The 53,308-nt window shown below is 70.7% G+C and carries 46 protein-coding genes and 1 pseudogene; 28 read left to right on the forward strand and 19 right to left on the reverse strand.

The annotated features are described in order from the left end of the window. Positions 1–1,039 (reverse strand): serine/threonine-protein kinase (locus tag DSY14_RS05730; protein ID WP_211715403.1); only part of this gene is annotated, 1,039 nt, incomplete at its 3' end. A gap of 262 nt (positions 1,040–1,301) precedes the next feature. On the opposite strand from DSY14_RS05730, the gene DSY14_RS05735 reads away from it, so the two are divergent. From DSY14_RS05735 to DSY14_RS05745, 3 genes are all read left to right on the forward strand, one after another. Continuing rightward, the gene (locus DSY14_RS05735; protein WP_211715404.1) at positions 1,302–2,249 is read left to right on the forward strand and encodes a 4-(cytidine 5'-diphospho)-2-C-methyl-D-erythritol kinase; all 948 of its coding nucleotides are present in this window, start codon (positions 1,302–1,304) and stop codon (positions 2,247–2,249) included. Between the two features lie 83 nt (positions 2,250–2,332). Next, entirely contained in the window at positions 2,333–3,052 is a 720-nt protein-coding gene (locus DSY14_RS05740) for a thiamine pyrophosphate-dependent enzyme (RefSeq protein ID WP_211715405.1), read from the forward strand. Between the two features lie 2 nt (positions 3,053–3,054). After that, complete coding sequence (locus tag DSY14_RS05745) at positions 3,055–3,954, forward strand: transketolase family protein (protein ID WP_211715406.1); 900 nt, start codon at positions 3,055–3,057, stop codon at positions 3,952–3,954. Positions 3,955–4,152: 198 nt separating this feature from the next. Here DSY14_RS05745 and DSY14_RS05750 read toward each other — a convergent pair whose 3' ends face one another. Further along, on the reverse strand, positions 4,153–4,662 hold the full coding sequence (locus tag DSY14_RS05750) for a lamin tail domain-containing protein (RefSeq protein WP_211715407.1): 510 nt from the start codon (positions 4,660–4,662) through the stop codon (positions 4,153–4,155). 198 nt (positions 4,663–4,860) lie between these two features. Here DSY14_RS05750 and DSY14_RS05755 point away from each other — a divergent pair, with 198 nt between their 5' ends. The 3 genes from DSY14_RS05755 to DSY14_RS05765 all read left to right on the forward strand — a co-directional run bounded on the left by DSY14_RS05755 (position 4,861) and on the right by DSY14_RS05765 (position 8,486). After that, positions 4,861–6,642 (forward strand): ABC-F family ATP-binding cassette domain-containing protein, encoded by a 1,782-nt coding sequence (locus DSY14_RS05755; protein WP_211715408.1) that lies wholly within the window; start codon positions 4,861–4,863, stop codon positions 6,640–6,642. Between the two features lie 96 nt (positions 6,643–6,738). After that, positions 6,739–7,230, forward strand: coding sequence for a glutathione peroxidase (locus DSY14_RS05760; protein WP_211715409.1), 492 nt, complete (start codon positions 6,739–6,741; stop codon positions 7,228–7,230). A gap of 803 nt (positions 7,231–8,033) precedes the next feature. Then, a complete protein-coding gene (locus tag DSY14_RS05765) occupies positions 8,034–8,486 on the forward strand; it encodes a hypothetical protein (RefSeq protein WP_211715410.1) in 453 nt (150 codons plus the stop codon). A gap of 53 nt (positions 8,487–8,539) precedes the next feature. On the opposite strand, the gene DSY14_RS05770 is transcribed toward DSY14_RS05765, so the two are convergent. From DSY14_RS05770 to DSY14_RS05785, 4 genes are all read right to left on the reverse strand, one after another. Continuing rightward, a complete protein-coding gene (locus DSY14_RS05770; RefSeq protein ID WP_211715441.1) occupies positions 8,540–9,514 on the reverse strand; it encodes a GDSL-type esterase/lipase family protein in 975 nt (324 codons plus the stop codon). An 81-nt stretch (positions 9,515–9,595) separates the two neighbouring features. After that, the gene (locus DSY14_RS05775) at positions 9,596–10,105 is read right to left on the reverse strand and encodes a MarR family winged helix-turn-helix transcriptional regulator (RefSeq protein ID WP_211715411.1); all 510 of its coding nucleotides are present in this window, start codon (positions 10,103–10,105) and stop codon (positions 9,596–9,598) included. A gap of 109 nt (positions 10,106–10,214) precedes the next feature. Then, complete coding sequence (locus DSY14_RS05780) at positions 10,215–10,871, reverse strand: TetR/AcrR family transcriptional regulator (RefSeq protein WP_249187377.1); 657 nt, start codon at positions 10,869–10,871, stop codon at positions 10,215–10,217. 14 nt (positions 10,872–10,885) lie between these two features. Further along, positions 10,886–11,866 (reverse strand): fatty acid desaturase, encoded by a 981-nt coding sequence (locus tag DSY14_RS05785; RefSeq protein ID WP_211715412.1) that lies wholly within the window; start codon positions 11,864–11,866, stop codon positions 10,886–10,888. Positions 11,867–12,454: 588 nt separating this feature from the next. Between DSY14_RS05785 and glmU the strand changes: the two genes are divergently transcribed. From glmU to pth, 4 genes are all read left to right on the forward strand, one after another. Then, positions 12,455–13,921 carry a bifunctional UDP-N-acetylglucosamine diphosphorylase/glucosamine-1-phosphate N-acetyltransferase GlmU gene (gene glmU, locus DSY14_RS05790; protein ID WP_211715413.1) on the forward strand — a complete coding sequence of 489 codons (1,467 nt, stop codon included), beginning with the start codon at positions 12,455–12,457 and terminating at the stop codon, positions 13,919–13,921. Between the two features lie 17 nt (positions 13,922–13,938). Continuing rightward, on the forward strand, positions 13,939–14,907 hold the full coding sequence (locus DSY14_RS05795; RefSeq protein ID WP_211715414.1) for a ribose-phosphate diphosphokinase: 969 nt from the start codon (positions 13,939–13,941) through the stop codon (positions 14,905–14,907). 548 nt (positions 14,908–15,455) lie between these two features. After that, positions 15,456–16,055: a 50S ribosomal protein L25/general stress protein Ctc gene (locus DSY14_RS05800; RefSeq protein ID WP_211715415.1), complete on the forward strand. Its 600-nt coding sequence runs from the start codon at positions 15,456–15,458 to the stop codon at positions 16,053–16,055. Between the two features lie 108 nt (positions 16,056–16,163). Then, positions 16,164–16,799, forward strand: a complete 636-nt coding sequence (gene pth / locus DSY14_RS05805; protein ID WP_211715416.1) for an aminoacyl-tRNA hydrolase — start codon at positions 16,164–16,166, stop codon at positions 16,797–16,799. A gap of 214 nt (positions 16,800–17,013) precedes the next feature. Here pth and DSY14_RS05810 read toward each other — a convergent pair whose 3' ends face one another. Further along, positions 17,014–17,565: a TetR family transcriptional regulator gene (locus DSY14_RS05810; RefSeq protein WP_249187379.1), complete on the reverse strand. Its 552-nt coding sequence runs from the start codon at positions 17,563–17,565 to the stop codon at positions 17,014–17,016. 59 nt (positions 17,566–17,624) lie between these two features. Between DSY14_RS05810 and DSY14_RS05815 the strand changes: the two genes are divergently transcribed. The 8 genes from DSY14_RS05815 to DSY14_RS05850 all read left to right on the forward strand — a co-directional run bounded on the left by DSY14_RS05815 (position 17,625) and on the right by DSY14_RS05850 (position 27,649). Further along, complete coding sequence (locus tag DSY14_RS05815) at positions 17,625–18,602, forward strand: DsbA family protein (protein WP_211715417.1); 978 nt, start codon at positions 17,625–17,627, stop codon at positions 18,600–18,602. Between the two features lie 343 nt (positions 18,603–18,945). Then, positions 18,946–20,505 (forward strand): sugar transferase, encoded by a 1,560-nt coding sequence (locus DSY14_RS05820; protein ID WP_374223984.1) that lies wholly within the window; start codon positions 18,946–18,948, stop codon positions 20,503–20,505. A gap of 3 nt (positions 20,506–20,508) precedes the next feature. Next, positions 20,509–21,300, forward strand: a complete 792-nt coding sequence (locus tag DSY14_RS05825; RefSeq protein ID WP_211715418.1) for a 3'(2'),5'-bisphosphate nucleotidase CysQ — start codon at positions 20,509–20,511, stop codon at positions 21,298–21,300. 59 nt (positions 21,301–21,359) lie between these two features. Next, positions 21,360–22,292: a sulfate adenylyltransferase subunit CysD gene (gene cysD / locus DSY14_RS05830; RefSeq protein WP_211715419.1), complete on the forward strand. Its 933-nt coding sequence runs from the start codon at positions 21,360–21,362 to the stop codon at positions 22,290–22,292. An 88-nt stretch (positions 22,293–22,380) separates the two neighbouring features. Further along, entirely contained in the window at positions 22,381–23,649 is a 1,269-nt protein-coding gene (gene cysN / locus DSY14_RS05835) for a sulfate adenylyltransferase subunit CysN (protein ID WP_211715420.1), read from the forward strand. A 479-nt stretch (positions 23,650–24,128) separates the two neighbouring features. After that, positions 24,129–25,289, forward strand: a complete 1,161-nt coding sequence (locus tag DSY14_RS05840; protein ID WP_211715421.1) for a S8 family peptidase — start codon at positions 24,129–24,131, stop codon at positions 25,287–25,289. Positions 25,290–25,483: 194 nt separating this feature from the next. After that, positions 25,484–26,410 carry a sulfotransferase gene (locus DSY14_RS05845; protein WP_307851135.1) on the forward strand — a complete coding sequence of 309 codons (927 nt, stop codon included), beginning with the start codon at positions 25,484–25,486 and terminating at the stop codon, positions 26,408–26,410. A gap of 105 nt (positions 26,411–26,515) precedes the next feature. Continuing rightward, entirely contained in the window at positions 26,516–27,649 is a 1,134-nt protein-coding gene (locus DSY14_RS05850) for a glycosyl hydrolase (RefSeq protein ID WP_307851136.1), read from the forward strand. 99 nt (positions 27,650–27,748) lie between these two features. On the opposite strand, the pseudogene DSY14_RS05855 reads toward DSY14_RS05850, so the two are convergent. The 9 genes and pseudogenes from DSY14_RS05855 to DSY14_RS05895 all read right to left on the reverse strand — a co-directional run. Further along, positions 27,749–28,329 (reverse strand): annotated as a pseudogene (locus tag DSY14_RS05855) (GNAT family N-acetyltransferase); the annotation flags it as partial. Between the two features lie 198 nt (positions 28,330–28,527). Then, complete coding sequence (locus tag DSY14_RS05860) at positions 28,528–30,030, reverse strand: glycosyltransferase (protein WP_211715422.1); 1,503 nt, start codon at positions 30,028–30,030, stop codon at positions 28,528–28,530. Further along, entirely contained in the window at positions 30,027–30,485 is a 459-nt protein-coding gene (locus tag DSY14_RS05865) for a UDP-N-acetylglucosamine--LPS N-acetylglucosamine transferase (protein WP_211715423.1), read from the reverse strand. The genes DSY14_RS05860 and DSY14_RS05865 overlap by 4 nt, the downstream gene beginning before the upstream one ends. A 64-nt stretch (positions 30,486–30,549) precedes the next feature. Then, a complete protein-coding gene (locus DSY14_RS05870; protein ID WP_211715424.1) occupies positions 30,550–32,121 on the reverse strand; it encodes a lipopolysaccharide biosynthesis protein in 1,572 nt (523 codons plus the stop codon). Then, positions 32,091–32,966 (reverse strand): sulfotransferase, encoded by an 876-nt coding sequence (locus DSY14_RS05875; protein ID WP_211715425.1) that lies wholly within the window; start codon positions 32,964–32,966, stop codon positions 32,091–32,093. The genes DSY14_RS05870 and DSY14_RS05875 overlap by 31 nt, the downstream gene beginning before the upstream one ends. 71 nt (positions 32,967–33,037) lie before the next feature. Then, positions 33,038–34,261 carry a phosphotransferase gene (locus tag DSY14_RS05880; protein WP_211715426.1) on the reverse strand — a complete coding sequence of 408 codons (1,224 nt, stop codon included), beginning with the start codon at positions 34,259–34,261 and terminating at the stop codon, positions 33,038–33,040. Beyond that, on the reverse strand, positions 34,258–35,520 hold the full coding sequence (locus DSY14_RS05885) for a ligase (RefSeq protein ID WP_249187389.1): 1,263 nt from the start codon (positions 35,518–35,520) through the stop codon (positions 34,258–34,260). Before DSY14_RS05885 ends, DSY14_RS05880 begins: the two co-directional genes overlap by 4 nt. Positions 35,521–35,660: 140 nt before the next feature. Then, positions 35,661–37,355 carry a Wzz/FepE/Etk N-terminal domain-containing protein gene (locus DSY14_RS05890; protein ID WP_211715428.1) on the reverse strand — a complete coding sequence of 565 codons (1,695 nt, stop codon included), beginning with the start codon at positions 37,353–37,355 and terminating at the stop codon, positions 35,661–35,663. A 294-nt stretch (positions 37,356–37,649) separates the two neighbouring features. Next, positions 37,650–38,042: a DUF4190 domain-containing protein gene (locus DSY14_RS05895; RefSeq protein WP_211715429.1), complete on the reverse strand. Its 393-nt coding sequence runs from the start codon at positions 38,040–38,042 to the stop codon at positions 37,650–37,652. Positions 38,043–38,339: 297 nt separating this feature from the next. Between DSY14_RS05895 and purN the strand changes: the two genes are divergently transcribed. The 3 genes from purN to DSY14_RS05910 are packed head-to-tail and all read left to right on the forward strand — an operon-like array spanning position 38,340 to position 41,383. Then, positions 38,340–38,951: a phosphoribosylglycinamide formyltransferase gene (gene purN / locus DSY14_RS05900; RefSeq protein ID WP_211715447.1), complete on the forward strand. Its 612-nt coding sequence runs from the start codon at positions 38,340–38,342 to the stop codon at positions 38,949–38,951. Beyond that, a complete protein-coding gene (gene purH, locus DSY14_RS05905) occupies positions 38,948–40,513 on the forward strand; it encodes a bifunctional phosphoribosylaminoimidazolecarboxamide formyltransferase/IMP cyclohydrolase (RefSeq protein WP_211715430.1) in 1,566 nt (521 codons plus the stop codon). Before purN ends, purH begins: the two co-directional genes overlap by 4 nt. A 9-nt stretch (positions 40,514–40,522) precedes the next feature. After that, the gene (locus DSY14_RS05910) at positions 40,523–41,383 is read left to right on the forward strand and encodes a bifunctional methylenetetrahydrofolate dehydrogenase/methenyltetrahydrofolate cyclohydrolase (RefSeq protein ID WP_211715431.1); all 861 of its coding nucleotides are present in this window, start codon (positions 40,523–40,525) and stop codon (positions 41,381–41,383) included. A gap of 143 nt (positions 41,384–41,526) precedes the next feature. On the opposite strand, the gene DSY14_RS05915 is transcribed toward DSY14_RS05910, so the two are convergent. After that, a complete protein-coding gene (locus tag DSY14_RS05915; RefSeq protein WP_211715432.1) occupies positions 41,527–42,129 on the reverse strand; it encodes an FHA domain-containing protein in 603 nt (200 codons plus the stop codon). A 524-nt stretch (positions 42,130–42,653) separates the two neighbouring features. Here DSY14_RS05915 and DSY14_RS05920 point away from each other — a divergent pair. Further along, positions 42,654–43,013: a DUF3017 domain-containing protein gene (locus DSY14_RS05920; protein WP_211715433.1), complete on the forward strand. Its 360-nt coding sequence runs from the start codon at positions 42,654–42,656 to the stop codon at positions 43,011–43,013. A gap of 188 nt (positions 43,014–43,201) precedes the next feature. Beyond that, positions 43,202–44,419, forward strand: coding sequence for an NADP-dependent isocitrate dehydrogenase (locus tag DSY14_RS05925; RefSeq protein ID WP_211715434.1), 1,218 nt, complete (start codon positions 43,202–43,204; stop codon positions 44,417–44,419). A gap of 641 nt (positions 44,420–45,060) precedes the next feature. Here DSY14_RS05925 and DSY14_RS05930 read toward each other — a convergent pair. Both DSY14_RS05930 and DSY14_RS05935 read right to left on the reverse strand, forming a co-directional pair. Further along, positions 45,061–46,317 carry an LCP family protein gene (locus tag DSY14_RS05930; protein WP_211715435.1) on the reverse strand — a complete coding sequence of 419 codons (1,257 nt, stop codon included), beginning with the start codon at positions 46,315–46,317 and terminating at the stop codon, positions 45,061–45,063. Between the two features lie 139 nt (positions 46,318–46,456). After that, positions 46,457–47,578 (reverse strand): galactokinase family protein, encoded by a 1,122-nt coding sequence (locus tag DSY14_RS05935; RefSeq protein ID WP_211715436.1) that lies wholly within the window; start codon positions 47,576–47,578, stop codon positions 46,457–46,459. 132 nt (positions 47,579–47,710) lie between these two features. Here DSY14_RS05935 and DSY14_RS05940 point away from each other — a divergent pair, with 132 nt between their 5' ends. From DSY14_RS05940 to DSY14_RS05960, 5 genes are all read left to right on the forward strand, one after another. Further along, the gene (locus DSY14_RS05940; RefSeq protein WP_211715437.1) at positions 47,711–48,844 is read left to right on the forward strand and encodes a YihY/virulence factor BrkB family protein; all 1,134 of its coding nucleotides are present in this window, start codon (positions 47,711–47,713) and stop codon (positions 48,842–48,844) included. Between the two features lie 135 nt (positions 48,845–48,979). Further along, positions 48,980–50,152, forward strand: coding sequence for a glutamate--cysteine ligase (locus DSY14_RS05945; protein ID WP_211715438.1), 1,173 nt, complete (start codon positions 48,980–48,982; stop codon positions 50,150–50,152). A 31-nt stretch (positions 50,153–50,183) separates the two neighbouring features. After that, entirely contained in the window at positions 50,184–51,419 is a 1,236-nt protein-coding gene (locus DSY14_RS05950) for a M20 family metallopeptidase (RefSeq protein ID WP_211715439.1), read from the forward strand. A 117-nt stretch (positions 51,420–51,536) separates the two neighbouring features. After that, positions 51,537–52,634: an adenosine deaminase gene (locus DSY14_RS05955; RefSeq protein ID WP_211715440.1), complete on the forward strand. Its 1,098-nt coding sequence runs from the start codon at positions 51,537–51,539 to the stop codon at positions 52,632–52,634. Next, complete coding sequence (locus tag DSY14_RS05960) at positions 52,634–53,281, forward strand: PH domain-containing protein (protein WP_211715448.1); 648 nt, start codon at positions 52,634–52,636, stop codon at positions 53,279–53,281. Before DSY14_RS05955 ends, DSY14_RS05960 begins: the two co-directional genes overlap by 1 nt. The last annotated feature ends 27 nt before the right edge of the window (positions 53,282–53,308 follow it).

The following is a 53,308-nucleotide window of genomic DNA, read 5'->3' on the forward strand; positions in this document are numbered from 1 at the left end:
GCGAGCGGGTGAAGTTCCCGGTCTGGTGCGCGGGCGGCATCGGCGGCACCGCCTGGTACTGACCCGGTGCCGGGTGGCGCAGCCCCGTCGCGGTCTGGTGCGCGGGATGCGGCATCCCGGGGGGTCCTGGCGGCATCGGCGGCAGGTTGGGTCGCCACGACTGGTGCAGGGCGTGCGACACCATGTCGTTCGGGTTGCCGGCCTCCTCACCGCCGGCGAGCTCCAGCAGGAGGTCCTGGGCGGTGGGCCGACGGCCCGGCTCCTTGGCCAGGGCCCGCGCGACCAGCCGGTCCAACGGCGGGTCCAGGTTGCTGATCTGCGGTTCGGCGAACAGCACCCGCTTGCCCAACGTCATGGCGTCGCCGTTGCCGAAGGGGTGCGTGCCGTTACCGGCGAAGGCCACCAGACAGCCCCAGGCGAAGATGTCCGCCGAGGTGGTGACCTTCTCCTCCAGCAGCTGCTCGGGCGCCATCCACCCCGGGCTGCCCATGACGATGCCGGTCTGGGTGTGGTTGGTGGCGGTGTTCATCGCCCGCGCGATACCGAAGTCGATCACCCGTGGGCCGGAGATCGACAGCAGGACGTTGGCCGGCTTGAGGTCGCGGTGGACCAGACCGGTGCGGTGGATGGCGGCCAACGCCGCGGCCACGCCCAGGGCGAAGCCGTGCAGGGTGGAGGAGTCCAGAGGACCGTTCTCCGCGATGTGCTCGGCCAGAGCCGTGCCCGCGATGTACTCGGTCACCATGTAGGGACGGTTCTCGAACGTCCCGTGGTCGAGCACCTTGGCGGTACAGAAGGAGGCGACCTTGCGGGCGTTCTCCATCTCATCGCGAAAACGCGCCCGGGTCTGCTCGTCGAACGCGAGCTCCGGGCGGATGACCTTGATGGCTACGTGGTTGTTCTTCTCGGGCGTGCTGCCCAGGTAGACGGTTCCCATGCCGCCGCTGCCCAGCTTGCCGGACAGCACGTAAGGACCGATGGTGGCCGGATCTCCGGCGACCAACGGTTCCAGGTTCTTCGGGAGCCCATCCGACGGCAAGCGACCCTCCCCGACGGTGTCCAAACTCCGCCTTGCCCCAAGGTAGCGGTGTTTGTGCCCGGATTCCCACTCATAGGCCGTATTGGGCCGCTTCGGGGGCGGGCGGAAACTGACATGACAGTGGCAGCGAGTCCGTGGTCGTGGCACGCGTTCGTGCTCCGAGGCGCGGATCTCCGCGCTGATCGAAGCCCGTGAACACCGCGGGCCCCGCTCGGGGGTGTGTGTTCACGCAAGGTGGGGGTTCCTTTACGATTGGGGACTCGTGACCGTTAATACCACCGTAACCGTGCGGGTCCCCGCGAAGGTGAACCTCCAGTTGGCGGTGGGGCCCGGCCGCGAGGACGGATTCCACGACCTCGTCAACGTGTTCCACGCCGTCTCGCTGTTCGATGAGGTTACCGTCACGGAGGCGTCCGCGCGTCGGCAGAGCCCCTTCGTCTCGCTGACGGCCCGAGGCGAGATGGGTTCGCACCTGGCCAGGGTGCCCCTCGACGAGAGCAACCTCGCGGCCCGTGCCGCCCTGGCGGTGGCCGAGGAGACCGGGCGGGGCGCACCGGTCGACCTCCACCTGGACAAACAGATCCCCGTGGCCGGCGGGATGGCGGGGGGTAGCGCCGACGCCGCGGCCGCCCTGGTCGCCTGCGACCGACTCTGGGGCACCGGACTGTCCCGGGAACGCCTGGTGGAGTTGGCCGCCCGGTTGGGGAGCGACGTGGCGTTCGGCCTGGTCGGAGCCACCGCGGTGGGCACCGGGCGCGGGGAGATCCTGGAGCCGATGCCGTCCCCGGGGCGCTACCGCTGGGTGTTCGCCCTCTCCAAGCGCGGCCTGTCCACGGCCGACGTGTTCCGTGAGTACGACCGGCTGCGTCCGGACGCCCCTGAGCCCCGGCCCGATCGGGAGTTGGAGAAGGCACTGGCCACGGGCGACGCGGTGGCGCTGGGGCGGGCCCTGAGCAACGACCTGCAACCGGCCGCCCTGTCCCTGCTGCCCGAGTTGGAGCGGACCCTGGAGGCCGGGCGTGCCGCGGGTGCCCTGGGGGCCCTGGTGTCCGGTTCCGGGCCGACCTGTGCCTTCCTGGTGGGCGGTGGCGAGGGCTCCACGGTCGTCGCGGAGCGGGAGGCCGAGGTGGTGGCGGCCCTGACGCGCACCGGCCTGTGCGAGCAGGTCGTGGCGGCGGACGGGGACGTGCCCGGCGCCACCGTTCTGTGATGCGAATCACTCGGGCGTGCGCGAGGGAGAAGGGCGCCGCACCCCTTGACCTCAACAATGGTTGAGGTCGAACACTGGGGTGCATGACGACCGCAGCCACGTTCTCCAGGTACGCCGACCTCCCGGCACTCATCGGACTGATGGAGGGGGACGAGAAGCACACGGGGGCCGCCGCCTCCACCCTCGACGTCCTGTGGGTCCTCTACGACCACGTCCTCGACGTCACCCCCGCCACCGCCGAGGCCCCCGACCGTGACCGCTTCCTGCTGTCCAAGGGGCACGGCCCGGCCGCCTACTACGCGGTGCTCGCGGCCAAGGGCTTCCTCGACGTGCCCACCCTGCGACGCTGGACCACCTTCGACTCTCCGCTCGGGCACCACCCGGACCGCGTGCTGGTCCCCGGGGTCGAGATCGGCAGTGGTTCGCTGGGGCACGGCATGGCCTTGGGGCTGGGCAGCGCCCTCGGTCTGCGGGCCCAACGGATCCGCAGGCCCGACGGCACCGAACCCCGGGTGGTGGTGCTGATCGGCGACGGTGAACTCGACGAGGGCGCCAACCACGAGGCCATCGCTGCCGCCGGGCGGCTGGGCGCCGACAACCTCACCGTCGTGGCGATCGACAACGGATCCGCCACCCACGGCTGGCCCGGGGGCATCGGCCGCCGCTTCGAGGTCGAGGGCTGGCAGACCCGCGAGGTCGACGGGCGCGACCACGACGCCCTCCGCGCCGCCTTCACGCCCTCCCGCACCGGACGTCCCCTGGTGGTCGTCGCTCGTGTCCGCAACGGAAGCCGAGGAGCCTAGCCATGCGTGAGACCTTCGCCGCCACCGTCGACCGTGCCCTGGACCGCGACCCCCGCACCGTGGTGGTCCTGGCCGACATCTCCGCGGGACTGTTCCGCCGCTCGGCGCTCGAACACCCGGGCCGCGTCATCAACCTGGGCATCCGGGAACAGGCCATGATCGACGTCGCCGGGGGGCTGGCGCTCACCGGTATGCGGCCGGTGGTGCACAGCTACGCGCCCTTCCTCGTCGAGCGTCCCTTCGAGCAGATCAAGATCGGTCTGGGCCACCAGGACGTCGGCGCGATCCTGGTGAGCATCGGCGGCTCCTACGACGCCTCCGAGGAGGGGCGTACCCACCAGGCGCCCGAGGACGTCGCCGTCCTCGACACCCTGCCCGGGTGGACCGTGCGCGTGCCCGGCCACCCCGACGAGGTGCGCGACGCCCTCGAACAGGACCTCCCGGGGGACCATCGCGTGTACCTGCGACTGTCGGGTACGGCCAATCGTGCGGCCCTGCCGGTCGGGCCCCGTCTGCACGTGGTGCGCACCGGCTCGCCCCGCTCCGCCGGGGTCGTGCTCGCGGTCGGTCCGATGCTCGACCGGGTGCTGGAGGCCACGGCGGACCTGGACGTGACGGTCGCCTACACCTCGACCGTGCGCCCGTTCGACCGCGCGGGGCTCGCCGCCCTGACCGCCGCGGCGGGCAACGCCGACGTCCTCGCGGTCGAGCCCTACCTCCGCGGGACCTCGGCGCACGAGGTCTCCGAGGCGCTCGTCGACCGGCGGCATCGTCAACTCTCCCTGGGCGTGCCCCGGGACGCCGAACTGCGCGCCTACGGCACCCCCGCCGAGCACGCCCGTGCCCACGGGCTGGACACGGAGGGAATCGCGAAGGCCGCCCGGGACTTCTTCCTGGTGTAGGCCCCGCGCACGGAGACCGTGCGCGGAGTCCTCGGAGGGGCGAACCCTCCCGGAACCCGCCCGGGGCCTTGCGTGGTGCGGCCCCGGGCGTTCCCCTTCATGCGTGGTGTGCGGTGGACGTTCCTCCCGCCCCGCGTCGCCCCGGTGGCGGCGCCACCGGTGTTCCGCTCGCGACGGGCGTCCGTCACCACGGAGGATCTAGCAGGCGTAGGTTCTGCCGTCGGCCGCCTTGCCCCAGTTGCAGCTGCTCAGGGTGCCCGCGGCCTTGTTGTCGTCCTTGCTGCCCGGCTTCTTCAAACGCAGGTCGGGGTTGCGCGCGGTGCCGTCGTTGGGCAGCACGTGTCGTGCGTAGCCCCGGTAGACGTGGTGCTTGCCCTTGGCGTCGCGGTGGTTCTTCCCGCTGCCGGTGTGCACGTAGACGACCGCCCCGGCCGGGAGGTTGTACGAGGGCAGCGCGCGCCCGTAGTTGTTCGAGGTGATGTCCGGGACGTAGCCCTTGAGGTTGACGGTCTTCTTCGTCACGTTCCTGACGATGAAGTACTCGCCGTTGAGGTTGACCTGCTTCTTGTTCTTGATGTCGGCCCCGGCGGCGTTGGGCCGCACGTGGGTGATCATGAGGGCCCCGGTGGTCGAGGCCGCGTGCGCCGGAACGGGCACCAGGAACGCCGCGAGCAGTGCGGCCACGAGAACGGCACGGATGGAGCGCATGGGCTCCCCTTTCGATACGCGACCGTCCTTCGATGCGAGCCTCCAGGGGAGGGGCTCGTAAGCGGGGGTGCCGAGGACAGAGCAGAAGCGTAGCCCGTCCGCGACGCACGCGGTGACGGAAAAGGATGGTTCGCGAAAAGTGTCCGCCCGGGCGGGCGCCGGTCAGTCCACCTCCGTGGGGGCAGCACAATGGAGGTGATGACGAATCTGGTCAATCTTCAGGACGTGTCCCTGGCCTACGGGCCGCTCGTACTCCTCGACAAGGTGTCCCTCGGCGTCGACGAGGGTGAACGGATCGGCGTGGTGGGCCGCAACGGCGGTGGCAAGTCCACGCTGATCTCCGTGCTGTCGGGGATCACCGAGCCCGACTCCGGCCGTGTCGTGCACAACCGCGGTCTCCGGGCCGGGTTCCTGCACCAGCGCGACGACTTCCCCGACACCACGGTCGGCGAGTTCGTGCTGGGCGGGCTGGCCGAACACGAGTGGGCGGGCAACGCCCGTATCCGCGACATCCTGAAGGGCCTGCTGGGCGGCTGGGACCTGGACCTGCCGATGGCGGGGCTCTCCGGCGGTGAGCGTCGCCGCTCCGGCCTGGCGCGACTGCTGGTCGACGACCACGACCTGATCGTGCTGGACGAGCCCACCAACCACCTCGACATCGAGGGCATCGCCTGGCTCGCCGACCACCTGAAGGACCGACCGGAGTCGCTCGTGGTCGTCACCCACGACCGCTGGTTCCTGGACGCCGTCACCACCCGCACCTGGGAGGTCGGCCGCGGGGCCGTGGAGCGCTACGAGGGCGGCTACGCCGCCTACGTGCTGGCCAAGGCGGAGCGGGACCGTCAGTCGGCCGCCGCCGAGGAGCGCCGGCAGAACCTCATGCGCAAGGAGCTCGCCTGGCTGCGCCGCGGTGCCCCCGCGCGTACCTCCAAGCCCAAGTTCCGCATCGACGCGGCCAACCAGCTCATCGCGAACGAGCCCCCGCCCCGCGACGCCGTGGAGCTGGTCCGCTTCGCCAGTTCGCGGCTGGGCAAGACCGTCATCGACCTCAAGAAGGTCTCGGTCGCCGTTCCCGACCGCACGCTCCTCGACGAGCTCACCTGGCAGCTGGGCCCGGGCGACCGGGTCGGGCTGGTCGGAGTGAACGGCGCGGGCAAGTCCACCCTGCTGAAGATCCTCGCCGAGGAGCGCGAGCCCGACGCGGGCACCGTGCGCACCGGCCGGACCGTCAGGTTGGCCCACCTGTCCCAGAACATCGCCGAACTCGACCCCACCGCCCGTCCCCTCCAGACCGTCATGGACGTGCGCGAGCACATCACCATCGGCAAGCGGGACTACACCGCCAGCCAGATGCTGGAGAAGTTCGGTTTCCGCGGTGAGCGTCAGTGGACCCCGATCGGTGACCTCTCCGGCGGCGAGAAGCGCCGCCTCCAGCTGCTGCGCCTGCTCATGGACGAGCCCAACGTGCTGCTGCTGGACGAGCCCACCAACGACCTCGACATCGAGACCCTCACCGAGCTGGAGGACCTGCTCGACGGTTGGCCGGGATCCCTGGTGCTGGTCAGCCACGACCGGTACTTCCTGGAGCGGATCACCGACCGCGTGCTCGCCCTGATGGGCGACGGTTCGCTCGCGTTCCTGCCGGGCGGGGTGGACGAGTACCTGGAACGCCGCGCGGCCACCGCCGGCGAGGTCACCGTGCCCCTGGGGGCCTCGGAGACGGCCGCGGCCCGGACGCCCGCCCCGGCCCCCGGACTCTCCCAGGCCGAGCGTCGCGCCGCCCAGAAGGAGATGCAGCGCGTCGAACGGCGGATGGACCGGATCGCCAAGCGCGAGGCCGAACTCCACGAACTGATGGCGGCCTCCGCCGAGGACTACACCCGGCTCGCCGAACTCGACGCCGAGGCCAAGACCCTCGCGTCCGAGAAGGACGAGCTGGAGATGGTCTGGCTGGAGCAGGCGGAGCTCGTCGGCGACTGAACGCGTGACGGGTGCCCGCCCCGCGCGGTCGTGCGCCGGGGCGACCCGTAGTCTGCTCACAGTGCGCGCACGGTTCCCAACGCAGGAGGAGACGCCATGGCCGACCTGGACGACATCCCGGTGACCCTGATCGACGGCCGGGAGACCACCTTCGGTGAGTGGTCCGGCAAGGTGCGCCTGGTGGTGAACGTGGCCTCTCGCTGCGGGTTCGCCCCGCAGTACGGCGTCCTGGAGGAGTTGCAGAAGCGCTACGAGGACCGGGGCTTCACCGTGCTCGGGTTCCCCAGCAACCAGTTCCTCCAGGAGTTCGGTGGTGAGGGGAAGATCGCCGAGTACTGCTCGATGACCTGGGGCGTGACCTTTCCGATGACCACCAAGGTGAGGCTCAACGGACGCAACCGGCACCCGCTCTACGCCGAACTCACCCGGGCTTCCGACGCCGCGGGGCAGGCGGGGAAGGTGAAGTGGAACTTCGAGAAGTTCCTGGTGCTGCCGGACGGCACCGTCCATCGCTTCCGCTCGACCACGGTGCCCGACGACCCGGAGATCGTCCGGCTCATCGAGGGTGCGCTGCCCGAGGAGGCCTGACCGCTCGGGCGGGGTCCGGGTCCGAGGGTGGGATGGGTCACTGTCCTCGCCTCCGCGAGGCGTCCCCCGGAAGGCCCCGCCACCGGACCGGAACGCTGTGACGGCGTCCCCGGGCCCCGATCGATGGTGGATCGGGGACACGGCGTTCCGCGCTCTCGAATTCGGCGGCCCACGGGAAAGGGAAAGCGCGCTTCGGGGCTCCGTTCCGGGCGAGGAGAACGGTCCCTTGTTCGAGGGCCGCCCGGAAAGGAACGGGCACAGGGCGAGGCCCAACGCGTTGCGGTCGGAAAGGTGATCCGGGCGCGGTGCGCCCGAGGATCGACCATGGTGCCGGTGTGGGGAAAAGGTGGCCCGGGCCCGGCGCTCGTCCACGTGGAACAGCGGATCCGCTCAGCTCAGGACGTGTCGGTGCCCGCACGCCGCGCGTCGTCGACCCGTCCCGAGCCGGCGCTGGCGGTCGTCGTCGGAGGGTCCGTGAAACCTCCGGTTCCCTTGGTGCGGTGGTGTTCGCGAACAGTCGGATACGGAACGGGGCGGGCCGTGCCGACGCGGGGCGGCCACACGATCGGCGCCGCCGGGTGTCCACGCGTGCGGACGCCTGCGCCGCGCGCCGTCCTGACTCGTGCACCGACACCGCGGACGAAGCGCGTCCGTGACCGTATCCGGGAATGGCATCGGCGGAGAAGGGTCCTTTTCGAGGGAATCCGGAAATGCTCCGGCCATGGGGTCGCGTTCCGGAGTTCCGCTTTCGCTGGACCGTCGTGGGGAACCGGCCCGTGTTCGCAGGCCCTAAACTCCGGGGCATGTCACGCCTCCCCCTTTCCGCCATGCTCGCGCTGGCCGTCCTCCCGGCCCTCACCGGATGCTCGTCGACGCACTCGACGGACGTCGGGCTGACCCTCACGGTCGCGCACCCCCAGGGTGACTTCGAACAAGGACCGAGCCTGTTCAAGACCTCCGACGTCACTTACATGGTGCGTTACCTCTCCCGCACCGAGCCCGACCGGGTGGACTTCGACCTCATCATCCTCGTGCCGGAGTTCGGTCGTCCGTTCGGGTTCGGTGACCTGGCCGTCACCTGTGTGGCGGACGGTGCGACCTCGACGGCCGACACCGACGAGGAACTGCGAAGCGAGGAGTTCGGGGGTGTCTTCGAGTTCCCCATGTGGTGCGAGGCCCCCGAGGACGCCGAACGGATGGTCGTCGAGATCGATCATCACGACGAACAGCTGAGCTTCGAGGGCGCCGTCTTCTGATCGTCGCCCGGGCCCGGGACGAGACCGGGGCCCGGGCCGGACCCCTCGGGGCCTCAGCGGACCCGGGCCTCGAAGGCCTCCGCGATCCGCTGGGCGCCGGCGGCGTTGGTGTGGATGTCCGGGCCGCGCACGGTGTCGCACATCCAGGTCAGCTCACAGATGGTCGCCACGTTGACCGGAACCTCGCCCTGGCCCTCGGCCGCTTCGGTGTCGGTGTTGTGGAAGGCCGCGTCGACCTCGGCGACCTCCACGCCGGCCGCTTCGTAGGCGGCGGCGAGCGCGTCGTTGAACTCGTCCATGACCTCGACCGATCGTGCCGCGAGCCCGGTGTGGGACGCCTCCTCCACGGCCTCCTCCGGGGCGTCCTCGCTGAGGTCCTCGGCCCCCGCCGTGGGTGCGTCCAGGGACCGCAGGCCGTCGAGCAGTGCCAGGGCGAGGAACGGGTTGTAGTAGGTCATCCCGATGATCTGGGTGTCCTCCCCGGCGGCGTCGCCCAGACGCTCGGCGATCTCGGGGACCTCCGACTCCAGGCGGTCCATCCCCTCGGCCACGCACTCCTCGTCGACGCCGGCGGCCTCCAGCCGCGGTGCGGCCCCGGGGCGCACACCGGTCACACAGTCCGTGAAGTTGTTGGCGCCGATGGTGAGGGTGATCAGGCTCACCTGGTCACCGTGCTCCTCCAGGTACTCCTCGGCCTGGTCCAACTGGGAGCCGGCCTCGTACCGCTCCTCGCACAGAGGGAGCCCGCCCTCGATGAACGTGGTGGTGTCCTCACCGCCGCATCCCAGGCGTTCGTGCACGAGCGAGGGGTCGTCCTCCCGCAGGTCCTCGTACAGCACGTCGGTGAAGGACTCGTCGGTCTCCACCACGGAACCGTTCTGGTCGGGCTGGACCCCGACGGTCAGGGAGTCGCCCAGGGACAGGTAGTGCTGCGAGGCGCCCTCGGAGACGGGCTCTCCCCGGTCCTCCTCGGGGCCGGAGCATCCCGCCACCACCAACGCCACCGCCGCCACGGCGGTCCACCGCATTCTCACACTGCTCTCCCTTCACAGCCATGCCAAGGCGCACCTTCTCCGGGGGCACCGAACGAGGGGGGTCGACCGCGGGATCTACCCCTCTTCGCCGGAGCGAATCCCATCGAGGGGGACCAGCAGGTGACGCAACAACCCCGCCAGCTGCTCGCGCTCGGCCGCGGGCATGGGGGCGAGCAGCGTCTCCTCGTAGCGGAGCAGGGACGCCAGGGCGGCGTCGATGCGCTCGGCGCCCTGGTCGGTCAGGCGCACCAGAACGCCGCGTTTGTCGGCGGGGTCGGGGCGGCGGCGCACCAACTCGGCGGCGGCCAGACGGTCGACCCGGTTGGTCATGGTGCCGGAGGTGACGAGTGTGGCCCGGAGCAGCCGGCCCGGGCTGAGTTCGTAGGGCGGTCCGGAGCGACGCAGCTCGGCGAGGACGTCGAACTCCCAGGGTTCCAACGTGTGCTCGGTGAAGACGGTGCGCCGGGCACGGTCCAGGTGGCGGGCGAGCCGGGACACACGGCTGAACACCTCGAGTGGTGTCACGTCCACGTCCGGCCGCTCGGAGCGCCACGCCTCCAGAAGCCCATCCACCTCATCGCGCATGGGACCCAGCATATCTCTTGACATCAAGATAGTGGGGCGGGTATGCGTATCGCACCCGCCCCACGATCGACGTGGAAGGGCGGCGTCGCCGAGGACGACGCCCCAGGGGTCAGCCCGAGCGCGGTCGGCGCGTGTCCAACCTCGGCTTGGACTCCAGCGCGGAGAGCCCGTTCCAGGCGAGGTTGACCAGGTGGGCGGCGACCACCTCGCGCTTGGGCTTGCGCACCTCCAGCCACCACTGGCCGGTCAGCGCCCACATGCCCACCAACGCCTGGGCGTACATGGGAGCGAGCGCCGGGTCGTAGCCGCGTTCCGCGAACTCGTCGGCCATGATGTGCTCGACCTGGCTGGCGATGTCGTTGATCAGGCTGGCGAAACTGCCCGTTCCGGAGGCCACGTGGGAGTCACGGGTGAGCACCCGGAACCCGACACTGTCCTCCTCGACGTAGCGCAGCAGGGCCAGGGCCGCCTTCTCGATCTTGTTCCGCGCGTGGTCGGCGGTGAGGGCCTCGCCCATCATGTCCAGGAGCGTGCGCATCTCCCGGTCCACGACGACGGCGTAGATGCCCTCCTTGCCGCCGAAGTGCTCGTACACCACGGGCTTGGACACACCGGCTCGTGCGGCGATCTCCTCGACGGAGGTCGCGTCGAACCCTCGTTCGGCGAACAGCTCCCGGCCGATCTCCAACAGCTGTTGCCGACGCTCCTTGCCCGTCATGCGCTTGCGGCGCACGCGGGTCCTCTGTTCGCTGTCGGCTGCTCCCATGATGGTTATCGATCCTAGACCTTGACCCGCTTCGCGGCGAGTCGTTCGTTGTTCGGCCAACGCACCTTGGTCGCCCAGCCGAACTTCTCGAAGATCCAGATGATCCGCGCGGAGATGTCGATCTGCCCCTTGAGCACACCGTGGCGGGCGCAGGTGGGGTCGGCGTGGTGCAGGTTGTGCCAGGACTCACCGAAGGACGGGATGGCCAGCCACCACACGTTGCGGGAGCGGTCGCGCACCTCGAAGTTCTCCTCGCCGATGGTGTGGCAGATGGAGTTGATCGACCAGGTGACGTGGTGCAGCAGGGCGACGCGGACCAGGCCGGCCCAGAAGAACGCGGTGACCGCGCCCCACCAGGACATGGTGACCAGACCACCGATGGCGGCGGGGGCGAACAGGGAGAACAACACGATCGGCACGAACAGCCGGTCGATGAGGACGACGTCCTTGTCCTTGAGCAGGTCCGGGGTGAAGCGGCGCGGCGAGGTGCGCTTCTCGTCCAGGTACATCCACGCCATGTGCGCGTAGTACAGGCCCTTGGCCACGGACTTCCAGTCGTCGCCGAAACGCCACGGGGAGTGCGGGTCGCCCTCGGCGTCCGCGTACTTGTGGTGCCGGCGGTGGTCGGCCACCCACTTGATGACGCTGCCCTCGATGGCCATGCTGCCCGCGATCGCCAGGGCGATGCGCAGCGGCCGGTTCGCCTTGAAGGAGCCGTGCGTGAAGTGACGGTGGAAACCGACGGTGATGCCCAGACCGCTGATCGCGTAGAAGACGACCGCGATGACGATGTCGGTGAGGGAAAGGCCCCAGCCCCAGAAGAACGGCACCGCCGCGAGCAGCGCGATCAGCGGGACGAACACGAAGGCGAAGACGGTGTAGCGCTCGGCCTTACCCCTCACCTCGGCCTCGTACTCGGGGATCGCCTCACGTTTGGGCTGGTGTGTCGTGGCGTCGGTGGCGCCTTCGGTGGGAAGTTCGGGGGCTGCGGTCATGGTCTGGAACACCTCGTTGCAGGAAACGTCGTCACTGGTCAGGACGGCGTCACAGGGGCATGCAACACCCGACCGGACGGCCCAACCTATTCCTACGTAACCGTAACCTACGACCCCGTAGGTTTGGCAAGTCCTCCATGGAAGGCGCTATGTTGGTGGCGCACGCCGGGGCCGAGGCCCCCGCGTTCCCGGATGATGTAATCGGCAGCATGTGGGGTTTTGGTCCCCATCGTCCAGGTTCGAGCCCTGGTCCGGGAGCGGTTCCCCGCCCACGCTCGACGCGCCCCGTGACCCTCGTGTCCCGCGCGTGAGACGGCCGACACACGGTCGCGTGGCTCACACGCCCGACCGTTCCGTGTCTCCCACCCCTCGGCGCCGACCGCGGCCGCACCGGCCCCCGACGTCCGATCGGTTCGACGCGCCGCGTCCACGCCCGCCGTTGCGCCGCCGAAGAGCGCCCATGGCGCACATGTATCCTTCCCATGTCGGCCGCCGGCCATCCGACGGCCGCCCGCGCGGCATGCGGGACGCGCCGCCGCCGGGTGAGCCGACTGTTCCTGTGCCAGCTATCACGAGGGGTCTCCTTCAGTGAGCGTGAAACGCCCGGCTGCCGTCATCGTCCTCTCCGCCGGAGAGGGCACCCGGATGAGGTCCAAGCTCCCCAAGATGCTCCACGAGATCGGTGGCCGCAGCATGCTCGGCCACGTTCTCGAGGCGGCGCGGGCCACCGACCCCGAACACACGGTCGTGGTGCTCGGCCACAAGCGCGAACACTTCACCGAGCACCTGGACAGGGTCGCCCCCGAGGCGTCCACCGCCGTCCAGGAAGAGCAGAACGGCACCGGTCACGCGGTGCGCATGGCTCTGGAGGACCTGGCCCGCCAGGGGCTCAAGCTCACCGGGACCGTCGTTCTCACCTGTGGTGACACCCCGCTTCTGCGCGGCAGCACCCTCAACGGCCTGGTCGCCGAACACGAGCGCGAGGGCAACGCCGTCACGGCGCTGTCCGCCCGCGTTCCCGACCCCCACGGTTACGGTCGTATCGTCCGTGACTCCGACGGTGCCTTCACCGAGATCGTCGAGCACGCCGACGCCACCCCCGAGCAGCACCGGATCGACGAGATCAACTCCGGCATGTACGCCTTCGACGGGGCCCTGCTCACCGAGGTCGTGCAGCGCCTGTCCAGTGACAACGCCAAGGGCGAGGAGTACATCACCGACGTCGTCGGTCTCCTCCGCGGCGACGGTCACCGGGTCGGCGCCTGGATCGCCGACGACTGGCACGAGGTCCAGGGCGTCAACAACCGCGTCCAGCTCGCCGAGGCCCGACGCCTGCTCAACGACCGCATCCTGCACGAACTGATGCTCTCCGGCGTCACCGTCGTCGACCCCGCGACGACCTGGGTGGACGCCCAGGTGAGCATCGGCCCGGACACCGTGGTGCACCCCGACACCCGGCTGTACGGAACCACCCGGATCGGCGAGGACGCCGTGGTCGGCCCCGGTGCCGACCTGCGCGACACCGTCGTCGGCGACGGTGCGGAGGTCCGCCAGACCACCGCCGACCGTGCCGAGATCGGGCCCGGGGCCACCGTCGGTCCCTACACCTACCTCCGGCCGGGCACCCGCCTGGCCGAGCGGGCCAAGGCCGGAGCCTTCGTCGAGGTCAAGAACTCGGACATCGGCGCCGGCTCCAAGATCCCGCACCTGACCTACGTGGGCGACGCCGACATCGGCGTGGGCAGCAACATCGGCTGCTCCTCGGTGTTCGTCAACTACGACGGGGTCAACAAGTCCCGGAGCACCATCGGCGACCACGTGCGCATCGGCAGCGACAACACCATCGTCGCTCCGGTGCACGTCGGCGACGGTGCCTACTCCGGGGCCGGGACCGTGGTCCGTGACGACGTCCCGCCGGGGGCCCTCGCCGTTTCCGAGGGACACCGGCAGCGTAACGTCGAGGGCTGGACGCTCCGCAAGCGTCCGGGAACAGCCTCCGCCGAAGCGGCGGAGCAGGCGGAACGGCGCGGAGCCGCCGTCGCCGACGAGCAGTGACTGTGGGGGAGAATCACGTGACCGGGATGAAGGCCACCGGGCAGAAACAACTGATGCTTTTCTCGGGGCGCACGCACCCCGCGCTGGCCGAGGAGGTGGCCAAGGAGCTGGGGATCGACGTGGTCCCCACCCGGTTCGACACCTTCGCCAACGGAGAGATCTTCGTTCGCTACCTGGAGTCGGTGCGCGGCTCCGACGCTTTCGTGATCCAGTGTCACGCGGACCCGATCAACGAGTCCATCATGGAGCAGCTGATCATGGTGGACGCGCTCAAGCGCGCCTCCGCCAAGCGGATCACCGTCGTCACGCCGTTCTTCGGGTACGCGCGTCAGGACAAGAAGCACCGTGGCCGCGAGCCCATCTCCGCCCGCCTCATGACGGACCTGTTCCGGACCGCCGGCGCGGACCGGATGATGGCGGTGGACCTGCACACCGACCAGATCCAGGGCTTCTTCAACGGCCCCGTCGACCACCTGTTCGCGCTGCCGATCCTGGCCGACCACATCTCCGACCAGGTGGACAACACCGAGATCACCGTGGTCTCCCCGGACGCCGGTCGCGTGCGCACGGCCGACCGCTGGGCCGACCGCCTCGGTGCGCCGCTGGCCATCATCCACAAGCGTCGCGACCCGGACGTCGCCAACCAGGTGAAGGTCCACGAGGTCGTCGGTGAGGTCAAGGGCCGCGTCTGCGTCCTGGTCGACGACATGATCGACACCGGCGGCACGATCGTCAAGGCCTCCGAGGCCCTGTTCGAGCAGGGTGCCAAGCAGGTCTACGTCGCGGCCACCCACGGTGTGCTGTCGGGCCCCGCCGCGGAGCGTCTGCAGAACTCCCGCATCTCCGAGGTGGTCGTCACCAACACGCTCCCCATCCCCGAGGACCGCTGCTTCGACAAGCTCACCCAGCTGTCGATCGCCCCGCTGATCGCCCGCGCGGTGAACGAGGTGTTCACCGACGGTTCCGTGACGAGCCTGTTCGACTGATCGTGCGTCCTTCGGGCCTCCGCCGCGCCTCGACTCGTGTGCGAGCGTCGCAAGGCCCGATGGGAACCTTCGGTGACCTCCGGTGCGCTGGTTCGTTCCACACGATCGCACCCGCGTCACCTCCGCCCGTCCGGTGCCCGAACACACCCACATCCCCCACCACGGGGGAGATCCTGTGGTTCCCCTCAGACCCCAGGACACCGCGTGCCCCCTCGGGGCCGGCCGGATCTCCGGTCGGCCCCGGTAGGGGATGTACGGAGTCGTCACCGGAAGCAGTAGACTTGACCGAGTGTCCCCGTGCCCGGATGGATGCGCACGCTTCCTGCGTGTGTTCTCCTCCCCGGAACCCACACGGGCAGGGGTGCGCGACGAGCGTTCCCGGGCCGGGCGGGTCCGGTGGCGGCTCGCCGGGCACGCCTGGAACCAGGGCGGTCGAGTCCCCTGCCAACTGGGTGACCCCGCCGTATTCCCCGCCGAGGGCGGGAAATCGTTCGTACTACTGGAGTCGTGTTCCCCGTGCTGCGGGGTTGAACCCGAGGAGTTTTGTCGTGTCCGAGGTACGTATCGCTGCCGAGCCCCGCACGGAATTCGGCAAGGGCGCCTCTCGTCGCGCCCGCCGCGCGGGTAAGGTGCCGGCCGTCCTCTACGGCCACGGCACCGAGCCCCGCCACCTGAACCTGCCGGGCCACGAGCTCATGCTCGCCCTGAAGACCCCGAACGTCCTGATCCGCCTCGGCGGTCTGGACAAGGACAACCTCGCCCTGCCCAAGAGCGTGCAGCGCGACGCCATCAAGGGCTTCCTGGAGCACGTCGACCTGCTCGTCGTCTCCAAGGGTGAGAAGGTCGAGGTCGAGATCCCGGTCAACCTGACCGGTGAGGTCAAGGCTCCCGGCGTGCTCAACCAGGAGCTCGTCACCGTGTCCATCGAGGCCGAGGCCACCCGCATCCCCGAGGGCGTCGAGTTCGACATCGACGGCCTGGAGATCGGTGCCACCCCCACCGCCGCCGACCTGAAGCTGCCTTCGGGCGTCACCCTGGTCACCGACTCGGAGAGCATCCTGCTCACCGTCGCCGCGCCGCGCGTGGAGGAGGAGCCGGAGACCAGCGAGGAAGCCGCCGAGGCCGCCGAGGAGGCCGCCGCCGAGTAACACGGCGGTGCGTCGCACCACCGGCTTTCCACCGAACGCGCGGGCCCGTCACGGGTCCGCGCGTTCGGCGTTCCGGGACCCGTCCGGGTCTGGATAGGGTCGTGCGGCATGTGGCGTTTCTTGAGCAGGTCGGGTGTCGGAAAGAGCAGGGACGACGAGGACATGGCCGAGACCGAACGGTGGTTGGTCGTGGGGCTGGGAAACCCCGGCCCCAAGTACGCGGGGAACCGGCACAACGCCGGCTTCATGGTGGTGGACGCGCTGGCCGCCGACAAGGGTGAACGCTGGAAGGCCCACAAGGCGCACGCCGAGGTCGTGGAGACCCGGATCGACGGCGCCTCCGTGGTCCTGGCCAAGCCCCGCACCTTCATGAACCTCTCCGGTGGTCCGATCGCCGGGCTGGCGAAGTTCTACAAGGTCCCGCTGGAGCGGATCGTCGTCGTGCACGACGAGATGGACATCGACTTCGGGGCCCTGAAGCTGAAGAAGGGCGGCGGTTCCGGCGGACACAACGGTCTGAAGTCGACCACGTCCTCCTTGGGCGGGCCCGAGTACCTGAGGGTGCGTTTCGGGGTGGGACGCCCTCCGGGGCGGATGGACCCGGCCGCGTACGTGCTGCGCGACTTCTCCTCGACCGAGCGCGGTGAGCTGGACCTCAACGTGGAGCGGGCCGCCGACGCCGTGCGGACCATCCTCACCGACGGTCTGGGCAGGGCCCAGAACGTCTTCCACACCGCGGCCTGAGTCACGGCCCTCCCCGCCCCGCGTGGGAGGGCCGGCCCACATCCCGTCCCGGAGCGCGCCCGGCGGTGTCCCCGCGCCCGGGTGGCGCCCCTCGACCCCGGGTCGACCACGGCGACCCGCCGACCCTGACGACCTCCGCCCGCCCATGCCCACCGTTCGGGGCGAGGGGCCGTCCTCCGGGGCCGGCGCTCGCGGGCCCCGGGGCGGTTCCGGTTCAGCGCGTGAGCAGCAGCCAGGTGTCGCGGGCGTCGGCGTCGGGGGAGCGCCCGGTATCGGCCGCGGCGGCGACCACCCCCACCAGCGCTCCGGCCACGTAGGACGCGTGCAGCTCCGCCGGGACCGCGACGTGCCGTGCGGGACGGCGGCCCTCGACGAACCCGGACAGCAATTCCCTCGTGAGGCGTGCGCGCAGCAGCTCGGAGAAACGGGCACCGCCGCGTTCGGCGAACATCCGTCGGTAGAGCACCGCGTTCTCCGCCACGTGGGCGAACAGGTCCACCAAGGGGGCCGGGGTCGCGTCATCGGGCGTGTCCAACGGACACAGTGCGGCGCAGTGGGCCACGTGCGCCACCGCGTCCTCCATCGCGTCGGCGACCAGTGCGTCCAGGTCGGCGTAGTGCTGGTAGGCGGTGGCCCGGTTGATCTCGGCCCGGCGGGCGACGGCGGCCATGGTGACGGAGGCGAGCTCCTGTTCTGCGGCCAGGGAGAGCAGTGCGGTGCGCAGGCGTCGTCGGGTCCGGCGGACCCGGGGATCGTCGGGGTTCATGACCCACAGCATAAACAACAGGTGTTGCTTTAGCAACGAGTGTCGTTTATCTTGACCGCATGAGAATCGAGATCTGGGCGGACCCCGTCTGCCCCTGGGCCTACATCGGCAAGCGCCGTCTGGAGAAGGCGCTCACGGGCCGGACCGGTGAGTCGGTCGAGGTCGTCTGGCGTCCCTACCGCATCGACCCCACCGCGCCCGCCGTGTCCGAACCGATCGACGCGGTCATGCGCGATCCCTTCGTGGAGGAGGCGCTCCAGGCCTGTGGGCCGCAGGCGTCCGAGGAGGGCGAGCTGGTCAAGATGTCCGAGGTCGCCGAGGCCGAGGGCATCGCGGGGGAGTGGGGCGCCGCCTGGCGCGCGAACACCCACGACGCCCATCGCCTCCTGGTCCTCGCCGAGGGGGAGGGCGGCCCCGTCCTGCAGGACGCGGTGGCCGAACGCCTGCTGCGCGCCCACTTCGTGGAGGGCCGCGACATCGCCGACCCCGCGGTGCTGGACGCGATCGCGACCGACGCCGGGTTCGTCCGCGGCGGGGAGCTCCTGGCCGCGGGCGGCGGCGACCGGCGGGTGCGCGAGCTGCTGCTCACCGGTAAGGCCGAGGGGGTGCGCACCTCGCCGACCTTCGTGGTGAACGGGATGTCCCTGTCCGGGGCCCAGGACCCCGCGCTGATCGCGGACTTCCTGGCGGAGGCCGGTGCCCGGTCGCTCCGCGAGCTGCCCGAGGAGGTGGAACGCCTGCGTCGGGCCGAGGCTCTGCTCGCCCTGCGGGATCCGTTGGGTGCGCTGGAGCTGCTCCGCCCCCTGCTGGACGAGCACGGCTTCGACCGGGCGGTCCGACTGGTGGAGGCCCGCGCCTACTTCCACTCGGCCCAGTTGGGTCGGGCCCGCCGGGTCCTGGAGGGACTGGTGGCCGACGGGGCGGACGACGCCTACGCCCACCTGCTCCTGGGCCGCACGCTCCGACGGCAGGGTGAGGGGGAGAAGGCGGAACCGCACCTGCGGCTGGCCGCCGTGATGGACCCGGCTCTGGCCTGAGTCGCACGCGCCCCGCGCCGACGCCCCGTCCGGAACCTCCGGGCGGGGCGTCACGCTGTGCTGCGATTTTCGGACGTCCCGAGTGCCGGTGGCGAGGTGTCCGCTTCGGAGAGGGTGATTCTGGTCTCAGAACAGACACATTGTCGCCAGGAATGGGACTTCTTCCCCCATCGGTTGCGACTCGTAGCGACTTTTCCACTACTTTTGGTTACTGTTCGGATCGGCAGTACGTGTTCTGCGCCCGACGACACGCCCCGCTCATACCCCCCGCGTGAGTCCCATGGCGTCAGTGGCGACTACTCACCGTGAGTATCTGAATCCTTTCGCGGTCTTGGGGGAATGCGTGATCACAGGTAGTGGGACCATCCAGGGGGAGACCCGGGTCCCGTCGCGACCGCTCACCGACGTGCGCTCGGTCGCGGGTTCGAAACAGATGTCGACCTGGGGCGTGGACCCGCGCCTCAGGCGCGACCGCCGCACCGGCGGCCCGGGGTCCGGCGCCCGGGCCTGGCTACGCCGTTACGTCGTCGACCTGGTCGGGCTCGACCTGCTCGCGGCGTTCATGGCCTGCCTCGCGGGGGTCCTCGTCCGCTTCCACGGTGCGCTGGGCGCGGACACCACCGCTCCCTACCTGCTGTTGTCGGCCGCGCTCCCCCCGATCTGGGTCCTCTTCGTGTTCCTCGGCGGCGGGTACGAGCACCGCTTCCTCGGGGTCGGCACGGAGGAGTACCGCCGGGTCGCGGTGGCCGGGGCGGTGCTCGCCGCGACGGTCGCCATCGGCGCCTACGCCGTGAAGTTCGACCTCGCCCGCGGCTACGTCCTCATCGTCCTGCCGCTCATCGTCCTGCTCGGACTCGGCCTGCGCTACGCGCGCCGCAAGGCCCTGCACCGCAGCCGCCGTCTCGGCAGGTGTACGCGGGGGGTGGTGGTCGTCGGCTACCGCAGCGCCGCCGGCGAACTCATCACCCGCTTCCGCGATGAGATCTACCACGGCATGGTCGTGGTGGGCGTGTGCCTGCCCGAACACGAGGCCGACGCCACCGACCTGGAGGGCTGCCCGGTCCTGGGCACCTTCACCGACGCCGCCGACGCCGCCGCGCTGGTCGGCGCCGACGTCGTCGCGGTCCTCGCCTGCCCCGAGATGGACGGCGTGGAGCTGCGCAGACTGGCCTGGCGGCTGGAGAAGACCGGGACCGAGCTCACCGTGGCCTCCGCCCTCATGGAGGTCGCCGGTCCCCGCACGACCATCCGCCCCGTCGCGGGTCTGCCCCTGCTGCACGTGGAGCACCCCGAGTTGGTCGGTGCCCGACGGCTGTTCAAGGGGGCCTTCGACCGGTGTGCGGCGGCGCTCGCCCTCGTCCTGCTCTCGCCCCTGTTCCTGGTGCTGTTCGTCCTGATCCGTACCGAGGACGGCGGACCCGCCCTGTTCCGCCAGACACGCGTAGGAAGGGGCGGCGTCGAGTTCCCCGTGTACAAGTTCCGTACGATGGTCGTCGGGGCCGAGGCACTGAAGTCGGTGCTGCGGTCCCACAACGAGCACGACGGTGTGCTCTTCAAGATGCGTCGAGACCCCAGGGTCACGTCCGTGGGGACGTGGCTGCGCCGCTACTCCCTCGACGAGCTCCCTCAGCTCGTCAACGTGGTGCGTGGAGAGATGTCGCTCGTCGGTCCCAGGCCGCCGTTGCCGGAGGAGGTCGCCCGCTATGGGCACGATGTCCGTCGGCGGTTGGTGGTCAAACCGGGACTGACGGGTCTGTGGCAGGTCAGCGGCCGTTCCGACCTTTCTTGGGAGGAATCGGTCCGTCTGGATCTGCGGTACGTGGAAAACTGGTCGCTGACGTTGGATATCCAGATCCTGTGGAAGACGTGGTCAGCGGTGATCCGTGGGGCGGGAGCATACTAGCCGGTGAAGAGCATCCGAAACGATCATGAGGTGGCCCGCGACCTGGCGAGCGAGGCCGGCCAGCTGCTGCTGCGCCTGCGCGCCCGCCACGGCTTCGACGAGCCCGAGGTTCTGCGCACCCTGGGGGACCGGACCTCGCACGAGTTCCTCTTCTCCGCACTCGGCCGGCTGCGGCCCAGTGACGCGGTGCTGTCGGAGGAGGGGGCCGACGACCCGGCGCGCCTGAGCGCCCGCCGGGTGTGGATCATCGATCCACTCGACGGCACCCGGGAGTTCTCCGAGCCCGGACGTACCGACTGGGCCGTGCACGTGGCGCTGTGGGAGAACGGCGCGTTGGTCGCCGGTGCGGTGGCGCTGCCCGCCCAGGGCAGCTGCCTGTCCACGGTGGACCCGCCGTGGCTGCCGGAGGAGCGCCCGGAGGGGCAGCGGCTGCGGATCACCGCCAGCCGTACCCGGCCGCCCGCCTTCGTGCAGCGGATGGCCACGCAACTCGGCGCCGAGGTCGTTCCGATGGGGTCGGCCGGCGCCAAGATCTGCGCCGTGATGCTCGGCATCGCCGACATCTACGTCCACGCGGGCGGTCAGTACGAGTGGGACAGCGCCGCCCCGGTGGCGGTCGCGCGCGCCGCCGGCCTGCACGCCTCCCGGATCGACGGGTCCGAATTGCGCTATAACGTAGCCGACCCGCTACTCCCCGATGTCCTTGTATGCCGATCGGAATTGTCGGGTATGTTGTTGGCTAGCATCCGCGACGGCGCGGACCTTGACAGTGCCGGTCCGCACGCGGGGGGCTGACCGAAGGACCCTCCGCGACGGAACCGGCCTCGTGTGTCGGTACTTCTAAGGCGGATTCCATGGGTCAGGCCAGCCAGCAGGCCCTCGGGCGCTACCAGCTCTCACAGCTGGACGTGCTCGAGGCCGAGTCGATCTTCATCATGCGCGAGGTGGCCGCGGAGTTCGAGCGGCCCGTGCTGCTCTTCTCCGGCGGCAAGGACTCCATCGTCATGCTGCGTCTGGCGGAGAAGGCGTTCTGGCCCGGGCCGATCCCGTTCCCCGTCATGCACGTGGACACCGGGCACAACTTCGAGGAGGTCATCGACTTCCGCGACCGTCGGGTGGCCCAGGCCGGGGTGCGCCTGGTGGTCGCCTCCGTGCAGGAGCAGATCGACGCGGGCAAGGTGAGCGAGCCCACGGGGCGTTGGGCCAGCCGCAACCGGCTCCAGACCTCCGCCCTGCTGGAGGCCATCGAGGAGAACGGCTTCGACGCCGCTTTCGGCGGCGCACGGCGTGACGAGGAGAAGGCGCGGGCCAAGGAACGCGTCTTCTCCTTCCGTGACGAGTTCGGCCAGTGGGACCCCAAGAACCAGCGCCCCGAACTGTGGAACGTGTACAACACCCGGATCAACCGCGACGAGCACATCCGGGTCTTCCCCATCTCGAACTGGACCGAGCTGGACGTGTGGGAGTACATCAAGCGCGAGCGGCTGGAGCTGCCCTCCATCTACTTCGCGCACGAGCGTCGTGTCTTCGAGCGCGACGGCATCCTGCTCGCCGACTCCCCGCTCATCCGACGCGACGAGACCGAGGTCCCCTTCGACGAGGTCGTCCGCTACCGCACCGTCGGCGACCTGACCTGCACGGGCGCCGTCAAGTCCACCGCCGTGGAACTGGACGACATCATCACGGAGATCGCGGCGACCCGGATCACCGAGCGCGGACAGACCCGCGCCGATGACCGCGCCGGTGAGGCGGCCATGGAGGACCGCAAGCGCGAGGGCTACTTCTGATCCCCACCGCGCCCGAACGGCCCTTCCGGGGGCCGCTTCCCTCCCTCGCCCACGGCCGTCCCACCCTTCGCACATTGGACCAGGCATCATGACCAACGACATTCTGCGGTTCGCCACGGCGGGCTCCGTCGACGACGGCAAGAGCACCCTCATCGGCCGACTGCTGTACGACTCCAAGTCGATCTTCGAGGACCAGCTCGAAGCCGTCGAACGCACCAGCGTCGCGCGCGGTGAGGAGCAGACCAACCTCGCGCTGCTCACCGACGGCCTGCGCGCCGAGCGCGAGCAGGGCATCACCATCGACGTGGCCTACCGTTACTTCGCCACGCCCAAACGCACCTTCATCATCGCCGACACCCCCGGGCACATCCAGTACACCCGGAACATGGTCACCGGCGCCTCCACCGCGGACCTCGCGATCATCCTGGTCGACGCCCGCAAGGGGCTCCAGGAGCAGAGCCGCCGGCACGCGTTCCTCACCACCCTGCTCCAGGTGCCGCACCTGGTGCTGGCGGTGAACAAGATGGACCTGGTCGACTACTCCCAGGACCGCTTCGAGGAGATCAAGGCCGAGTTCTCCGAGTTCGCCGCGAAGCTGGACGCGCGCGACCTCACGTTCGTGCCGATCTCGGCGCTGCACGGCGACAACGTGGTCGACAGGTCCGCGCACATGCCCTGGTACACGGGCTGCTCGCTGTTGCACCACCTGGAGAACGTGCACATCGCCTCCGACCGCAACCTCATCGACGCGCGGTTCCCGGTCCAGTACGTCATCCGGCCGCACAAGTCGGACGACCCCGAACTGCACGACTACCGTGGGTACGCGGGCCAGCTCGCCGGGGGCGTGCTCAAGCCGGGCGACGAGGTCACCCACCTGCCCTCGGGCCTGTCCACGCGGGTGTCGCGGATCCTCACCGCCGACGGTGAGGTGGCCGAGGCCTTCTCGCCGATGTCGGTCACCCTCCTGTTGGAGGACGAGATCGACATCTCCCGGGGCGACATGATCTGCCGGCCCAACAACACGCCGGCGGTCTCCCAGGACATCGAGGCGATGGTGTGCTGGATGACGGACACGCGCAAGCTCACCCCGCGTTCCCGACTGCTCGTCAAGCACACGACCCGTACCGCGAAGGTGATGGTCAAGGACCTGCGCTACCGGTTGGACGTCAACTCGCTGCACCGTGACGAGCAGGCCGACCACCTGGCGCTCAACGAGATCGGTCGGGTCCGGCTGCGCTCCACCCAGCCGTTGTTCGTGGACGAGTACGGCAAGAATCGGCAGACCGGTGGGTTCATCCTCATCGACGAGGCCACCAACACCACGGTGGGCGCCGGCATGGTGGTCCGGGCCGAGTAGGGGCCACGGCCGGGCCACCGGCCCGCACCGCGCGAACGGGACCGTCCGAGGACGGTCCCGTTCTCATGTTCCCGGCCGGTCGCGTGGTCGCTCGGACCGTTCGGGGCCGTGCGGGCAAAGGTGAGATCTTACGAGCGTATTTCTCAATGTCCATGTTTAAGAGGCATTTTTTCGGTTCGGAGTACCGAAAGGCACGGTGTGAATGGCGGCCGGCCGAGGGGGCGAAGTTACCCGGCGTTAGGGCTCTGTGCAGGGGCGGGGACCTGGCGCGGTGTCAGGCTTTCGACGACGAATCGGGTCGCACTGTCAGACATCGGATGAATGACACGAGCAGAAAAAATCCGTCCCAAGTCTGGAAATCGCGGTTCAAGTCTGTCTAAAGTGTCCAAATCGCAGGCGAGTTCGCAATCGAGCGAATACGCACGGTGAGGGCTCCCTGTGTGATGGAACCCCCATTACCCCCACAAGGAGGAAATCGCGTGAAGAAGCACCCCACCCGCAGGGTCGCCATCGGCGCCGTCGCGGTCGGCGCGCTCACCGTCCCGATGGCTCTCTCCGGGGCCGTAGCGGCAGGCGCCGACGACCTCGCGCCGGTCTACACCTCCTCCTCCGCGGCGGGCGGCGACTGGTTCGTCGTCCTGGAGGACTCGATCACGACCTCCTCGGTCTCCCCGTCGTCACTGGGGATCTCCTCCGACCAGGTGAACCACACCTACGACGAGGTCATCAACGGCTACTCGGCCTCCCTGAGCGCCGCCGAGGTCGAGGAACTGCGCGCGCAGGACGGCGTCGCCTACATCGAGCAGGTCGGCGAGGTCGAGATCTCGCTCACCTGGGGGCTGGACCGGATCGACCAGGAGGACCTGCCCCTGGACGACTCGTACACCACCGACGCCGACGGTTCCGGCTCCTCGGTCTACATCATCGACACCGGCATCGACCCGGACCACTCCTCGTTCGGTGGGCGCGCCGAGGTCGGCTTCGACGCCACCGGCGGTGACGGTCTCGACCGTCAGGGCCACGGCACCCACGTCGCCGGCACCGTCGGCGCCGACACCTACGGTGTGGCGCCCGGCGCCGACCTGATCGGTGTGAAGGCCCTGGGCGACGACGGTTCCGGTACCTACGACGACATCGTCGCGGCCATCGACTGGGTGGCCGAGGACGCCGGTGCCGGCGCGGTCGCCAACCTGTCCCTGGGCGGCCCGGCCTCGCAGGCCGTCGACGACGCCGTCGACTCCCTGTCCGCCTCCGGTGTGTTCGTGGCCGTGGCCGCGGGCAACGAGGGCCAGGACGCGGGCAATGTCTCCCCGGCCGGCGCCGAGGGCGTCGTCACCGTCGGTGCCTCCGACGAGACCGACACCGCCGCCTCCTTCTCCAACCACGGCTCGGCCGTGGACATCTACGCCCCCGGCGTGGACGTGGAGTCGACCGTGCCCGGTGGCGGCACCGACAGCTACGACGGCACCTCGATGGCCAGCCCGCACGTGGCCGGCGCCGCCGCGCTGTACAAGAGCGGTCTGGGCGACGACGACCAGGACACCATCCTGGACTGGCTCGTCTCCAACGCCGGTGAGGACAAGCTGAGCAGCGTGCCCAGCGGCACCGTCAACCTTCTGCTGAACGTCGAGGGTCTGTAGGACCCACCGGATTGTGGAGACCCCGCGCGTCCGCAAGCCGGAATGATCGACAGCCGACGGGACGGCCCCGGGTCGGAGGATGCCCCTCCGATCCGGGGCCGCGTCGTGTCCGCCCCGGCATTCGGGGGTGACGGGGCCGAAGGTGTGGTGACTTTTCGCTCTTGGGAGATGACCGAAAGTAATAGTCTGGGGGTGTGGATGGATATCGACTGGTCTTCGTCGGGGGAATGGGCCGTTCCGGCTCGACCCTGATCGAGCGTTTCCTTGGTGAGTTGCCCGGCTTCTGTTCCGTCGGGGAGGTCGTGCACCTGTGGCGTCGCGGCCTGCTGGAGAACGAACGCTGCGGCTGTGGTCTGGCCTTCGCCGACTGTGGGTTCTGGGTGGAGGTGGGCAAACGCGCCTTCGGCGGTTGGGAGCGGCTGGACCTGCCCCGGGTCCTGCGCCTGAAAAACAGTGTGGACCGCACCCGGTTCCTGCCGCTCCTGCTCAACGAGGTGGCCGACGAGAGCGCCGTCGCGGCGCGGGGCATGCGCTACACCGACCTCTATCACCGGCTCTACTCCGCCGTGTCGGAGGTCGCCGGTGCGCGGGTGATCGTCGACGCGAGCAAACACGCCTCCCTGGCGGCCTGTCTGCGTCGTCGGTACGGAAGTCGGATGCGCCTGCTGCACGTGGTGCGCGACCCTCGGGCGGTGGCCCACTCCTGGGGGAAGAGGGTGGCCCGGCCCGAGGCCTCCCTCGCCTCCAGCGAACCGGAGATGGCCCGCTACTCGGCCGGCCGTTCCGCGGTCCAGTGGATGACGCAGAACTCCGCGATGGACGCCCTGGCCCGGCTGGGCGTCCCCACCCTGCGGGTCCGGTACGAGGACTTCGTGGCCGACCCCGCGAGCGAGTTCGAGCGGATCGCCGAGTTCGCCGGGCACGTCGGTCCGCCACTGGCCCTGGGTGAGCAGGGCGTGACGATGTCGGTGGGACACGCCATCTCGGGGAACCCGATGCGTTTCCAGGGTGGTCCGGTCGGGGTGCGGGCCGACCATCGCTGGCGGGAGGAGTTGGCCCCCTGGCGGCGCCGCCTCGTCACGGCGGCCACCGCGCCACTGCGGGGGCGCTATGGGTACTGATGTCCGCTGTGTGGCCGCGCGGGGTGTTGTCGACGAAATAAATGACGTATGGTCACTCTCTGAATACTCTGAGTAACGATCGGGTGAACCAGGGGGCGATGTGCCGTGGACAGCGGACCGGTTCGAGGTATGGCGGCGGCGGGGGTACTGCTCCTTGTTCTGGGGCTGGCCGGAACGAGTGACGGGCCCATGGTCGCCGACACGCCGGACGAACGTCCACTGCCGGGGGACGCGGCCGCTCCGCGCGCGGCCGCGCTCCCTGGTGCGCCGTCCGCCCCTGAGGCGGGCTGCACCGTGTCCGACATCCTCGAACCCTCGTGCGGGGTCTGGTGGGGTGCCAGCCCCTACCAGGACGACATCGAGCCGCTGGAGGCCGCGGTCGGCCGGGAGATGGACATCGTCTACACCTGGCGCGGCATCGACCAGCCCCACGTGCCGGCCCGGCGAGAACTGGACATGATCGCCGAGGGGCGCGTGGTCCACACCAACATCGAGGCGCGCCGGTTCACGCGTTCCGGTCATCCCGACATCCCCTACAGCAACATCCTCGACGGCGAGTTCGACTCGTCCCTGCGGTCACAGGCCCGCACCATCGCCGACACCGAGGTGCCCTACTTCGTCACCTTCGACCACGAGGCGGACGCCAACAAGCGGTACAACAGCCGGGGGACCCCCGAGGAGTTCGTGCGCTCCTGGCGCCACATCGTGGATCTGTACCGGGAGGAGGGCGCGGACAACGTCATCTGGGTGTGGAACGTGACCGGATGGGCCGACAACCTCGACCGGCTCCCCGGGCTGTGGCCCGGCAACGACTACGTCGACTGGATCAGCTGGGAGGCGTACAACATGACCGGCTGCGACATCATGCCGAACTGGACCGACGTCCACTCCTTCGAGGAGGCCCTCGCCCCCGCCTACGAGTGGATCCAGCAGGAGGGGCCCCGGCACGGGATCGACGCCACCAAGCCGGTGATGATCGGCGAGATGGGCACCACCGACATCGGTGCCAGGCAGACCTTCGACTGGTACGCGGAGATCCCCGAGGTCCTCAAGCGCTACGAGCGCGTCCGGGCGGTCAAGGTCTGGGACAACAAGGTCTCCGACGGCTGCGACTTCCGCATCAAGGCCAACGAGAACGCCCGCCGCGGCTTCGAGCTGGCCGGGCAGGACCCCTACGTGAACCTGCCGGAGCGGGTCCGCCGCCTGGTCGAGTTCGCCGAGGGTCGCGGCAGGGACTGAGGCGCTCTCGGCGGACGCCGGGTGCCGCCCGGACACCGAGAAGGGTCGCACCCGCGGACGAGGCGTGCGGATCGGGGCGCGTGCCCGACGCGGGGGTCGGCCGCTCACGGGGCGGGACATCGCCCAGGTCCGGGGGCCGCCGTCGGGCAGTGCGTACTCGGCGTCCACGGTGAACCCCAATGAACGGTGGAGCCGGACGTTGCCGACGCCGGAGGTCTCCAGGAACGCGGGGACGCCCGCGGCGTCCGCCTCGCCCAGCCCGACCTCGATCACCCGTCGGCCCAGACCACGCCCGCGGGCCTCGGGGCGCACCCCCACGGTGCTCAGGAACCACACCGGTGCGGTGGGTCGGTGGCTCTCCATGGCCTCCTCGGCCGAGGCGTAGGCCTCGGCGCGGTCCCCGCCGGCTCCACCAGGGTGGGCAGGAGGCGTTCCAGGGTGACGTCGGCCCCGCCGGAGTCCGGGGTGGACCACACCGCGACGGCGGCCAGATCGTCGGAGACCCAGACCCGTCCGTGCGGCAGCCCGAACTCGGTGAGGAAGATCCGCTGGAACCCGGGGAGTCGGGCGAGGTGATCGTCGGCGGAGATGGTGTGCCGGATGAAGGGGTGGTCCGCGAACGCCGCGGTCGACGTGTCCGCCGCTCCCGCGACGTCGTCGGCCGTGGCCTCCCTGCTCATGTGCTCCCCCTCGTGTCGGCCCGGCGGCGTCGCCGGTGTTCCCCGGAGGCCACCGGCCGCCTTCGTGCGGCTCCACGCACTCCCCGGGACGGGAACAGCGGCCGCCCCTCGCCATCCGCTTCTTCCGCTGGAGGTGAGGCCGGAATCGCCCGGGGGGTTCCACCGCGCGGGAGTCGGTGGAACCCCCCGGTCCGTCCCCTAGAGCCCCTTGCCCCGCAGGTGCAGCGTGCGCAGGATCCATCCCGGGGGCACCCCGCAGACGACCAGGAACGCCAGGAGGGCGCGCGCCTCCCACGGGCGGGCGCGCAGGGTGGTGCCGATCCACCGCAACGCCGCCCTCCGGTGCCCGGCCGACGCCTCCGCGAAGGCGATCTGTCCGGCGATGCGCGCGTGGCCGCGCGGCACCACCCGGAACTCCGGGTACCGCTCCAACAGCCAGCGCAGGGCCGTGGAGATGGTCTGCCAGCGTTCGGAGAAGAACGACTTGCGGTGCCACAGGACCCGGACCCCCACCTCGGGGATGTTGCGGATCGGCGCCCGGCGGGCCAGCCTCAGCAGCAGCTCGTAGTCCTCGGCGTAGCTGCCCGGGATCTCCTCGTCCACCGCCCCGCAGCCGTCCACCATGGCGGACCGGCGGATGAGGAAGGTGGACGGGTGCAGCTCGGTCAGGCGCGACCCCAGCAGGTCACCGAAGGTGACGCTGGTGCGGTGCAGGGTCCTGTCCGACTCCACCTCGTCGTAGACCACCCGGATGCCGCAGCACACCATGTCCGTGTCCGGCTCGGCGCGCAGGACCTCCATCTGGGCGCTCAGCTTGTGGGGCAGCCAGGTGTCGTCGTCGTCGCAGAACGCCACGAACTCGGTGTCGGCGGCGAGCACACCCGTGTTGCGCGCTCCCGCCAGGCCCGGGGTGAGCCCGTTGGTCACCACACGGACCGGACGCTCGCCCTCGTCCTCGGCCAGGGAGGGGTCCGGCTCGTCGTTGTCGAAGACCACGATGGTGGTGATCCGGCCGGGGTAGTCCTGCTCGGCCACCGCGCGCAGGGTGCGTCGCAGCAGCTCGGGCCGGTCCCGGGTCGGCACGACCACGGTCACCTCGGGCCGGTCCTCGTCACCCCGCACCGGGAGGGGGCGCGCCTCGGGCGCCTCCCGCTCGGCGACCAGGTCGATGAGCGCTCCGGCGCGTCGTGCCGCCTCCGCCGGTCCGTGGTCGGTGTCGGGTGCCACCCGGAAGTCCTCCGGCGAGGAGAGCGCCTTGTCGAGCAGGGCGTACAGCCCCTGGGCGGTCGCACACGCGCGGACCCGACCCGACCGCTCCAACCGGTCGACGAACAGGAGTTGGTGGTCATCGACGTGTTCGTCCAGTTCGGGGTCGCGCGCCACCACGATCGGCAGGTGCCCGGACGACCGCGCCTGGACGATCGTGCCGGGCCCGCCGTGGCAGACCACGGCCCCGGCGTGTTCCATGGCCTCCGACAACGTCTCGCCGGGCAGGAACGGCGTGCCCGTGGAACTCGACGGGGCCGCGCTGTGCCCGTGCTGGACGAGCACTCGAAGGTCGGGGTGCCGCCGGGCGTAGTCGTCGACCCAACGCACCAGGCGGTCGAACGCGTGGTGGTCGGTGCCCACACTGACGACCACGTCCGGATGGGTGTGGTCGTCCTGGCGGTGCGGGCGCTGGGATGTGGTCTGTTCGGTCACAGGAGCGGTCCTACGGTGATCGCGGTCGGCATGAACGAGCGTTGTTCCTCCCATTGGGTGAGGAACAGGCGGGTGAACGGGGCGCAGAGCCGGGCGGTGAGGGTCGGGGTGTCGATGCGGTCGTAGACCTCGATGTAGACGGTCGGGATCCGCAGCGCCCAGGCCAGGACGAAGAACGGCAGCGCGACCCCGGCCCCGGTGCTGACCACCACGGACGGGCGCCGTTCGCGCATCGTCCGCAGGGCGAGCCCGGTGTTGCGCAGCAGGTTGCCGAGATGGCGGGTGGTGGGGTGGTGGGCCCAGCGCACCGACTCGTCACCGAGGGTGGACTCGGCGTCGGGGGTGCGGAAGGTGACCCAGACGCGTTCTCTCTCCTGCCACCAGGGTCGTAGCGACCACAACTGGGCGAGGTGGCCGCCGCTGGAGGCGACCAGGAGAACCGGGCGTGCGGACAATGCGTGCTCCATCCATGGCTGTGAGTGACGAACACGGGGGTGAGGGGGCCGGGAAGTGCGCGGTTCACCCGCGCAAACGGAGTTCCAGGTGGTCGCGCAGCCACCAGACCGAGGCCAGGTGCCCGAGCGCGCCCACGGAAACGGCGAGGACGAGGGTGGGGAGGCCGCCTCCGACGACGGCCCCGGCCAGGAGCGGCACCGCGCCGAACCAGAGCGAGGCGCCTCCGACGGCCACCAACACCGGCCGACTCACCGGGTGCAGTGCCACCAGCGACCGCAGTTGCCACAGTGGCAGCACCTTGCGGACCAGCACGGCGGCCACCAGGGCCACCGCCGCCCCAGGCGCACCGTAGGAGGGCGCCAACAGTACGCACAGGCCGAGGTTGACCAGCAGCGACAGGAGGTTGTTGGCCAGGTTCAGTCCGGTGCGACCGGTCATGGTGAGGACGAGGTCGCCCATGCCCAGAACGGACGCGACGAGCTGCCCGGCGCACACCACCACCAGCACCGTCGCGCCGGCGGCGTACTCGGCGCCGAACAGCCGCATGACCTCGGGGGCGAACACCAGGGCCGACAGGTAGAGCGGCCAGGTCAGGCACACCAACCAGGCGGTCCCCGCCTGGTAGAGGGAGCGCACTCCGGCGTGGTCGCGGGAGGCCAGCAGTTCGGCGAAGCGCGGTTGCGCCGCGTTCAGCACCGCCTGGGTGCCGAACTGCCCCACGACCATGATCCGCGTCGCGGCGGTGAACACCGCCGCGCCGGTCAGGCCGTTCAGCAGCGCCACCATCACCACCCCGCCGCGCTGCACCCCCATCTGGGCCACCCCGCCCAGGGCCCGGGGCAGGGCGAAGGCCCAGAACACCGCCGGGGTGACCGGGTGCGTCCGTCGGTCCGGCGGACCGTGCGTCGTGGCGTCGTCCGGGACGGCCGGGGCCTCCGAGAACGTCCCGTCCGGCACGGGGGCCGACCGGCGGATGATCCGACCCGCCCAGAACCAGGCCAGCACCGCCGCGGGCAGGTAGGGGCCGGCCCAGGCGAGCGCGAGCAGTCCCCCAGACCCGCTCAGGACGATCAACCCCACCAGCGCCAGTTGCGCCGACGGTCGGCCGACCTTGTCCACCAACGCGGTCGCCGTCATGTCGTGATGGGCCCGGGTCGCCGCCAACGCGGAGTCGGTCAGCACCGCGAACGGCAGGAACACCGCGAGCAGCCGGAGGTAGGTGGCCGCCTCCTCCGGCCCCAGGGCCTCGGCCAACGGCCGGGCGAACACCAGCAGCAGCGCCGCCGACACCAGCGACGTCGCCACGGCGGGGCCCATGGCCAGCCGCAGCAGCGCGGGCACGCCGCCGGGCCGCCCGAACACGCGCATCCGGGCGATGAAGTACACCAGCCCGTCCGGGGCGCCCAGGTTCGCCATCGCCGCTAGGATCAGGAACACCGAGGTGGCGAAGAACAGCAGCCCCGCCGTCTCCTGGGAGAACGCCCGGGTGATCGCGATGATCAGGGCGAGGTTGAGCGCGGCGCCCACCACCGCGCCGGCCATGTTCACCACCCCGCCGCGCAGGACACGGCGGACCCCGGTGTCGGAGCCGTGCGCGGAGGTGGTCACGTGCACCACGACGGTGTGCGCCCCCACCAGTCGGCGAGGCGGGCGTCGCTGTCGGTGAACCGCGAGGTCAGTTCGGCGCGCAGGGGTTCGGGCATCATCGCCCGCTTCCGGGCGTTGTGCCGGCCGGGCGGGACCATCGGCGCGGGCGGTAGCTCCAGGAAGCGGATGATCTCCTCCAGGGCCCGGGAGGTGCCGTCGAACAGGTCCGCGTAGTCGACCACGTGCAGGCGTTCGCGGCCCAGGTGACGTTCCATGCGCACGAGCTGGTCCACGTAGTGCCCGCGTGCCACGTACCCGTGGTGCTGGTGGGAGTGGGAGTAGTGGCCCGGGTCGGCGATCATGCGTTCCTCCTCCCCGGCCAGTCGGTCCTCCTCCCACTCGATCGCGCGCGCGAAGGGCGCCGTCTCGAAGCCCCGAGCCGTCTCGTGGGCGTGCGCCGAGTAGGCCCGTTCCACCGGGTCGCGCAGGATCACGACCACCTTGCCCTCCGGCAGCTCACGGGCGATCCGCTCCGGAGCCAGGGGGTGGAACAGGTAGTACGGGCTGGACTCGAACACCCGGGTCCGGGGCCGGCCCCATCGGGCGCGCAGACCGCCGCGCAACGGGAAGTGCGAGCGGTACCAGTCCAGACCGCGGTGGTGTCCGGTGTCGAAGTAGTGGACGCCCTTGCGCAGGACCGGGCCGGTCACCGCCGGGTGTCGGCTCAGGGACTTGAACAGGGAGGTCGTCCCCGAACGCTGGGCGCCGCAGATGAGGAAGTCGGGCAGCGCCCGCGCGTGGCGGGTCAGCCCGCCCAGGCCGTCGGCGAGCGGCAGCAGGGCCTGTCTGGCAGGGACGGCCAGGCGGGTCAGCGCAGAGGTGTCCGGGGACATCACGGGCTCCTTCGGTGTGGGTGGGTGGCGCGGACGGTGGGGCCGGTCCGGGCGGTGTGGGCGGCGTCGCGTCAGCCGGCGTGGGCGGCCTCGTGGGCGGCGCGCTCCTGGAGTCCCTCCAACGCGGGGAGCAGCCAGTCGTCCACCGAAGCGAGGTGGCCACCGCTCTCCGCCTGCCGGTCCTGCAGGTAGCGGGTGGCCAGGTCGATCAGGTACAGCGCCATCACGGTCGACACCGTGTGCGGGCGCAGCCCGTGCTCGGCCATGAGGGGATCGCGCAGCAGGCGCGCGCCGCTGTCCAACCAGCGGTGCACCCCCGGGTGCACGCCCGCCTGTACGCACTCGTTGAGGTCGTAGTGCAGGGCGTCGAAGCCGGCGGGCGCGTCCATGGCCAGGCGCTCCCAGTCCCACACGAACGAGCGCCGCGCCGTGCCGGCGATGTTCCACCGGGTCAGGTCACCGTGCCAGGCACCGAAGGGCAGGTGCACGTCCGGAAGCCGGTGCAGTGCCGCGCGCAGCGGTGCGGCCTCGGGTCGGGAGCCGAGCTTGGCGATGCGTTCGTCCAGGGCGCGTCGGTACGGGCTCACCGACAGGCGCCGTTCCCGTACCGGGGCCAGGGTGACGATCTGGGTGACACAGCGCAGGAGTTGGCGGCGGGTGGGGCGATCCGTCTGGTCGCCCACGGGCAGCGCCTCCTGGACCATCAGGGGCTGCCCGTTCCACTCGCCGTCGTAGAGCAGGCGGGGTACGGTCACGTCCCGCATCGGTCTCTCCGCCAGATGGCGCAGTGCCCGGGTCTCGGCCCGCACCAGCCGCCCGGTCAGCTCGTTGACGGCGACCTTGGCGTACCCGATCGTCCGCCCACCCGGGGTGAGCAGCAACAGGACCGGTTTGCGGTTGGCGCGCGGCGGACCCACGTGGATGGCGATGGCCAGTTCCCGATCGAGCGCGGTGGACAGCGCGTGCTCGATCCCCGGTCCCGCACCCACGTAGAGACGGTCCCGCAGCAGCAGCGGAGCGACCCCGCTGGCGAACGCGCCCGTCAACAACAGGGTGCGCAGCCGCTCCTTGAGGGAGTGCCCCTGGGCGAACGAGGTGATGCCCCGGGTCGCCGCCGAACGGTTGCCCGCGGGCAGGATCACCCGGGGGTTGTGCGCGTTGGGCACCGGCAGGTACTGATTGCCCCGGTGGAGGGGCGCCATGCGCCGCATGCTGCCGTCCCCGTGCCCGAGCAGGCCGCCGCAAGGCCACAGCACCGCGGCCAGGTCGGTCAGGTAGGTGGTCTCGGTCCTCACAAGGCACCCCCTGTACGCGCCGTCCGGCCCGCGACCACCCGTGGTTCCTCGACGCGCCACAACAGGGCGACGGCGATCATGGTGACGGCGAGCGGGGACATGAGCGCGACGTAGAAGAACATGTACCAGAACAGAAGAAGCACGGTGAGCAGGGCCGCCTGCCCGACCACGGTGACCGCGGCCCGGTAGCGCCAGGCCACCAACGCGAAGAACGCGACGAACAGGGCCGTTCCGACCCACCCGGAGGCGATGAGCGTCATCCACAGCTGCCCCGCGTTGCCGATGACGTGCTGACCGCAGCCCGGGCACTCCGCGCTCGGACCGATGGCGATCGAGTCGGAGCTGCCCAGCCCCTCGCGGGTGGTGCCCCACCCCACGACCGGCGACAGGTCGGCGGCCTCGACCGAGGCGGCGTTGGTGGCCGCCCGTCCGTCGTCGCTGTGCGGGTTGTCGGCGCGGGCGCGCACCACGTCCGCCAGCGGGGACGCCGCCAGGGCGATGAGCAGCGCGACCACGGCGACGGCACCGGTGCCGACCAGCACCACCCGCCCCCGACGCACCGCCTGCGCGGCGCCGAAGGCCAGTGACAGAGCGAGACCGGCCCACAGGGCGCGGTTCAGGGAGTACACGATCGGGGCCACCGACAGGGCGGCGGCGAACAGCGCACCCCAGCGCGCCCACCCGGCTCCCTGCACCACCCAGGCCACCACCAGCCACACCAAAAGCAGGGACAGCATGTAGCCCCAGATGTTGGTGTACTCCCAGGGGGCCTTGGGGCGCGCGGACTCGTACCCGAAGATGTCCATGACCTGTGCGGACGCCGGATGGATCAGTGTCTGCATGTAGGGGTCGGAGACCAGGGCCCCGGGCAGCAGGTACTCCAGTGGCGCGGTGAACTCGAACCGCGGCGCGAGCATGCCGAGGTATCCGCCGGCGATGGTGACCAGGCACAGTACCGCCAGCGAGCCCGCCACGAGACGCACCGGCAGTTCACGTTCGGTCAGGTTGCCGACGTAGAGCATCACGACGGTCAGCACCAGGTAGTTGATGACCCTGAGCAGGGCCCCCGCGTAACCGCCGCTGTCGGGCACCGCGCCGGGCATCTCCAACGGCACCAGGGCCAGGCCCATCACCGTCCACACCAGGAACAACGCCCACAGCCAGAACCACGGCGGGACCCGGAGCCCCACCGCACGGTGGCGGCGCACCAGTTCCGCGAACATCGGCACCGCGAACAGCCAGTACGCGAACTGTCCCATCCCGAGCGCCCACCACACCGGGTACCCGGCGAGCAACCACACCAGAGGCCACCCGGTGACCGCGGCCGACCCGCGCCGCGCCGCGATCTGCCAGGTCACACCGGTCGAACCCGCCCCCTGGGCGGCCGTTTCCCCGGCCGTCAACGCCGTGTTCCGGCCGACGCCGCCGCACCGGAGGCGGGCTGCGCGGCCTCGCGCGACCTGTGGTCGGTCCCGGTGGGCCTCACCTCGCTGGGCGGCCGCGGCGCCGGCGGAACCGGCATCTGCGGGACCGGGACCGGCCCCGGACCGGGCTGGCGGGGCACCGTGATCGCGCCGGGAACGGGCACCCCGAAGCGCCGGCCCGCGGTGATCAGCCCGGTCAGGTTCGAGCGTGGGCTGAGCCCCAGCTCCACGACCGGCAGCAGCAGGTCCGCCGAGGCGGCCAGCGCGTGCACGTCGGCGCGCTCACCGGCGGAGACGGTCGCCACGACCACGAACTCCGCGCGCGAACGCAGCAGGTCCACGAGTTCGGCGGCTCCGCTCTGGACGGGGGCCACGGTGCCGGCGCTCCCGTGGCGCAGCACCCGCAGCCGGGGGACGTCGGCGGGGCGCACCGCCAGGTCGGCGGGGTCCTCCCCGTCGATGAGCACCTGGGCCAGGCCCGGCCCCTCGGGCAGCCCGAGGAGTTCGCTCACGGAGTCGGTGCGCGGGTCCGCGCAGACCAGCAGGGTGTCGGCGCCGCCACGGGCCAGCGCGGCCGCGAGGTTGACCGCGGCGGCGGTCCCGGCCCGACCGGGGGTGGTTCCGGTGACCACGATCAGCCGGCCCGGAGCGCGGGCGTCGTCGTCCGCGGCGTCGGCGGGGTTCGCGTCCGGGACCCGCGCGTCGGTCGCGGCCGGTCGGGCGCGGACCAGGTGCGCGAGCTCGTTGGCGCGCTGGCCGTCGGGGGAGGCGTCGTCGAGCAGGCCGGGGGAACGTCCGGAACGCCGGGTCGGGGAGGACAGGTCGAGCAGGACGGGCAGCCCGCCGACCCGCTCCGTGGACTCGACGTCGCGCAGGCGCGGATCGACCCGGTCACGGACCACGGCCGCGGCCAGCCCGCCCAGCAGGCCGAGCGCGGCACCGGCCACCATCCACAGCGGCAGGATCGGGGAGGAGGCCGACTCCGGAAGCGAGGCGGGCGTGATGATCTGCCCGGGTGAGACCGTCTCGCGCAGGGCGCTCAGCGGGCTGATGCCGTTGCCGAGGTCGCTGATCTCCTGGCGCAGGGCGTCGGCCCGTGCGTCCTCGCCGGCGGCGACCGTGCCCTGCCCGGTCAGCTCGGCCAGGTCGTCGTACCGGTCCTGCTGTTCGGCGCGCAGCGCCTCCAATCGGCCCTCGATGAGCGTCCGGGCCTGGGATCCGCGCTGCTCCAGGTAGGCGTCGGCGAGCGCCTCCGCGCCCTCCCGGGCCGACTCCGGGGTGCCCGCGGAGTAGTGCAGTTCCAGAATGTTGCTGTTGGGCGGAACGGTCACGTCGACGCGTTCGCGCACGTCCTCGGGGGTGGGCGCCCCCGGAAGCTCCTCGGCCGCGGCTCCGGCCACCCGGTCGGAGAGCACCACCTGGGCCTCGCTGTCGAGGTTGACGTCGCCGGTCAGCCGTCCCGACTGTTCACCGGTGAACTCGGCCATCCCGGTGGGGTGCACCTGAACCGAGGTGACGGAGGTGTAGGTGGAGGGCACGGCGAACGCTCCGGCGGCGGCGAGGACCAGTCCGCCGAGTACGCCGGCGCACACGAGGCGCCGGCGGCGCCTCAAGAGTGCGGTGTACTCCTTCAGTTCCGGTCCGGACGAGCCGGGGACATCGGTGTCCATCGGGTCCTCTCCACGCAGACATGGCAGCACTTTTAGTAAACGATTGCATACTAAGTGTAATCCCTTTGGGTCTGCCTGGTGGTCTCGGAAACAGTCCTTTTTCTCACTCCCCAATGTCCGGAAAGCCGGCTTGACCAGCGATGACGGCGGGGGCAAAGTCGGACTCCGGGCTCGCGGGCGCACAAAAGGGGCGGCGGGGATGTCACCCCACCGCCCCTCACCGAACGTGACCGCCGGGGCCGAAACCGGACTCGCGTGTGCGCGCCTCCCGCGTCTCGACCTCCGGGGCCGTGATCAGCCGCCGACGACCATCGTGGGCAGGCCGGTCCCGGACTCCCAGGCGTCGTCGCACACCTTCTGCGCCGAGACCGTGTGCGCCCGGGCCGCGCAGTCCCGGTACTCCCTGACCTGGTCGCTGTAGATGAGCAGGACCGAGACCATCGCCACGGAGATCACGACGCCCACCGCTCCCAGGACGACGCTCGACAGGGCGCCCGGGGCCGTGGATCCCTGCGCCCGCGCGGCCCGCCGGGCCCGCAGGCCCTGCACCACGCCGAGCGCGGACAGGAGCCCGCTGTAGGGCGGGAACAGCAGGCCGGCCAGCCCCAGGAACAGACCCCACAGGCCGCCTCGCTCGACCTTCGGGGGTCGGTCGTCGGCGTGCGTCTCCGGGCTGTTGTCGGTCACAGGTTCACTCCTTCGATGGCACCCGTGCAGGGCTGGGCGCCGTGGACCGCTTCCACCGTGGCGGAACCGGGGGATCGTCGTGTGCGCGGGTGGTACTCAAGGTCCGCGTGGGGTAGACGCTACCCGGACCGATAGGGTGGGGACGCGGACGGGTCCACTGGACCCAGGCCCGGTATCTGGACCGGGTGTACGCGATTCCCGGATGCTGCGCCGTCCCCCGGCGCCCCCGGGAGTGGGGGCCGTGGCCCCCGCACCGTTCTTCTACACATGAGGGAGAAGCACGCTTTGTCCGCGCGAGTGGTGGTACTCATATCGGGGACGGGCAGCAACATGGCCGCCCTGATGGAGGCCGCGAAGGACCCCGCCTACGGGGCCGAGATCGTCGCCGTCGGTACGGATCGTGAGGGAACCCGCGGGATCGAGTTGGCCCGGGCCGCCGGTGTTCCCACGTTCGTGGTCCCCTTCCGCGACTACACCGACCGTTCCGCCTGGGACACGGCGATGTCCGACCGGATCGCCGAACACGAACCCGACCTGGTCGTGTCCGCGGGCTTCATGCGCATCCTCGGACCCGCCGTGGTCGGTCGCCACCAGGCCGTCAACATCCACCCGGCGCTGCTGCCCTCCTTCCCCGGCGCGCACGCCGTCCGCGACGCGCTCGCCCATGGTGTCCGTATCACCGGCACCACCATCCACTTCCTCGACGAGGGCGTCGACTCCGGTCCGATCATCGACCAGGTCGCGGTACCCGTCGAGGACGGCGACGACGAGTCCGGGCTCCACGAGCGGATCAAGATCGTGGAGCGGCGGATGCTGGTCGACACGGTCGGCCGGCTCGCCCGCGAGGGCTGGACCATCGACGGCAGGCACGTGCGGTTCGGCCGCACCGACACAGAGGAGAACCGGTGACCCAGCAGCCCATCAGGCGTGCGTTGATCAGTGTGTACGACAAGACCGGCCTGACGGAGCTGGGCGCCGGCCTGGCGGAGGCCGGGGTGGAGATCGTCTCCACCGGCTCCACCGCCGCCACTCTCACCGAGGCCGGCGTGGCCGTCACCCCGGTCGAGTCCGTCACGGGTTTCCCCGAGATCATGGAGGGCCGGGTCAAGACCCTCCACCCCGCCGTCCACGCGGGACTGCTCGCCGACCAGGGCAACCCCGCCCACGTGGCCACGATCGACGACCTGGGCATCGCCCCGTTCGACCTGGTGGTGGTCAACCTCTACCCCTTCTCCGACACCGTGGCCTCCGGCGCCTCCGTGGCCGACTGCATCGAGAAGATCGACATCGGCGGCCCGGCCATGGTCCGGGCCTCGGCCAAGAACCACGGCAGTGTGGCGATCGTGGTCGACCCCGGCGCCTACGACTCCGTCCTGGAGGCCGTGCGCGACGGCGGTTTCACCCTCGACCGGCGCAAGGCACTGGCGGGTCGCGCCTTCCAGCACACCGCCGCCTACGACGCCGCGGTCGCCGACTGGTTCGCCTCCGCCTACGCCCCCGACGCCGAGGCGGCGGAGACCGGCTGGCCGGACTTCCGCGCCTCCGTGTACACCCGCCAGGACGCCCTGCGCTACGGGGAGAACCCGCACCAGAAGGCCGCGCTGTACACCGAGGTCGGTGCCGGCGGTGGGCTGGCGGGCGCCGAGCAGCTGCACGGCAAGGCCATGTCGTACAACAACTACGTCGACGCCGACGCCGCCCTGCGCGCCGCCTACGACTTCGACGAGCCCTGCGTGGCCATCATCAAGCACGCCAACCCCTGCGGCATCGCCGTGGGCGCCGACAACACCGAGGCCCACCGCAAGGCGCACGCCTCCGACCCGGTGTCCGCGTTCGGCGGCGTGATCGCCACCAACCGTGAGGTGGGGGGCGAGCTCGCCGCGCAGATCGCCGAGATCTTCACCGAGGTCGTCGTCGCCCCGGCCTTCACCGACGAGGCCGTGGCGACCCTGTCCCGCAAGAAGAACATCCGTCTGCTGGTCGTCGCCGACCAGGAGCGGGGGCCGCGTCGGGAGGCCCGCGGGATCAGCGGTGGCCTGTTGGTCCAGGACACCGACGTCATCGACGCCCCCGGTGACGACCCCGCCACGTGGACCCTGGCCACCGGCACCCCCGCCGACGAGGCCACCCTCGCCGACCTGGCCTTCGCGTGGAGGTCCGTGCGCGCGGTCAAGTCCAACGCGATCCTCCTGGCCTCCGGCGGCGCCACCGTCGGCGTGGGCATGGGGCAGGTCAACCGGGTCGACTCCGCCCGTCTGGCCGTCTCCCGGGCCGCCGAGCGGGTGAAGGGCTCGGTCGCCGCCAGCGACGCGTTCTTCCCGTTCGCCGACGGTCTGGAGATCCTCACCGAGGCCGGGGTGCGCGCGGTCGTCCAGCCGGGTGGTTCCGTCCGCGACGCCGAGGTCGTCGCCGCGGCCGAGGCCGCCGGCGTGACCATGTACTTCACCGGCACCCGCCACTTCTTCCACTAGGAGCCACGCATGAGCGCGATCGTTCTCGACGGAAAGGCCGTCGCGAAGTCCATCAGGGAGGACCTGGCCGGGCGGGTGGCCGCGCTGCACGCCCGCGGCGTCACCCCGGGCCTGGGCACCGTGCTGGTCGGGGACGACCCGGGCAGCCACTCCTACGTGCGCGGCAAGCACCGTGATTGCGCCCAGGTGGGCATCGCCAGCATCCGCCGCGACCTGCCGGCGGACGCCACCCAGGAGGACGTGGAGCGCGCGGTCCACGAACTCAACCAGGACCCCGCCTGCACCGGCTACATCGTGCAGCTGCCGCTGCCCAAGGGCCTGGACGAGGGACGCGTGCTGGACCTCATCGACCCGACCAAGGACGCCGACGGTCTCCAACCGACCAACCTGGGCCGGCTCGTCCTCATGGAGGAGGCCCCGCTGCCGTGCACCCCGCGCGGCATCGTGGAGCTGCTGCGCCGCTACGAGGTGCCGATCAAGGGCGCCGAGGTCGTCGTGGTGGGCCGTGGCGTGACGGTGGGGCGCCCCCTCGGGCTGCTGCTCACCCGCCGCTCGGAGAACGCCACCGTGACCCTGTGCCACACCGGCACCCGTGACCTCGCCGAGCACACCCGCAAGGCGGACATCATCGTCGCCGGCGCGGGCGTGCCCGGGCTCCTCACCCCGGACATGGTCAAGCCCGGCGCTGCCGTGCTGGACGTGGGCGTCTCACGGACCGACGCCGGGTTGGTCGGAGACGTGGCCCCCGGTGTGGACGAGGTCGCCGGTCACCTGTCGCCGAACCCCGGCGGTGTGGGACCGATGACCCGCGCGATGCTGCTGGTCAACGTGGTCGAGGCCGCCGAACGACAGGCCGGTCCGTCCGTTTGAACCCTGCCGGTGCCCGGTGCCGCTCCTCGACGGAGCGGCACCGGGCACCGTGCATTCGGGCACCCAAGGTCCCCGCCGTGCCGCGAGGCGCCCGAATCACGGGCCGGAGCGCGGCGCAGGCCCCGAGGGAACACGGCCCCGGCTCACCCGGCCCGTCGTGCCTGCCCCACGGGCATCGGGCGCACCAGGCCCAGGGCCACGACCTCGTTGGCCAGCCGGGTGCGTCGGTTCTGCCCCTCGGGGATGCGGAACTTCTGGTACAGCCGCAGCAGGTGCTGTTTGACCGCGGCCTCGGTGACCACCAGGGCCTCGGCGATGTCGCGGGCCGTGGCGGGGGCCACGAACGCCTCCTCGGAGAGGGCCGGACGGCACAAGGCGGTGAGCACGTCCAGTTCCCGGCGGGTCAGCTCCGGAGCGGCGCCGCGCCGCAGCACCTTGTCCGGGCTCAGTTGCTCCTTGGGCAGTCCACCGACCCGGCAGCGCGCCGTGCCGAAACTCACCACGTCGCCCTCCTCCAGGACCCGTCGGGCGATGGGCCGGCCGTTGACGCGTGTTCCGTTGCGGGACAGACCCAGGTCCACCACGTAGACGTAGGGCCCGCGGCGGATGAGTTCGGCGTGCAACTGCGAGACGCTCTGGTCGTCGAGCCGGACGTCCGCGCCCTCACCGCGGCCGACGGTGGTGACCTCGGCGGAGAGCGGGCAGACGTCCCCGGTCTCCTCGACCCGGAGGTAGGGACCCTCCACGGTGACTCCTCCCGTGCCGGTCATGCGCGGTCGGTGCGAATGGGGGCGGCGGTGCGAGAAGGGGGACTGTCGTGGGGTGGCGGTTCGATCGACACGTCGCGTGGGCTTCATGGGGGGTCCTCGCTCACCGGTGCACTCATCCCTGACTGGGTTACCCGGCTGGTACATGTTCTACGCGCTTACTTCGGAGTTAGACGGATAAGGCGCGGAAATACGGTCTTGTGACCGAACCGGATTGGGAAACGGACGCGCCCTCGACCCGAGGGCGACGAGTCCGTTTCGGTGAGGTCTGAGGTGTCGGTGGGGGCGGACACTACAATGGGCGCGGTCCCTCCCGGCGGTGGAACCCGATCTCAGCGAGGATCGACCGGAGCCGCCAGGAACACGAGCCACGGGGGAGTGTCGTCCGGTTTCGGACAGTGTCCTTCCCCTCGGGTGGTCGATCCGTCCCGAACGCCGGGGGAGACCGTGAGGACGAGCCGCGCGGCGGCTGAACAACCCGGAAGCGAACAGGTCGGTACGCGGTGAACGACGCGGGGCAGGCTGAGGTGGCGGAGTCGGACGAGAAGGCACCCGACGACGGCGGGGGCGGTAGGGGCACACCACGGCCGAAGGTGCCGTACTGGCTCTCCCAGGTGCCCTACGCCCTCGTGCTGTCCACTCTGGCGGCGGGGATCGTGGTCGTGGCCGCGGCCTACTTCAAACGAGGGCCGGCCATCATCGCCGGTGCGCTCCTGCTCGCCGCGACCTTCCGACTGTTCCTGCCCAAGGACTGGATCGGCCTGTTGGCGGTGCGCCGTCGGTGGGTCGACCTGGCCACGCTGGTGACCCTCGCGGTGCTGCTCATCGTGCTGGCCTGGGTGGCGCCGCAACTCTCCTCATGAGCGTCTAATAAGCTTGATGTCGAGATACCTCGACACCGATACAAGCACCGCCTCCCCGGGTGGCACGGACACCGGGCGGGATCAGGGGATCGCCGTGCGCGTGGAGCATCCGACACCGGACATCGACCGGTCCGGGGCTCCGGGCGGCACGAGGCGGTAGCGAAGACTGAAGGGACAGCCACACAGCCATGGCCAAGATCAAGGTCGAGAACCCCGTAGTCGAGCTCGACGGCGACGAGATGACCCGGATCATCTGGTCCTTCATCAAGGACCGACTGATCCTTCCGTACCTCGACGTCGACCTCAAGTACTACGACCTGGGCATCGAGGAGCGCGACCGCACCGACGACCAGATCACCGTCGACGCCGCGAACGCCATCAAGGAGCACGGCGTCGGCGTCAAGTGCGCCACCATCACGCCCGACGAGGCCCGGGTCGAGGAGTTCGGCCTCAAGAAGATGTGGCGGTCGCCCAACGGCACCATCCGCAACATCCTCGGCGGGGTCGTCTTCCGCGAGCCCATCATCTGTGAGAACGTGCCGCGGCTGGTGCCGGGCTGGACCAAGCCGGTCATCATCGGCCGTCACGCCCACGGCGACCAGTACAAGGCCACCGACTTCAAGGTCCCCGGCCCCGGTACGGTCACCATGACCTACACCCCGGCCGACGGCAGCCAGCCCGTCGAGTTCGACATCGCCGAGTTCCCCGAGGCCGGCGGCGTCGCGATGGGCATGTACAACTTCCGGCGGTCCATCGAGGACTTCGCCCGCGCCAGCCTGAACTACGGCCTGGACCGCAACTACCCGGTCTACATGTCGACCAAGAACACGATCCTCAAGGCCTACGACGGCATGTTCAAGGACGTGTTCGAGGAGATCTTCGAGAACGAGTTCAAGGACGAGTTCGCCGCCGCGGGCCTGACCTACGAGCACCGCCTCATCGACGACATGGTCGCCGCCGCGCTCAAGTGGGACGGCGGCTACGTCTGGGCCTGCAAGAACTACGACGGTGACGTCCAGTCCGACACCGTGGCCCAGGGCTTCGGTTCGCTCGGCCTGATGACCTCCGTGCTGCGCACCGCCGACGGCCGCACCGTCGAGGCCGAGGCCGCCCACGGCACCGTGACCCGTCACTACCGCCAGCACCAGCAGGGCAAGCCCACCTCGACCAACCCGATCGCCTCCATCTACGCGTGGACCCGCGGTCTGGAGCACCGGGGCAAGCTGGACAACACCCCGAAGGTCGTCGAGTTCGCCAACACCCTCGAGGACGTCGTCATCAAGACCGTCGAGGGCGGCCAGATGACCAAGGACCTCGCGCTGCTGGTCGGCGGCGACCAGGAGTGGCTCACCACCGAGCAGTTCCTCGCCGCGCTGGACGAGAACCTGAGCAAGCGCCTCGCCTAGTCACGAGCCGTCGATCCTCGCGGGGGCGTCATGAGCCGACGCCCGCGGTGAGATCCCGGTCACGCCCGGGTGTCCCCATGGGGGCGCCCGGGCTTCGTCGTGTCGGGGGTGTCCGGTGCTTCGGTGGGGAGAGACGCGCGGAACGCCGCCTTCGTGTGGGTTCGTGCCGGCGCCTCGGGTCAACTTTCCCGGGGCGTTTCCCGTGTTCGGGTCCCACGGGAAGAGCGGCGGTGGGAGGATGACGGAGGCGGGAGAGAGTTCCCGCACCTAGTGCGACGTATGACACGTGCACACGATTCGCACCTTTGATGAACTTTGACCTATGGTGGAGTCACGCCGGTGCGAACCGGCAGGCCAGAGCGGGTTTCACGCCCCTCGGCCACCACGAGCCGACGTGCCGGCCGTGCGCCCGCTGGGGGGTAGGCGCGCACAGTACGGAACGTCACGAAGAAGGGCCCGTCACTCCGGTGACGGGCCCTTCGCCTTTCTCCACCCCCGCCGCTCGACCCCGCCTCGCACCCGGTGCCCTCGCACGGTCCGGGCGGGCCCACACGACGCCGGCCCCCGCACCGGCCGGGGGTGTTCTCCCCAAGGGCGGTGACGGGGGCCGGCGGCACGGAGCGACGGACCCGTCGGCGTGGTCAGTCCTGCATGGCCTCCTCGGGGATGGGGTCGCCCTCGCGCATGGCGTCGAACATCAGCTCCGACCTGCCCTCGTCCCACAGCACGACCGAGCCCACACCGTCCAGGGTGGGGGTGTCGCCGACCGGCACGGCGGTGGTCTGGGTGCCGCCGCGCATGGCCAGCATCATCGTCGCCAGGTGGCGCAGCTTGTCGCCCTCGTCGACCATGAAGGTGTCGGTGCCGGCGAGCACCAGCGGCACCGCCTTGAAGGGGTTGAACATCGTCGAGGGTGCGCTCGACTCCTGGATCAGCGCCGAGAAGAACTCGCGCTGGCGCTGGATCCGGTCGAGGTCGGCGCGGGGCGTGGCACGCGTACGGACGTAGCCCAGGGCCGTGCCGCCGTCCATCTCCTGGCACCCGGCCTCGATGTCCAGACCCGCCTTCGGATCCACCATCGGCTCCTCGGGGCACAGCTCCACGCCGCCGACGGCGTCCACCAGGTCGACGAAGCCGCCCATGCCGATCTCCACGTAGTGGTCGATCCGGACACCGGAGGCCTGCTCGAAGGACTGGACGAGCGGCGCGGGACCACCACAGACCTCCTCGCCGTCCTCACCGGTACCGCACACGGAGTCGGCGAACGCGGTGTTGATCTTGTTGTCGGCGTATCCGGGGATGGCCATCGGCACGTAGGAGTCGCGGGGCACGCTCACGATCGTGGGCTCGCCGTCCCCGCGCGGCATGTACAGGATCATGATCGTGTCGGTGCGGCGGCCCTCGGCGCGACCGGTCGCCAGCTCCTGGATCTGGTCGTCGTCCAGGCCGTCACGGCTGTCGGACCCCACGATCATGTAGGTGGTGCCCCGGGCGCGGTCCGGTCGGCCGTCGTAGTCCTGCAGGGCCTCGACCCGTTCCAGCCGGGAGTTCGCCCACAGGTAGAAGCCCGTGGGCAGCAGCAGGACCAGTGCCAACACGATGATCGCGGTGTTGCGGAAGCGCTTCCGGCGCTGTTCCTTGGCGCGGCGCTTGATGCCGCGTCCGTCGTACTCGCGTCCCTCACTGTGGGTGGGGCGTCTGCGGGGGCGGTGCGGCGGCACCTGGTCGGCGGGGGGCAGCCTCCGTGTCTCGCCGACCACGCGCTGCTCGGACTCACGGGAGCGGTAGAGCTTCTCGAAGGCGTCCGGCTTGTCCGGATTGCCGGATCGCCGGAACACGCCGGCCCGGTCGTGCTCGCCGGTCGAGCCGGGTTCTCCCCGATGTCGTCGGTCAGCCATGGAATCGCCTATCTGCTCCGCGCCGTGTGTCGCTCTACAGGACCTTCGTCCTTTGTGATCGCTGACAGGGTAGTCCGGTTCGATTCGATCCCCGTCAAGGAGTCGGGACGGTGGAACCGGACGCTCCCACGCGAGGGGATCAGTCCACCCGGCGGGCCCCCTCGGCGGGCACCGCCACCCGGACCCGGGGCTCGGGGCGCCCCCGACCTCGGAAGGCCTCGCGGACCCCCGCGGCGACGTCCTCCACCCGGTCCGACGGGACCAGGGCGAAGGCGGTTCCCGCCCATCCGGTCATGCGGGCGCCCCGGGCCCCCGACCGGGCGGCCGCCTCCACCGCGGCCTCCACGGTGCGCAGGGGCAGGTCGAACCCGCGCAGGGACAGGTGCGAGGCGGACAGGACGGGTCCCACCTCGCCGCACCGGTCGGTCCGCAGCAGGCCGACCGTCGCGTTGAGACGGTGGATCTCGGTGGCGGCGAACTCCACCCGCTCGCGCAGCACGGGGTGCTGGATCCCGCGCAGGGTCGCCGGCAGGTCCTGGATGGAGCGGAGCGGACCGAGCAGCTCCTCCGCCCGGGTCAGTTCCGCCGCGCGCGTCGGGCGCGGGTCGCGCCGGGGGAGCGCGCCGGTGTCCATGACGACCAGGCGCAGGTCGGCCGCGGTCAGGTCGAACGGGAACAAGGCCGCGCGTCCACTGCCCTGGTTCACCCGCACGACCTGTCCGGACCGCGCGGTCAGGCACACCCGACGGGCCACCGGCAGGTCCTCGGGCAGGTCGGCCCCGGCCAGATCGGCCAGGGCGAGGGTCACGGCGGCGCCCAGCGCCGCGGCGTACCCCAACGAGGAGTGGGCGGGCAGGTCCGCGCCGAACACGACTCGCAGCCCCTGTCCGTCGCTCAGGAGACCGCAGGCGCGGGCGGAGGCGGCGACGGACTCCACCTCGCGGGCTGCGCGATGCCGCTCGCTCAGCGGCCCGTGGGGCGTCGCCGTCCGCGTGCGCCCGTCCTCGGTCGGTCCGACCGCCGCGGTCACCCCCCACGGCAGGGCGGCGAACAGGGCGGGACCACCGATGGCCGCGGTCTGTTCGCCCATGAGCGCGAGACGCCCCGGCGCGTGCCACAGCCCCGCCGGCTCGGTGCCGAACCACTTCACGAACCCGGCGTTCAACGAGGCCGGTCCCGGCGCCGCCCCCGGCCACGACCCGACCGGACCACCGTCGCGCGCCCCCAGCACCGCGCGCACCCGCGCCTCGGTGACACCCACGTCCCGACCCCCGTCATCTCGGTGAACTCCGGGTTCAAGTTTGCCGTGGGTTCGGTACCACCCGGGCGTGGGGTTTTCCCCACCCCACCCGGGGGGTTTAGGTTGGCGCTCGATCAAGGAGGATGCGAACGCATGGCGGCACTGTCGGAACGGGCCGGGGAAGCGGCCCTTCGTTACCGGAACCTGGCGATGGACACCTACTGGGAGCTACGGCGCCGGTACCCGTTCTTCGACCACCTGGTGCGGGCCGCCGAGCGGTACTCGGATCGCAACGGCAGCCAGTTGGCGGGGGCGGTCACCTACTTCGCCTTCCTGTCGTTCTTCCCGCTCCTGGCGTTGGCCTTCGCGGTCGTGGGTTTCCTGGCGGCGCAGGAGGTGGAGCTCACCCGGTACCTGGAGCAGGCGCTGGACGAGGTGCTGCCGGGACTGTCCCAGCAGTTGCCGATGGAACAGATCGCCGACGCCCGGGTCGGCGCGAGCGTCATCGGCGCGCTCGGTCTGCTGTACGCGGGCCTGAACGCCGTGTCGTACCTGCGGCAGGCGCTCCACTCGATCTGGTTGAAGAGCCTGAGACAGGGCCCCAACTACCTGCTCCGCAAAATGGGCGACCTGGTGTTCATGCTCGGACTCGGCATCGCGCTGCTGTTCACGGTCGCCTTCACCAGCGTCATGCAGAACGCGACGGTCTGGCTCCTGTCGTTGGTGGGCCTGGACGGGTCGTTGCCGGCCAACCTCGCGTTGCGCCTCCTGGCGCTGGTGATCGCGATCGGCGTGAACATGTTCCTGTTCCTGCTCGTGTTCGCGTTGCTGTCGGGGGCGGGCCGGCCCACCCGGGCGATGTGGCGCGGCGCGCTGCTCGGCGCGGTGGGGTTCGAGGTGCTCAAGAACCTGGCGGCGACCCTGCTGGCGGGCACGCTCAGCAACCCGCTCTACGCGTCCTTCGCGGTCCTGGTCGGTCTGCTGGTGTGGATCAACCTGGTGATGCGCGTGGTGCTGTTCAGCGCCGCGTGGACGGCGACCTGGCTGCCGCTGCCGCCGCCGTACACCGGGTCCCTGCCGTTGCCGGAGGAGACCGGTGTCGAGTGGACCCGGTCGATCCCGGTGCTGCGTCCGAGCGAGCGGGACCTGGCGGAGCGTCGGTGGGCCCGGCGGGTCCTGGCCGTGGGGCTGTCGCTGGTGGGCGCCACGGTGGCCGCGGTGGGTGCCGCGTCCTTGCTGGGCCGTGGATCGGACGAGGTCGAGGGCCGGAAAAGTTCTGTTCGGTGAATTCCTCCGTTTATTGATCGTTGAGTCCGTATGCGTAACGCTTACGGTGGGTAGTGCTCCCGTGTCCCGGTCGACCGGCGCGCCGGGCCGAGTGGTGCGACGGCCGACCGGTCGTCCACACCTTGCGGAGGGCAGATGGGAATCGCATTCAAGTCGTCCGAGCGTGCGACCTTAGGCGTGGAGTGGGAACTCCAGATCGTCGATCGCAACAGCCGCCACCTGCGACAGGAGGCACAACAACTCCTCGCTGATCTCCCCGATCTCAGTACGGACGCGGCCGTTCCACCGTTGCGCCACGAACTCATGCAGTCCCAGGTGGAGGTGGTGACGGGGATCTGCGAGACGGTGGACGAGGCCAAACGGGACCTGGCCCGCAACGTCGGTCGGATGCAGGAGGTGTTGGGGCCACGCGACGCCCTCCTGACCTGCTCGGGTACCCATCCGATGGACGACTGGAGGGACCAGAGCCTCAGCCCCGGTGAGCGCTACCACGAACTCGTCGAGCAGATGCAGTGGCTGGCGCGGCGCATCCTCACCTGCGGGGTCCACGTGCACGTCGGCGTGCGCGATCAGGAGAAGGCCATTCCGATCGTGAACGCGCTCGCGAAGTACATCCCTCATTTCCTCGCTTTGAGCGCTTCGTCCCCTTTCTGGGGCGGCTACGACACGGGGCTCGCCTCCGCGCGGTCCATCGTTTTCGGAGCGCTCCCCACCAGCGGGCCGCCGCCGAACCTCTCCGGGTGGCCCGCTTTCGAGGAATACCTCGAAACCCTTCACCGGGCAGGTACCATCACCTCTATCAAGGAAGTGTGGTGGGACATCCGTCCACACCCGGATTTCGGCACCATCGAGATCCGGATGTTCGACGGGATTCCCACCTTGCGCGAAGTGGGAATGGCCGCCGCTCTCTCCCAGAGTCTGGTGGAGCTGTTCGATCACCAGCTCGACCGCGGGTACGGCTTGCCCAGCCCGCCGTCCTGGGTGGTGAAGGACAACAAGTGGCGGGCCACCCGCTACGGACTCGACGCTCGTGTCATCACGGACGCACACGGAACCACCGTTCCGATCCGCGACGACCTGTACGAGCTGGTCCGCGAGTTGACCCCGGTCGCCGCCCGCCTGGGCTGCGCGGAGGACCTGGACCTGATCTCCGAGATCCTGGACAAGGGCGCCTCCTACGAACGCCAGCGGGCGGTCGTCTCCCAGGGCGGTTCGCTCCAGGACGTCGTGGATCTCCTGGCGGCCGAGTTCGTCGCGGACCCCACACGCGCCACGGTCGGCGTCGGCGACGGAGCCGGTGTGCGATAACGACGGGCGAAGTAGTAGAGGGGACCCTCCAATGCGGGGACGTGACCTGCCGGAACAGTTGACCGCTTTTCTGGCGCGCCATGAACGGGAGCTCACGGGCTTCCGCCGGGACCTGCACATGCACCCGGAGCTCGCGTTCGCGGAGCACCGCACCACGGGTCGACTCGCCGAACGCCTACGCGCGGTCGGACTACAACCCAAGGAACTCCCCCAGGGCACCGGTCTGATCTGCGACGTCGGCGACGGTCCGGGCCCCCTCGTCGCCCTGCGCGCCGACATCGACGCGCTCCCCCTGACCGATGAGAAGGACGTCCCCTACCACTCCACCGTCCCGGGCGTCGCGCACGCCTGCGGACACGACGTGCACACCACGGTCCTGCTGGCCACGGGGATCTTCCTCGCCCAGCAGGCCCGTGCGGGTGCGCTGCCCGGCCGTGTGCGACTCTTCTTCCAGCCCGCCGAGGAGCTTCCCGGCGGGGCGGTGGAGGTGGTCGACGCGGGCGGCATGGAGGGCGTGGAACGCGTCTTCGCCCTGCACTGCGACCCCCGTCTCATGGTCGGCAAGGTCGGCTTGCGCACCGGCGGCATCACCGCCGCCTGCGACCAGCTCATGGTCCGCCTGTCCGGCCCCGGTGGGCACACCGCCCGTCCGCACCTGACCTCCGACCTCGTCTACGCGCTGGGCAAGGTCGTCACCGAACTGCCCGCCGCGCTGTCCCGACGCATCGACCCGCGGGCCGGGTTCAGCCTGGTCTGGGGTCGGGTCAGCGCCGGTTCGGCCCCCAACGTCATCCCCGACGACGCCGTGGCCGAGGGCACGGTGCGCTGCCTGGACGACGAGGCCTGGCACCAGGCCCCCGACATCGTCAAGGGCCTGGTGGAGTCGGTGGCCGGCGCCTACGGGGCCGACGCCGAGGTCACCTACCGTCGTGGGGTGCCGCCCACCATCAACGAGGCCACCAGCGTCGACATCATGCGTGAGGCCGTCACCCTGGCCCTGGGCGCCGACGCGGTCGCCGCCACCCCGCAGAGCCTGGGCGGCGAGGACTTCGCCTGGTACCTGGAGCACGCGCCCGGCGCACTGGCCCGGCTGGGCACCCACTCCCCGGACTGGGACGGGCCCATGCTCGACCTGCACCGGGGCACCTTCGACGTGGACGAGCGCGCCATCGGCGTGGGCACGCGCTTCATGGTCACCACCGCCCTCACCGCGCTGTGGGACATCACCCGCGAGGGCCTGCACGCGGACCGGGAGGCACTGGCCTGAGCCGGCCGCGTCCGTCCTCGGCGGCGCTCCCGCCCGGATCAGGGGCTTCTGCCGGATTCTCGGCAACTTCGTGTCGCCGTGTCGGGTCCGCTCGCGCCCCAATGGCATCCTGAGTGCATGAACCAGCCACTCACTGTCGAACAGATCCGACGCGCGCCCAAGGTGCTCCTGCACGACCACCTCGACGGCGGCCTCCGTCCGTCCACGGTGGTCGAACTGGCCCGCGAGTCGGGTTACACGGGACTGCCCACCCACGACCCGGTGGAGCTGGGTCGGTGGTTCCGCGACGCCTCCGATTCCGGTTCGCTGGAGCGGTACCTGGAGACCTTCGCGCACACCACGGCGGTCATGCAGTCCCGTGAGGCCCTGGTGCGGGTCGCCGCGGAGGCGGCCGAGGACCTCGCGGCCGACGGTGTGGTCTACGCCGAGCAGCGCTACGCCCCCGAACAGCACCTGGAGGGCGGGCTCACCTTGGAGGAGGTCGTCGAGGCCGTCCAGGAAGGGCTGGAACTGGGGGAGAAGCGCGCCGCCGACGCCGGTCGGACCATCCGCACCGGTCAGTTGGTGACCGCCATGCGCCACGCGGCCCGCTCCTCGGAGATCGCCGAACTGGCGGTCCGCTACCGCGACGCCGGGGTGTCCGGTTTCGACATCGCGGGCGCGGAGGCCGGCAACCCGCCCACCCGTCACCTGGACGCGTTCGAGTACCTGCGCCGCGAGAACTTCCACTTCACGATCCACGCCGGCGAGGCGTTCGGGCTGCCCTCCATCTGGGAGGCGCTCCAGTGGTGCGGTTGCGACCGCCTCGGCCACGGCGTGCGCATCATCGACGACATCACCGTCGAGGAGAACGGCGTGCCCCGTCTGGGTCGGCTGGCCCAGTACGTGCGCGACAAGCGCGTGCCGCTGGAGATGTGCCCCAGCTCCAACATCCAGACCGGCGCCGCCTCGTCCATCGCCGAGCACCCGATCGGGCTGCTGCGCGACCTGCGCTTCCGCGTGACCGTCAACACCGACAACCGCCTTCAGAGCGGTATCACCCTGTCGGAGGAGTTCGCCAAGCTCAGCGAGGCGTTCGACTACGACTGGGACGACCTCCAGTGGTTCACGGTCAACGCCATGAAGTCCGCGTTCCTGCCGTTCGACCAGCGCCTGGCGCTCATCAACGGCATCATCAAGCCCGGGTTCGCGCAGTTGAAGTGGGCGACGCGCTGATGGCCGAGGGCGGCGACGGCGCCCGGAGCGCCACCGTCACGCACGCCTCCACCGGCTCCCGGGTGCTGGCGATCGTCTGGATCGTCATCGCGGTCCTGCTGCTGGTGGACCTCGTCCTGCGGGGCACCGACCGGACGGCCTGGATCGCCGGGTCGGTGCTGTTGGTGACCATCGCGGGCGTCCACCTGGCCTGGTTGCGCCCCCGGGTCGTCTCCACCCCGCGCGGCATCCGCATGGTCAACCCCGTGCGGGAGATCTTCGTCCCGTGGTCGGCCGTGGTGTGGGTGGACGTGGTGGACGTGCTGCGGGTGCACACCGCCGAGGGCGTGTACCGCTCCTGGCCCCTGCGGGAGACCAAACGGTCCAAGGTCCGGGAGAACCTGCGCCGCGAGTCGGGTTACCTCGACCCCGGGGACGACGGGGATCCGACGACGATGCGGCCGGTGGAGCTGGTCGCGCGGGAACTGCGTCAGGACGCCGAGCGCTACAAGGCGCGTCCATTGAGCGGCCCCATCAAGGAGATCGACGAGGAGGGCCCGGCCGCGCTGGGGGCCGAGGACCGACCGCAGACGATGGTGCCGTTGGAGGTCATCGTCATCGGCGTGGCCGCCGTGGTCCAGTTCCTGGCGGTCCTCCTGCTGACCTGAGCCCTCGACGGTCCCACCCCCCCACGG

Origin of the sequence: Nocardiopsis sp. MG754419 (assembly GCF_018207095.1) — a bacterium.
GTDB lineage: Bacteria > Actinomycetota > Actinomycetes > Streptosporangiales > Streptosporangiaceae > Nocardiopsis.

Bases quoted from the DNA above. Each gene is read 5' to 3' on its own strand.
- DSY14_RS05740 (WP_211715405.1), top strand. From the start codon at position 2,333: ATGACGACCGCAGCCACGTTCTCCAGGTACGCCGACCTCCCGGCACTC.
- DSY14_RS05745 (WP_211715406.1), top strand. From the start codon at position 3,055: ATGCGTGAGACCTTCGCCGCCACCGTCGACCGTGCCCTGGACCGCGAC.
- DSY14_RS05750 (WP_211715407.1), bottom strand. From the start codon at position 4,662: ATGCGCTCCATCCGTGCCGTTCTCGTGGCCGCACTGCTCGCGGCGTTC.
- DSY14_RS05755 (WP_211715408.1), top strand. From the start codon at position 4,861: ATGACGAATCTGGTCAATCTTCAGGACGTGTCCCTGGCCTACGGGCCG.
- DSY14_RS05760 (WP_211715409.1), top strand. From the start codon at position 6,739: ATGGCCGACCTGGACGACATCCCGGTGACCCTGATCGACGGCCGGGAG.
- DSY14_RS05765 (WP_211715410.1), top strand. From the start codon at position 8,034: ATGTCACGCCTCCCCCTTTCCGCCATGCTCGCGCTGGCCGTCCTCCCG.
- DSY14_RS05770 (WP_211715441.1), bottom strand. From the start codon at position 9,514: ATGCGGTGGACCGCCGTGGCGGCGGTGGCGTTGGTGGTGGCGGGATGC.
- DSY14_RS05775 (WP_211715411.1), bottom strand. From the start codon at position 10,105: ATGCGCGATGAGGTGGATGGGCTTCTGGAGGCGTGGCGCTCCGAGCGG.
- DSY14_RS05780 (WP_249187377.1), bottom strand. From the start codon at position 10,871: ATGGGAGCAGCCGACAGCGAACAGAGGACCCGCGTGCGCCGCAAGCGC.
- DSY14_RS05785 (WP_211715412.1), bottom strand. From the start codon at position 11,866: ATGACCGCAGCCCCCGAACTTCCCACCGAAGGCGCCACCGACGCCACG.
- pth (WP_211715416.1), top strand. From the start codon at position 16,164: ATGTGGCGTTTCTTGAGCAGGTCGGGTGTCGGAAAGAGCAGGGACGAC.
- DSY14_RS05810 (WP_249187379.1), bottom strand. From the start codon at position 17,565: ATGAACCCCGACGATCCCCGGGTCCGCCGGACCCGACGACGCCTGCGC.
- DSY14_RS05815 (WP_211715417.1), top strand. From the start codon at position 17,625: ATGAGAATCGAGATCTGGGCGGACCCCGTCTGCCCCTGGGCCTACATC.
- cysD (WP_211715419.1), top strand. From the start codon at position 21,360: ATGGGTCAGGCCAGCCAGCAGGCCCTCGGGCGCTACCAGCTCTCACAG.
- cysN (WP_211715420.1), top strand. From the start codon at position 22,381: ATGACCAACGACATTCTGCGGTTCGCCACGGCGGGCTCCGTCGACGAC.
- DSY14_RS05875 (WP_211715425.1), bottom strand. From the start codon at position 32,966: ATGTCCCCGGACACCTCTGCGCTGACCCGCCTGGCCGTCCCTGCCAGA.
- DSY14_RS05885 (WP_249187389.1), bottom strand. From the start codon at position 35,520: ATGGGACAGTTCGCGTACTGGCTGTTCGCGGTGCCGATGTTCGCGGAA.
- DSY14_RS05890 (WP_211715428.1), bottom strand. From the start codon at position 37,355: ATGGACACCGATGTCCCCGGCTCGTCCGGACCGGAACTGAAGGAGTAC.
- DSY14_RS05910 (WP_211715431.1), top strand. From the start codon at position 40,523: ATGAGCGCGATCGTTCTCGACGGAAAGGCCGTCGCGAAGTCCATCAGG.
- DSY14_RS05925 (WP_211715434.1), top strand. From the start codon at position 43,202: ATGGCCAAGATCAAGGTCGAGAACCCCGTAGTCGAGCTCGACGGCGAC.
- DSY14_RS05930 (WP_211715435.1), bottom strand. From the start codon at position 46,317: ATGGCTGACCGACGACATCGGGGAGAACCCGGCTCGACCGGCGAGCAC.
- DSY14_RS05940 (WP_211715437.1), top strand. From the start codon at position 47,711: ATGGCGGCACTGTCGGAACGGGCCGGGGAAGCGGCCCTTCGTTACCGG.
- DSY14_RS05945 (WP_211715438.1), top strand. From the start codon at position 48,980: ATGGGAATCGCATTCAAGTCGTCCGAGCGTGCGACCTTAGGCGTGGAG.
- DSY14_RS05950 (WP_211715439.1), top strand. From the start codon at position 50,184: ATGCGGGGACGTGACCTGCCGGAACAGTTGACCGCTTTTCTGGCGCGC.
- DSY14_RS05955 (WP_211715440.1), top strand. From the start codon at position 51,537: ATGAACCAGCCACTCACTGTCGAACAGATCCGACGCGCGCCCAAGGTG.
- DSY14_RS05960 (WP_211715448.1), top strand. From the start codon at position 52,634: ATGGCCGAGGGCGGCGACGGCGCCCGGAGCGCCACCGTCACGCACGCC.